We start from the raw sequence: 57671 nt of genomic DNA on the forward strand, positions 1-57671 counted from the left end.
TAAAGAGACAATCGACAAACATCGATGGCGGACTTGAAACCCTGAGGTTTTTGCAAGCGCGATTAGGTGCTTTTCTGAGATGAGGGCTTTTAATTGATTTGAAACTTGGTTAATCTGCATGTGAACTCTGTTTTTAGTCATTTTTTTATTGGTGTAACTATTTGATCATTAACAGAGTTCAACTTCAAGTTTCTTAAGATCCAACCTATGAATTTAAGCTAAAGGAAAACAAATAAAGATGTTGATTTTTCATGTTGCTCTTATTTCTATTGGTATTGTGCAAGCAGTTGTTTTGATTTTAGCAATGGTTGGTAAAAAAAATGAAGCGAACAGTACGCACAAGTGGCTGATTGCTCTATGTTTATTGCTCGTAATTAGCTTGGCAGAGGGTGTTGTTGATATTACTGGGCTAGATCAGGAATTCATTCATCTATCTATCCTGATTATACCTATCAACGGGTTATTCTTACCTTTATATTACGCTTATATTTCTGACATGGTTGGCAGCAAGCTCAAGGGTGTTTTACTTGTACATTTTACACCTTCGTTGCTTATGAGTTTAATGGTTTTCCCCTTACTGTTATTAGATGGTGGGGTTATCATTGAGTTATTTAGCGGTGATATGGATGACACGTATTTTGGCACTTTGATTTTTATCTCATTTTTTTTATTACTGATAATAACCATTGTTCAAGGTTGTTATTATATTCCAGCCTGCTTTAAACTTTTATCAAATTACAAAACTCTTATTGGTGAAAACTTATCATTTAATGAAAAAATATCATTAACGTGGTTAAAAGTTATGACAACAGGTCTTGCCATTATTTGGGTTATGTTAGTTATCGTACTTTTGACCGGAGAGTTGCTTTCGGAACATTTACTGACCGCCCTACACCTCATTAGCGCATTTCTAATTATTACCTTAAATATTTTTGGTTTAAAGCAGGTAAATATATTCAAAAGACTCAGAATCGATACACATAAATTAACCGATGAAAGTACTTATGTTCTGAAAAAAGAAAAATATCAGCGTTCGTCTCTTGATAAGGCATTAGCTAATAAGATACATCAATCGCTCTTAACATTTATGGATACAGAAAAACCTTTTTTGAATAATGAACTATCTTTATCTAGTCTTGCCGATTCACTAGACTTAACACCACATTACCTTTCTCAAGTAATCAATCAAGTCACGAATAAAAATTTCTTTGAGTTTATTAATAGTTATCGTGTGCAATTTGCGAAAGAGCTTCTTTTAAATTCAAATGACACTGTTTTAAACATTGCAATGAATTCAGGGTTTAATTCAAAAACCACTTTCTATAATGCCTTTAAAAAAGACTCTTCAATCTCTCCATCAGAATACAGGGAGCTTAAAAAGTGAGCTGATGTAGTTTTTTAGCTATATTTTCAGTGTCCCGTCTTATCGGAACGGAAGAAAATATACATTTTTTGCCTGAGAATTAGATTTTTATAGATACAGAGGCAAAAAATGAATTACGCAAAAGCACTTACACGAATACTTCTTATTTTTCTACTAACGCTTATAACAGCTTGTGGAGGAGTAGAGGAAAAAATTACTCTTTTTCTCGGCGGTATAGCTAAAGACAAGCTTGACGATGTATATCAAACAGCAGAATCTGACCCAGACATTATCAATCTTGCTATGAGTGTAGAAAGCCCTGCACAAAAATTTTCTTGGCATCAAGCAGGAGGTATTGCATATCCAAAGACCGGCGAAGAAATGACAATACAAACGCCATTTAGAATCGCAAGTATAGGAAAAACATTTACTGCCACATTGATCATGCAAATGATCGAAGCTGGTAGTCTTTCACTTTCAACGCCAATTAGTGATATTTTAACTGATAGTGATATGCCTCTTCATCATACGTTGAATGAATTACATCAGATAGGCGGCATTTCAAACGGTGAATCTTTAACAGTCGGTCAATTATTAAATCATACTAGTGGTTTACGAGATTATATCGCTGACGAACCTGATGACGATGCCACATCACATTCATTGGCCGGATTACAGATTTTAGATGTCACAAAGCTCCTACCAACAGGCATCTCTAAGCAATCATGGACAAGTATTAGCGTTCTTGAATACTTTTTTTCAAGCGGTATGCATCAATATGCAAAAAATAGCCCAGGTGAAAACTATCATTACTCTGATACTAATTATCTACTTTTAGGTATTATTATAGAAAAAATATCAGGAATGAGCCTAGCTGATAACTACCAAGTTGAGATTTTCTCTCAATCTGAAATGAACTTTGCATACTTAGAATGGCATGAAGCAGCAAAAGGAAAAGGGCCTGCTCATCATTACTCAAATTTATCGCCTTTTGGTATCGACGAAAATATTGATGTTATTGCAAGTGGACTCAATACTTCTTTTGATTGGGCTGGCGGCGGCATTGTATCGAATATAGAAGAGTTAAATTCATATGTTAGCGACCTATTCAACGATAAGCTGTTTCAGAATGTTAGTACCCTAAAAGAAATGCAAAAAACGGTTAATATTGAAAATGAAAGCTTTTCTTACGGATTGGGTATGAAGAGGATGGAGTATCAACTTGCGCATAAAACCGTTGTTGTTTATGGCCATGATGGGGCGTGGGGAACCGGTATGTATTATATTCCAGCAACAGACACGAGTATTGTATTTACAATAAATCAAGCTGCGCCTCAAGATAAAGATTGGCTATTAGAGATACTACGAGCACTGGATAAAGCTCTTTTATTTACTGCAATCAAGTAAACTTTGGCTGTTACGTATTTGGCCTTTAGATATAGTAAACAGACTAAAAACGAAATTCTGTGACGACAAATCTGAGGCTCAAATACGAGTAGGTCAAACTTTCAATTGAAATAATAGAAAGCTCTAGATACAAGCTAATTCTATAAAATATTGGATATTAATATTATGATAGGTTCAAAAGTATTTTGGAACAAAAGTGCAATTAAATATGCTAAGACAGCCATTAAAGATATCAAAACATATCAAAAAAAATTATCTATTACGCAGCAATATTTAAATAAAGAGAGTGAGGTTTTAGAGTTTGGGTGTGGTAGTGGCGGCACAGCAATAATCCACGCTCCATTTGTAAAACAAATTGTTGCAACTGATATCTCTGAAAAAATGATTGAAATAGCTAAAAACAAGGCAATAGAATGTAATGTTAAAAATGTCATTTTCAGACAAAATACACTTGATGAGCTTATCCTTCACAATCAAGATTACGATGTTATTTTAGGTTTAAACGTTATTCATCTTCTGGAGGATGTAGATAATTCTATTAATTATGTTTACAAATTACTAAAAAATAATGGTGTTTTTATCTCAAGTACCTCATTAATAGGTGAGGTGAATTTAGTACTTAGATTACTATTATCATTAATGCAGTTTATTGGTTTGGCACCTTACGTATCTGTTTTGACCAAAAATCAGTTTATTAGTAAACTTAATAAAGCAGGGTTTTCGGTAGAGTTTGAGTGGCAAACTAGTAGTGAATCAATATTTATCGTTGCAAAAAAATAGAATATGAATTTTATCCACTTTAATAAGGGGGTACTAGTTTTTTAGTTTTAATTGATAGATATTCAGTAAGTAAGACTATGCATATGATTGACATAATTTATATATTCTTATCTTTATTGTATATCTATTTTTTAAAAGTTATTTTACCCATTTAAATCAAAACCGCTTTGATAGCTTGCACCTTGGTTCGACCTATAGGTAGCCGATGACTAGATTTTAGCGTAAGCCAATACTTCCTTCCTCTGACTTAATAGATTGGAAGCAATCTATTGCCACAGTATAAGAGCGGTGGATACGAATAAAATTATCAGGTAGTAAATTGGTTAATTTATCTAAACTTTTATCGTGTAAAAAACTATTGTTGCTGTGCGTAAAGACTTTACAATAATGTCCTTCAGCTTTTAAATATTGCACTTGTTCTATAGCTAATAATTCAATTCTCCCTAAGCGCTTGTAAGTTAGATATTTACAGTGACCTGCTTGTTTTTGTTACAGCCTCTTTACTGCTTTCTTGAGTAAAGGGTTTAGCGACGAAATCCAGTATCCCTGCATCAAAAGCCTCAACCGCTCGGTCGGAGTTAGCAGAAACCACAGTAGTGTGAAAGCTTTCACTGAGTTGCTCCTTTTGTAAGGTAAACCCATCACAACCTTGCAGGTTGAGGTCCAAAAACAACAAATCTATACAATTTTGGTCTAGATAATTGTTAGCATCGTCAAGTGAATTACAGATTGTTATTTTAATGCTTTGCTCAGCAAAAGATTGCTCAACAAAACGTTTTAAGCGTTTGGTTACCATGTACTTTTATTTATAGCCAATAAAAAAGCGCTGCACATTGGCAACGCTTATGTATATTCTTAACAGCTTACAGCTCAGTCTTTAGTCAAATAATCCAACACCACTTGATGGTGATCTTTGGTTTTAAACTTATCAAACAAGTATGTAATTTTGCCATCTTGACCAATTAAGAAACTTAAACGGTGAATACCGTCGTATTCTTTGCCCATGAATTTTTTATAGCCCCATACACCAAATGCTTCTGCAATGGCGTGATCTTCGTCTGAGAGTAGGTCAAAATTAAGGTCTTTTTTCGTTTCAAAGTTCTTTAATTTTTTAACCGGATCAGGGCTTATACCAACAACGCGGGTATTTAATTGCGCTAATACGTCTTTTTCATCTCGTAGGTTTTCAGCTTGCACAGTGCAGCCAGGTGTTGATGCTTTTGGATAAAAGTACACGAGTACTTGCTGGTCTTTCAATAACTCTTCAAGAACGATTAGCTCACCATCTTGGTTTTGTAAGCTAAAGCTAGGCGCTTTATCGCCTGCTTGTAATGGACTGATTGTATTCATGGTTTATTCCTTATCGAATGCGTCTAAAAATATAGTCTACGTTAAGGGTGCGTGATAGATCCTCAAATTGAACTTTAAAGGTATCAATGTCAACGTCTACGGGAATATTAAACTCAATTTCACAGCGCATTTTTACATGCTCATCTTCATCAAACGTATCTGATTTTAGAGAACAAATGCTAATTTGATTATCTGCAAAGAAGCGAGTTACTTTACTGAGAGTGCCAGGGGTGTCTATACCAGTGTACTCGAGCGTATAGCCTGCACAAAATTCACTTTGTTTATGACTGGCTGTGCGCTTCATCATAGTCAGCAAACCTAACTCCATGCCTTTGAGAGGCAAGGTGTGTTCAATTCGGCTTATTGCAGACATGTCACCAGATAACAACATAATAAACGTAAATTCATTCCCTAAGATGGCAATGCGGCTGTCGATGATGTTGCAATGACAGTCACTGACTAATTGGGTTAATTCACTAACAATACCAGGGCGATCTTCGCCAATTGCAGTTAATACGATCTGATGGTTTGAAAAAACAGTCATAAATTCAAATACCTAAGTTATGTTTATTACAACAGACAGCGCGAGCTAAGCCAGTAATAGTGGCTGTATGGCGGCGAAGTTTAACACAAATTAGGTGCTAAACTACAGAGCACCTTAATTTACACCGTATAAAATCACGGTGTTTCTTGTTTTTAGTAGCATGGGAAAGTACCATAGTTAAAATTTTGCATAACCGCGCTCATAATATGTATTGAGTGGCTCTTCAAAACAACGGGTTTTGCATAAAAAAAAGAAATGTAAAGTTAATCTTGATTTTACACTGAACCAAATCGGCATAACCCACTCATATATTTGTTAAAACAATTAAGGGTATGCTAAGGAGAATTATCTGTGCAGTATTGGATCCCAAAAGCGCTTGCAGTGAGTGTATTGGTAGGCTTGTCAGGATGTAGTGTTTTTACTGATGAAGCGCATCATAAACGTAATTATCGTGCAACTGCACCAGTACAGGTGCCTGGGCAATTGGCGCAACCAGCGCAAGACCCCACTTATAAAATGGAAGTGGCTGCTTATGATAATAATCCAGATTCCACAAATTACCGCCCGCCAGCACAGGTTTTAACCGTAGCTAAAGGCAGCTGGGTTGAAGAAACGGATAAACAAGCGCGTGTATTTTTTGATAAAAATGACGGCATTGTCGATTTAAATAAATTTATCACTGAATCGGTTAAAGCTGTTTTGGCTGAACAACAAACACGAGTGCAGAAAGAAGATAATACAACGGGTACGATTGAAACCGATTGGTACTCAATTATAAAACCAGATGATGGCTGGTTTGCTGATAGTGCGCCTGTATCACAACAGCGTTTTATTTTTACATTGGAAGAAAAATCACACCAGCGTACAGCTTCGTTGAGTTCTAAACTGGTTGATTATAAAAGTGCAAGTGAAAAACTAACGCCGCTTTTGCAGCAACAGTTAGAAGTACGTGCATTAAATCAAGTAATTGCTGAATTTGATTATCGCTACCGTCAGCTTCAGGTTGAAATGCGTAAGCAGCAAGGCATTATTTCTCTTGAGATGGGCTTTGATAATAAAGGCAATGCGGCATTGGTAACAGAGCAAGATTACTCAGTTATTTTTGAGCGCTTTTCTGGTTTCTTAGAGCGCTTATCTTTTACAATTGTAGAGATAAACCAAGAAAAAGGCCTTATAACGGCTGACTATAAAAAGCCTGAATCAAGCGTCTGGGATTCAATTTGGGGTGATGAACTTGCTGAGTTACCAATTGATGAAGGGCAATACCAAATACTCGTTAGCCGAACGAAAGAGGGCGGCACTAGTTTAACTTGGATGGATGATAAAGGGGCAACATTGGAGCCTGGCACTATGAACGATCTACAACAAGCATTAGAAAATGCCTTGCGTCAGCGCGGTATTAAAATTTAATCAAAAATAAAATAATAACCACAAAAAGAGCATTTGGCTCTTTTTGTGGTTTTAACAGGTTGAAAATATGTCTAAGTTAAACTCACCCAGCCCGCAGCAGCATCAAAAGAGCTACGATTTAAGAGTATGGTTTGCCTTTTTAGTCCCCTCTTTGATTGGCGTGTTCTTATTTATGACACCGGTTCCATCTGGCGAGATCATGACGATACCAATCGCGGTAATGGCTAAAGCAGTGCAGGCTTCATTTGCAGATATTGCTTTAGGTCTGATCGCGTTTGTTATTTGTTTTGCAGGCGTAATGTCTATTATATTCAGTGTGTTAAAGCCAAAAAGCTTAACAAAATTTCGCTTGCTTAATCATTTGTTTAATGTGAGTTGGATTTGGTTAGTCACTAGGCTACTAGGTATGCTGTTTGTGCTATTAACTTACTTTCAAGTTGGACCTCATGCGATAACGTCTGAAAATACAGGGCTTCTGGTATTAAAAGATTTACTGCCTGTATTATTTTCGGTATTTATTTTAGCGGGTTTATTACTTCCTTTATTGCTTAACTTTGGTTTACTTGAATTAGTGGGGACTTTATTAACGAAAGTGATGCGTCCATTATTTGGGGTGCCAGGGCGTAGTGCGGTTAACTGTGTTGCCTCTTGGTTGGGGGATGGGAGCGTAGGAATTTTAATGACCGCGCGTCAATATGAAGATAAATACTATACACAACGTGAAGCTGCGATAATTGGTACCACTTTCTCTGCTGTTTCAATCACTTTTTGTTTAGTGGTTATTGGCCAAGTAAAACTGGAATACCTATTTGCCCCATTTTATGCAACGGTATGTTTAGCCGGGGTTGTGGCCGCGATTATAGTACCTCGATTACCACCGTTACGCTTTAAAAAAGACTTATTAATTGACGGTACGAAGCCTGATGTTAACGCTGAATTAGTACCTGAAGGTAAAACGTTATTTAAGCATTCATTGGATGTTGCATTAGCTAAGGCTGAAAAAGCACCCGGGTTAAAGGGAACATTAAAAGAAGGCGTTCATAACGCGCTTGATATGGTGTTTGCTGTATTACCAGTTGTAATGGCTGTGGGCACATTTGCATTGATTATTGCTGAATATACGCCGGTTTTTCAATATTTAGGTATGCCATTTATTCCGTTTTTAGAGTTATTACAAGTGCCTGAAGCTGAAGCCGCTGCGCAAACAATTATGGTTGGTTTTGCCGATATGTTTATTCCATCAATTTTAGCGGCAGGTTCGATTGAAAGTGATGTAACGCGTTTTATCATTGCCGCAATGAGCGTGACGCAATTAATTTATATGTCGGAAGTAGGTGCACTATTACTGGGCAGCAAAATCCCCGTGAACATTTTGGAGTTGTTCACAATCTTTATCCTGAGAACCTTGGTAACACTTCCGGTGATAGCGCTTATGGCACATTGGCTAGTTGGTTGATTTAGAGACTCAGATACAAAAAAGCCCTGTTTATCGGGGCTTTTTTGTGAGCTATTTAAAGTGGTTGATCAATTAAGAGGATAGCTTGGCATGCAGGCAATGGTTTGGCTTTTAGAAAACCTTGCCCGTAATTACATTTTGTTTGTTGTAGTGTGGTTAATTGTTGTTGGGTTTCAATGCCTTCAGCAACTACATCAAGTTCAAGTGATGATGCCAATGATAAAATAGCGTCAACAAGTGGAGTTGGCGTGTCTTTGAGGTGATCAATAAAGCTTTTATCAATTTTTAGCACATGGATAGGGAGCTGATGTAAATAGCCAAGTGCTGAATAGCCTGTACCAAAATCATCTAAGCACAGTTTAACTTTTAATGGTGATAGACCTTCAATAATTTTGGTTGCCAGCTCAAGGTTCTCTATTAATCCTGACTCAGTTATTTCTAAACACAAAGAACCTAAAGGCAGTTGATAGGTATTATAAATTGCATGAATTTGTGAGACGAAATCAAGACTCGCAAAGTGCCTCGACGACACATTGACAGTGATCCGTAAAAAGCGCTTTCCCTGTTGTTGCCAAGTTGAAATTTGTTTAGCAGCCAGCTCAAGCAGATGTAGATCAAGGTTAATAATTTGACCGGTATTCTCTGCAATTGGAATAAAATCATTGGGTGGCACAAAGCCTTTTGTTGGGTGATGCCAGCGAACTAAAGCTTCAAAACCAACTACATGACAATCACCAATGGTAAAAATTGGTTGAAAATACAATTCAAATTCATTGTGCTCAATACCGTGTTGTAGATCATTTTCAATATCAGCATGACTTTTTAGCTTTTTACGCATGGTATTATTAAAGAAGCGAACCTGGCTGCGGCCATTCGATTTAGCCTCATACATAGCCGCATCAGCATGCTGTAAGAGCTTATAAGCTTTATCGTTTTTATTATCGCAAAAAGCAACACCAATACTTGTTGAGGCTTGGAGTAAATGCCCATCAATGTTAAGTGGTTCAGCTAAGGCTTTTTTTATTCGTTTTAGTGCTTCAGTTACTTGATTTTTATGGGTGATATTTTCCATAAGGATTGAAAATTCATCGCCGCCCAATCGTGCAAAGGTATCTGTGTTACGGATGGTTGCTTTAATGGATTTACAAATGGCGATTAAAAAATGGTCACCAACTTCATGGCCAAGTGAATCGTTAATACTTTTAAAACGGTCAAGATCGAGGTAGAGCAAAGCATGGTAAGTGCCTTTGGGGGTACGAGTCAGTTTTAAAATGGCATGCTTAATACGATCAATCAATAAGGAGCGGTTTGCCAACCCCGTTAACTCATCATGTAAGGCGCGATATTCGAGTGCTTGTCGTGAGAGCTGTCTGTCAATTGTCAGACTGATCTGGCGACTCACGTATGTTAAAAGTGCTAAATCATGATCATCATAATGATGTGTTTTATCGTAGCTCTGTACAACAATTACACCACTAATATTATCACTTACTTTGAAAGGGACACCCAGCCACGATTCTGACTGCCTGCCCACCATTTTAAAATGGCCAGCTTGAATGTGTTGTTGGTATTCTTCTTTATTTAGTAATAAAGGTTGTTCTGAATTGAGCAAATAATATGAAGCCGTATTTTTAAGTTGCTCTTTTGATATTTTTTTATGAGCATTTGAGCGAACACCCTGCTCAACAATATAGACGATGTCCAAAATGTCTATTTGCTTATCGTAAAGTGCAACTAAGAAGTTGTCAGCCCTTAATAGGTTTGTCAATATGCCATGAAGTGACTCTAAAAATGTATCTAAATCATTTGCTTGGTAAGTCAAATTAGCAATTTGCAATAATGTACTTTCAAGCTTTTGTGCCGTATTTAGCTGGCTGACTGTTTGCTGTAGGTTTTCTACAGTATTGACATGATTAATTTTGGCGCTTAGTAAATGTGCCACAGTGGTTAAAATTTCTAAATGAGCATCAGTAAAGTAATTGTGTACTGGGTGTTCACAGTCAATAACGCCTAAAATCTTCTCTTTGTAAATTAATGGAACGCACAGCTCTGATCTGGCAGGGCGGGCATCAGCAATATAACGGCTATCTGTACTTACATCGCCACTAATTACTGCGCGACCTGTTGATGCAACATAACCGGTGATCCCTTGATTGAAATTAATGATACTACGTTCTATGGAGTAATCACTCGCTGAGTTAGATACGCCCATTGATGCGACTTCATGAAGGGTGGCATTTTTTTCATCGGCGATATATATCACACAATCGACAAAACCTAAGCGTTTAACGACTTCTGTCGTGGCATATTCAAACAGTTCATCGAGTCTATCTAATTGTAATAAGCTTGATGAAAACTGATTAATAATGCTCAGTTGTTCTGTTTTTACTTCAAGAGCAGAAGATAAATCTATTTTATTTTGCATAAGGCACGTGTGGTTTTTCTAATTCTTATAGTTCATATAAATATACGTTAACGGAATATTAACTTATAAACAAAGTATATATGAAAAAAACAACGTGAGTGTGTAAATACAAACGAACAGCCAAGGTATTGAAGATGCAATGCTTTCACATTTGTGGGGGAGTCCTTATAAGGCCCTAGGAAGAACCCTTTGGGCAGCGCATGTTTGGCATTTATACTGCGTTATCGCCTATTTATGGGGAACAACCACACACCATAGGCGCTGCCTTGCCTAGATACCAAATAGACTGCCGCAAGATTAATCACGAAAGGTCAACACGCCCGAGTAAAAAAGGGCAATAAAATCTTTACTCAGATGAATCATATGCATATGATCAACTAAATTCAGCCGTGGAAATAAGTAATGACAAATAAAGCCCCCAATACTCAGTCAACATTAACTATAACTCGTCCAGATGATTGGCATGTTCATTTACGAGATGGTGATCAACTTAAAGATACCGTTCGTGATATTAGTCGATATATGGGCCGCGCTATAATAATGCCTAACTTAGTACCACCCGCAATTTGTACTGAAACAGCTTTATCATATCGAGCACGTATTATGGCTGCAGGCCCACAAGGCAGCTTTGAACCATTGATGGTGCTTTATTTAACAGATAAAACCTCACCAGATGAAATAAAAAAAGCGCATGCAACTGGTAAAATAGTCGCTGCAAAAGTATACCCTGCTGGTGCAACGACGAATTCTGATTCTGGTGTTACATCCATGAAAAACATTTATCCGGTGCTGGAAGCCATGCAAGAAGTGGGGATGTTATTATTGATCCATGGTGAGGTTACTGATTCTTCAATCGATATTTTTGATCGTGAAAAAGTATTTTTAGATACTATTATGGTTGATGTTGTTAAAGACTTCCCTGAGCTTAAAATTGTTCTTGAGCATATTACGACTAAAGATGCTGTTGATTTTGTTAATAATGCATCAGAAAATGTTGCAGCGACGATTACAGCACATCATTTGCTTTATAATCGGAATCATATGCTTGCCGGTGGGATCCGCCCTCATTACTACTGCTTACCTATTTTAAAGCGAAACACGCACCAGCATGCACTAATAGACGCTGCGACTAGCGGAAGTAAAAAGTTTTTCTTGGGTACAGACTCTGCACCGCATTACAAAGACAAAAAAGAAGCTGCATGCGGATGTGCGGGTGCGTACACAGCTCATGCTGCATTAGAGCTTTATGCAGAAGCTTTTGAGGATGCTGGGGCTTTAGATAAACTTGAAGGGTTTGCAAGTCATTATGGTCCAGATTTCTATGGTTTAGCACGTAACACAGACACCGTTACTTTAATAAAACAGCCATGGACAGTACCAGCAAGTTACCCGCTTGGTGGTGATCACGTAGTACCAATAAAAGCTGAATCAGTTATTGAGTGGCAAGTTAAATAAATCGCGGTTTAGCCTATAGTTAAAGTACGTTTTTAGTTTTAAAATTAATCAGTTAGATAGTGTTTCGTGCATTGCGAATTGGCAGACAAAATATTTACTAATTAATAGAGCAAAAACGTTTTTATTGTGCTAATCTTATATTGCTTTGAGTTTTTGCGTATTGAATTTACGGATATTGTGCTGCGTTTAAGGTTACCGGTTAGGTTATTACTTGTTCCTGTACTATACCTCCAGATTTTTGGGCATTGACTCAGGGAGGATATTGCCATAATAATATGGCTGAATTTTAATTATTGACTTACAGGAAAATTTAGTATGTCGGTTACTGGTAAAGTAAAGTTTTTCAACGAAGCTAAAGGCTTTGGTTTTATTGAACAAGAGAATGGCCCTGACGTATTCGTACATTTCAGCGCTATCACTGGTTCAGGTTTTCGCACTCTAAGCGAAGGCCAGCAAGTGTCTTTCGGCATCAAGCAAGGCCAAAAAGGCCCTGAAGCTGAGAACGTAGAACTAGCATAATTTTATTATGTGAACCTAAGTTCATCGTGGTGAAACAGAGCCCTGTTTCACCATAATCCTCCTCAAATTTTTATAAAATTACATTTTTTAGCAATACTAAAACATTATTTATTAAATCATTCCGCATCCCAATTACTGAATTTTATATTCATCCTTGTTTTTATCCTGTATCAGTTTGTTTATATTCGTTATCCTTATACTTTAGAATTAACATCTATAACATAAATTATATTTTCTGAATGAAGAACACATAGTAAATTTTATATTCATTATAAAGTTCATTCACTGATTGCGACGATTGCCACATCAAAATGCTTGGCAAGAAGCAGGAACAATTAGCTATCTTGGTTTACACTAAGTTTAAGCATTACAAAGTAAGTAAAGGGTTTGCTAATTAATGAATATTAGAAATAACGTACTGATCGTTGATGATCACCCAATGGTATGTGCAGCGATAAAAACCACCTTAGGTACATCTGCATTAGTTGGTGATATATATACAGTCGCTAGTCAAAAAGCGGCATTGGATGCTCTAAAGAAAAATAATATCACGCTTATTATTTTAGATATTGAATTGGAAGATTCTGACGGTTTTAGCTTATATAAACGCGCGCTTTTAGATGGGTATAAAGGGCATGTTCTTTTTTTATCCGCTAAACAAGATAAGCATATAATTCGTACCGCCGCAAAGTTGGGAGCTCAAGGGTTTATCAATAAGGCTGAGAGCTTAGAAGATATCACTTCTGCAGTTGAATTAATTTTACGTGGTTTTACTTTTTTCCCGCAAGGTGATTTGGTTAGTAACGATAAAGATCTAGATGAAATACTTACTGAGCGTGAACTTACTGTCATGCGATATCTTATAGAAGGGCTATCTAATAAGGATATAGGTGAAAAATTGTTTATAAGTAATAAAACAGTCAGCACCTATAAAACGAAGATATTCGAAAAGCTAGGTGTTGACTCAGTCATTTCACTGGCGAAACTTGTAAAAGAAGACTCTTTTTAAAATTTAGCTGTAAGAAGTTAAGTACACCCTGTGTAATTTAATACATTTTACAGCTAATTCCTTTCATTTTTGTTTCAACCCGTGCATAAAAACGCTTTTTTACTGAATGATTAAGCTTATATTAAAGTTTCCTGAAATATTTTTTTTAAACCTCGCTTTGACATGAAATGTTACATTTATGTGCGTCTTTAATTTATTTAAAAAAAAACCGTCGTTAGTTAGCGGCTTTTATAGACCTTCGAAAAATCCACCTGTTGCATTTATGTTAATCCTTTGTTTTTTGTATTTTAGTTTATGTTGCTTCTGAAGATTTATTTCTAGTTAATTCCAAACATCAAGTTGACAGCGTGCATTGCATTTAGCATTATTGGAGGGTTGATATCTATTAAAAGATATCAGGGTTGTCTTCTTCGGAGGATAATTAAATTATAAAAGTAACATTACTTAATTGGTTGGGAACTATGTCTGTTAAAATCAGAAAGAGTCTTGTAGCAACTGCGTTGGTTGGCGCATTTGCATTCGCAAGCAGCAATGTGATTGCAGATCCTTTGAAGGACGTGCAAAACGCAGGTCTAAAAATTCAAACGGCTGCGGTTAAGTCTCAAACTAAAATTGACAACGTATACGGTCAAACTCAAGAGCTTATCGCTGAGTACCGTAGCATTGTTGATGAAACTGAGCTTTTGAAAGTATACAACGATCACGTTGCACGTTTGGTCGCTGACCAAAATGCACAAATTGAATCGTTTGACCGTCAAATCGCTACTATCGACAACACAAAACAAAACGTTGTGCCTTTGATGTATCGCATGATCGATACGCTCGAGCAATTCATCAAAGCGGACGTTCCGTTTAACAGTGACAATCGTTTAGCGCGCGTTGAAAGATTACGTGAAACAATGGTTTCTTCTTCTGTAACTACATCAGAGAAATTCCGTCAAGTATTAGAAGCCTACACTATTGAAGCTGCATACAGCTCTTTAGTTGCTGCTTCACAAGGTACTTTAGAAGTTGATGGCAAAAGCATAAATGTTGATTTCGGCCAATTAGGTCGTATCACTTATGTTGCACAATCGTTTGACCTTAAGCACGCGTGGGTTTGGGATAACAACACTAAACAGTGGAAAGAATTAGGTGAAGAATACCTAAAACCTGTTAAAGAAGTTATCCGTATGGCGCGTAAGCAAGCGACATTAGAACTTGTTAAACTACCAATCTTTGGCGCGGAGTAATCAATAATGAAGAAACTATTTAAAGGTTTTGCTGTTGCAGCAGTACTGTCTGTTTCTGCAGGTACCGCGCTTAATGCACATGCAAGTTCTGCTGCTCTAGATAAAATTCTTGAGCAAGTAAAACAAGAGCGTATCTCTGAAGGCAAAATCAATAAGCAACGTGAGCAAGAGTTTCTTTCTGCTCGTGCTGACAAGCAAGCGTTACTTAATAAAGCGAAGAGCCAATTAGCGTCTGAAAAGTCGCGTGGAACTCGTTTAACTAAAGAATATGCACAAAACGAAAATACCTTAGCTGAAAAAGAGGCTGCTCTTCAAAGCGCACAAGGTACTTTAGGTGAGATGTTTGGTGTTGTACGTCGTGCAGCACAAGATGCAATCGGTTCAATCGAAGCATCACTTGTATCTGCTGAAAAGCCAGGTCGTGCTGAAATCTTACGTTCATTAGCTGCTGCTAAAGAATTACCAACAGTTCGTGAACTTGAAGAGCTTTGGATTTCTTTACAAACTGAAATGACTGAGTCAGCGAAGGTTTCAACATTTGAAACTGAAGTTGCAGGTCTTGACGGTAATGCATCTATCAAGAAAGTAACGCGTATTGGTAACTTCAACTTAGTAACAGATGATGGATACTTAATCTATTCACCTGAAACTAAATCGATTCAGCCACTAGGTAAGCAACCAGACGGTTTTATCCTTGCAGGTATTGATGATTTAGCAAATACTTCATCTGATAACTTTGCTGGTGTTTATGTGGATCCAACTCGTGGTGCGATCTTACGTATCAATACACAAAAAGCGACACTTGAAGAGTACTATCATCAAGGTGACGTTGTTGGTTACATCATCACTGCGTTGTTAGGCTTAGGTTTATTAATCTTCCTAGCTCGTTTTGTTGACCTAACGCTTACAAAAAGCAAAATCAACAGCCAGCTTAAAAATCTTGCTACACCGAATACAAATAACCCATTGGGTCGTATTCTTAAAGTGTACCATGATAATAAGAATCAAGACGTTGAAAACCTTGAGCTTAAGCTTGATGAAGCGATTCTTCGTGAAACGCCACGCATTGAAGCTGGTATCAACATTATCAAAATCCTTGCTGCAATCGCGCCACTACTTGGTCTACTAGGTACGGTAATCGGTATGATCTTAACGTTCCAAACAATCACATTGTTCGGTACAGGTGATCCGAAGATCATGGCAGGTAACATCTCTCTAGCACTTGTAACTACTGCGCTAGGTCTAATTGCTGCACTACCACTTATTCTTCTTCACGCTGTTGTTGCGGGTCGTAGTAAGTCGGTATTACACATCCTTGATGAGCAAAGCGCAGGTATCATCGCTACTCACGCGGAGAAGGAGAAAGCCTAATGCTAGTCCTGATGGAAATCTGGGAATCTATCAGGGATTTTGTTGGCACAGGCGGCCAGGTTTTATACGTGGTCGCGATAGCACTCTTTCTTATGTGGGTTTTAATGATTGAGCGCTATTGGTTCTTACTTGCAGAGTTTCCTCGTTTATCGAAGGGAATTATAGCTAAGTGGGATGCCCGCCAAGACACTACGTCTTGGTACGCACACAGAATCCGTGAAGCATGGATTTCTGAAGCGTCTGAAAAATTAGATCAGCGTATGTTGTTGATTAAAACATTGGTAGCTGTTTGTCCTTTAATTGGCTTACTTGGTACAGTAACAGGCATGATCGCGGTTTTTGAAACCATGGCAAGCCAAGGTACGGGTAATGCACGTTTAATGGCATCAGGTATTTCAATGGCAACAATCCCAACAATGGCTGGAATGGTTGCGGCACTATCTGGAGTATTTTTTAGCTCACGTCTTGAGACAAAAGCTAAAATGGTGAAAGCCAAACTTATTGATAGTATGCCTCATCACTAGAGAGAGAATTAAATATGGCACGTAAACAACGTTTTCGTGAAGAAGAAGATGCAACGGTCGATATGACACCGATGCTTGACATCGTATTTATCATGCTTATTTTCTTTATCGTAACTACATCGTTCGTTAAAGAGGCTGGTATCGAGGTCAATAAACCAAAAGCGGCCCAAGCTACGAAGCAAAAAAATGCTAACATTTTTATTGCTATTCGTGACAACGGCGAAATCTGGATTGATAAACAGCAAGTTGATGTTGAACGTGTTTCAGCAAAAATTGAAAGTTTATTAGCAGAACAACCTACTGAAGTTGTAATTTTGCAAGCTGACAAAGATGCAAAACATGGCGTAGTGGTTAAAGTTATGGACCAGATTAAAGCGACGGGCGATAACCTGAGAATTTCAATAGCTGGAGATCAGTAATGATTCGTTTTCTGTTTTCACTGATTGCAGGTGGGGCAGTTACTTTCGGCTTGTTCTACTTCATGGCTTTCCTCATCTCTGGTGGGGCTGACCGTAATACGGAACAAAAAGAGCAGATCATAGTCGAAATTATGACGAATCCGCCTGAATCTAAGGTGCAAGAGAGGAAGCGTGTACCGCCTCCGCCTCCACCACCGCCAAAGCAGCCGCCTAAACCGCAGCCGCCACAGCCGGAAAACAACAACCCAAATCCGGGTGCTATGTCATTTAATATGGGCAGCATCGATGTGGGAAGTTCGGCAGGTGGTTTAAGTGGTCCAGGTGCATTTGGACGTGACGGTGATGCGACACCTATCGTTCGAATTGAACCTAAATATCCAACACAAGCAGCACGTGATGGTAAAGAAGGTTGGGTACAACTTTCATTCTCAATTGATGAGCTAGGTGGAGTGACTGACATCGATGTTATCGACGCAGACCCTAAACGTATCTTTGATAGAGAAGCTAAACGTGCGCTTGGTAAGTGGAAGTACCGTCCTAAGATTATTGACGGAAAACCACAAAAACAAGTTGGTTTACAAGTTCAGCTAGACTTTAAACTTAACCAAGGCAATTAAGGAGGCAAGTATGAGAAATTTATCTAAAGTAACAGCACTTGCGGTACTTATGTCTTTCTCAGGTGCAGTATTTACTGCACCTGCTTTAGCGGCGCCTGATTACGCAAAGATAGAAGAGCGTAAAAAAGCAAAAACTAGAGTGATGGGAGAGCGTGTTGGTAAGAAAGTAATCAAAGCATTTGATCTTTATAATGAAGAAAAGCTTGATGAAGCAATTGCTATGCTTAAAGAGCTTGAGCCATCAGATGACTTTGATAAAGCGACAGTTAACCGCTACTTAGGTAGTATGTATGGTCAAAAAGAGCAGTATAAAGTTGCGATTAAATACCTAGAACTAGCTGTTGCGCCTGATATTTTAAACTTTGCTGATCATGAGCAAAGTTTAAAAACATTAGGTGATATGTTAGCTGGCACAGAGCAGTATGAAAAAGCGAAAAAAGCGTATGTTGCGTGGATGGACTTTACTGGTCAAGAAGATGCAACTGTTTACACACGCATCGCTCAAGCTAATTATCAGCTAGAAAAGTTTCGCGACGTTTTTGAGCCGGCAGATAAAGCAATTAAACTTCAAAAAGAGCCAAATAAAGGCCCTTACCAATTAAAATTAGGTTCTTACTTTGAACTTAAAGACTATAAAAATATGGTTAAAGTTGGTGAAGAAATTGTTCGTATCTGGCCTGATGATAAAAAAGCATGGGTAAGCCTAGGTAAATACTACCTCCAAACGGAAGACTATAAAACTGGTCTTTCGACGATGGAAGTCGCATTTAAGAATGGCTATTTTGAAACTGAAGTTGATTATAAAGTTTTGTCTAACTTCTACTCTTTGAATGCAATACCTTTTAAAGCTGCTAAAGTTTTAGAAGATGCGATCAATGAGAAGAAAGTTAAACGTACAAAACAAAATATCTCTGCAGTGGCAAGTAATTACCATCGCTCTCAAGAAATAGAGAAAGCAGCTAAGTACTATGAAGAAGCGGCAAAATTTGATGACGATGCTGAGTTTTACCGCAAAGCAGGTTCATTATTGCTTCAGTCGCAAAACTATAGTGCAGCCGTTGTTCGTTTGAACAAAGCTCTGGAATTAGGTTCTGATAAGAAAGGAACTATATATACAGATTTAGCAGAAGCTTATTACTATCAAGAAAAGTATAAGCAAGCTTATGCTGCTATTGTTAAAGCAATGGATGATCCTCGCACACGTAAGTTTGCAAAAGGTTGGTCAACTTATATTAAAGATAAAGCCGCTCGCAACGGTGTTAAGATTTAACTTTAATTTGCTGTAGCAATTTATAAAAAGCCCCATAGGGGCTTTTTTTATTGGATTATACTCATGATAAAACATTTACTAACGGTGTGCTTTCTCGGTTTTTTATTAAGTGGATGTGGTGAAAGTCACACGCAGTATCAAACAAAAGATCATGCTTTACTGACCCTGCAAACATTAAACCAATTACTAAAAACTAACGGATCAATTAAGCAAGTGAGTGAGGAGCAATGGCCATTCACAAACGCTTATTTAGAAAAACGGCATTTAATTTATCAAGGAATTAATACGTTTGATTTAGAGCCAACAGAGCAAAGGCTGTTGGATTATTTAATTATTGCTGAGCGTTTTCCTGAGCGCTATTTTCCCTGGCCAGCACATATTCCTGTGCTTGAAAATATGCTTAACTATAATCAGACGCTCGATATATCACAGCAGATAGCAAGCTGGATTAATTTTAATCAACAGCAGTTGATACTTGCCAAAGAAAGCAATCTAAAGCTAAATTCAATCGAATTGGGTATGTTAAAACAGCAGGTGAGTGTAAGTTTAAATCGGCCCAGCTTACCTTCAAATGTACAATTAGCATTACAAGGTTTTAATGAGTACTTATTAGCTTATATACCTAGAGGAAGCGCAGGTTTACATGGCTTAGCGAATGGGGGGCCATGGTATCAAAGTAAATTAAATTATTTTTCTGGTATGACTAAGCCTCCATTAAATTGGTTGGTAGCGGTACAGTCTGAATTAAAAGTAAGACAAAGGGAAAGTTTTGGATTGACGTTGGCGCTAGATCATCAGTATTCAGTATTAGAGCAGTGGCTCAAACCAACCGCGATTGAGAGCATAGGTTTTGACTGGGCACAAAATTATCAAGACCTTACTAAAGCTGTGTTAAGTAAAAAATCAGAGCTAACAGCACCAGATCAAGTATTTTGGTTGGCGATGATGGAGACCGACGTTGGTATTCACTACCATGCTTGGACACCACAACAAGCCAAAGTTAACTTGCTTAAGCACTTAAGCTTAACACCGCAGCAAGCTCAATACTTGGTTGAGGACATTGTTTTTTATCCTGGATCGAGCTTTAGCTTTTCATTTCTTTTAGATAAAAAGTAAACGTGAACTAATTACTTTTTATCTTAGACTCGCAGCTGGCACAACGTTGAATTGTTGGATCTGCATTTAAACGTTGCGAGTCAATTTTTTCTTCACAGTCACAGCAATAACCATATTGCCCAATATCCACTTGGCAGACTGCGGCTTCTAGCTGTTCTAGACGAATAATAAGCGATCTATATTCATTCCCAAGCTGCCTATCAGTTAATTCTAGCCAGTGCTCTGGATTATTTTGTTTTAATGTTTCAACGAGCGAATGGTGTAATAGGTTACTTGAGTTCGACAGTGCTGAGAGTAAAGACGTTCTTACTTTCTTTAATTCGCCATTTAGTATTAGCAGGTGGTTTTGAGCATTGATCATTATTAGTTTCCCCATTGAGCAATGCTGTAGTATTCATCAATAAAAAAAAGCGCACTATGATGTGCGTCAAATTAAGGTGCAATAGCGTATTTTTTCAAAACATCGGCAACGTCTTCTTTTGTTTTAAGACGCCTGATCTCATCGAATAAAATATCAGCTTGGCTATATTGACGTTTTAAATAGCCCAACCACTGCTTAGTACGAGAAGCAAAATACTTTTCATCTTTAGCTGGGTCATGGTGTATAGCAGAATGAATTAGATGATACAGCACATGTTCCCATTGAAGACTGACATATTGCTCGCCATTAAAATGAGCTTTAATTTTGCGTGCTAAATCAGGATGCGAAAGTGCACCACGACCCAACATTAAATCGGCACAACCACTTCGCTTTTGGCATAGTATGGCATCCTCTACTTGCCAAATCTCACCATTTGCTACAACAGCAATATCTTTACCTTTGATTAATGGAGGAATTTTTTCCCAATAAGCGGGTGGGTTATAGCCATCACGTTTTGTGCGGGCATGAATGGCAATGCTACTAGCGCCAGCGCTGACAACAGCATCAACAATTTCTTGACTGTTACTATCATCATCAAAGCCTAATCTGATTTTAGCTGTTACTTGATGCTCGCTTGGCACAGCATCTCGTACAGCTTTGATGATTTCATACATATGCTCTGGATCTTTTAACAGTACAGCGCCGCCTTTACTCTTATTAACCGTTTTAGCAGGGCAACCGAAGTTTAGATCAACACCATGTGAACCAAGTTCTATCGCTCTTACTGCGTTTGCAGCTAATGCGTGCGCAACTTGCCCAAGTAATTGAATACGCACGGGTGTTCCTGAGCGAGTTAAGCCATTATTATGAAGCTCAGGGCAATAGCGATGAAATACTTTATCTGGAAGGCAGGCATCAATAACGCGCACAAATTCAGTTACGCATAGATCAAAGCCACCAATTTCGGTGAGCAGTTGACGCATTTTAAAATCGACAACCCCTTCCATAGGCGCTAAAACTAATTTCATGATAGGGGAACTTTATACAACTGAAAAGGAGGCGTAGTTTACCTGTATACCCAAGCCACCTCAAGATGCAGTTTCAGTTGGAGTAAAAAGCGATTTCAGTAAGGCATTGGTTGTAAGTAATAGTTGGCTCTATTGTTAAAATCAATAACGCAGTATAAATCGCCTTGATCTTAAACTCTCTGGTGGCTTGGATATAAATATAACCTTGATAAATCCTTATTTTACTCTCATAGTTATCTTCTGTTGTGCGTATTTTGTAGGGCTCTGGTAAAAAATTAATAAAAAGTTGTGATTGAATGAAATATTATTTTTTTAGCAAGGTCTACTTAGTATAACCTTTATGTTTTAGAGAGAGTCATAAAATGAATACAATTAAAAAGAATTCAATTGCGTTAACATTAGGCGCGGTAGTTGTAGGCAGCACAAGTTTTATTTCTGCTGATGTTCATGCAAACCCATTTGAATTTCAGCAAATGGTAACAGGCTACCAAGTTGATGCTACAGAGGGTAAATGTGGCGAAGGTAAATGCGGTGGCGATGCTAAAACTAAAGATGACAAAGCGAAAAAAGAAGGCAAGTGCGGCGAAGGTAAATGTGGCGGTGATGCTAAAGACGCAAAAGCGAAAAAAGAAGGCAAATGCGGCGAAGGTAAATGTGGCGGCGACGCTAAAGACGCAAAAGCGAAAAAAGAAGGCAAATGCGGCGAAGGTAAATGTGGCGGCGATGCTAAAGACGCAAAAGCGAAAAAAGAAGGCAAATGCGGCGAAGGTAAATGTGGCGGCGATGCTAAAGACACAAAAGCGAAAAAAGAAGGAAAATGTGGTGAAGGTAAATGTGGCGGTAGCCACTAATCACTTTGTGATAGCATTAAGTTAATTCTATTAAAAAGGCCTTTGCGGGCCTTTTTAAATTAAGGAGTATCTATGGGAATATCTAATAAAGATGAATTTGGTATGGTGGGGCTTGGTTTACGCCGAGAAATGTTGGATGAATTACTCATTCAGGTACCAAAGCAAATTGATTTTATGGAAGTGGCTCCGGAAAATTGGCTAAAACTCGGAGGGCGATTTGCCAAGCAATTTAAATCACTTACTGATACAAATAACTTTGTCTGTCATGGTTTATCGTTATCGATTGGCTCGCCTGAACCGTTAGATATTGCGTTTATTAAATCGTTAAAAGTATTTTTTGAAACACATAACATAAAGCGCTTTAGTGAACATCTTAGTTATTGCTCTGGTACTGGTCATATGTATGATCTAATGCCCATCCCATTCACTGAAGAAGCAATTAAACATGTTGTACCGCGTATTAAGCAAGTACAGGATATTTTAGAGCAGCAAATTGCTATTGAAAATGTGTCCTATTATGCGGCTCCGGGCCAACAAATGAGCGAGCTTGCATTTACCACTGAGATATTACAACAAGCTGATTGTAAATTATTACTCGATGTAAATAACATTTATGTAAATTCAATAAATCATGGCTATGACGGCGACCATTTCTTAGCAAACTTACCGTCAGAGCGTATTGCTTATGGCCATGTTGCTGGGCATTACAATGAAGCCGATGATTTAATTATTGATACTCACGGCGCAGATGTAATAGACCCTGTATGGCAACTACTCGATAGCGCTTATAAATATCACGGGGTATTTCCTACCTTATTAGAGCGTGACTTTAATATTCCTGCTATTCCCGATCTAGTTAAAGAACTGGATATAATTCATTGTCTACAAGCGAAGAACGCTATACCTCAGAGTAAAGAACGTGCCTGATATGAACTTTATTGACACGCAACACGCGTTTATGGCGCATATTCGTGAACCACAATTGCACCCAAAGCCTAACGGTATTGAAGATCGCCGAATGGCTATCTATCGCGACTTATTTTTTAATAATATAAATGGCTTTATTTCGTCTGGTTTCCCGGTTCTGAAAACACTCTACAGTGATGATGACTGGTTACAGTTAGTTCGCTGTTTTTTTGCTGAGCACGATTGCCAATCCCCTTATTTTTTGGATATTGCGGGAGAGTTTATTCATTATTTAAGTAGCGACTATAAAATGCTAGAAAGTGATCCCGCTTTTATGCTTGAACTTGCGCATTATGAATGGATAGAACTTGATGTATCGATTACACAGCTAGACATTATGGAAAGAATTATCACCACACAGCTAAATAACACACCGCTTTACCTTAGTAGCTGTGCCCGAAATTTAAGTTATCAATACCCAGTGCAACACATTACTAGCGAATTTCAACCTTCAGAACCATCGCAACAGCCGCATTACTTTGTTGTATATCGTGATACTGAAGATGAAGTGCAGTTTATAGCTACCAATGCAATGACAGCATTACTCTTATCTATAATAGAGTCAAGATCAGGAATTTATTTAGCTACGGTTATTGAGCAAGTCGCTCAGCACGCACCGCAATTTACAGAAGAGCAATTATTGCAAGGGGCTACCCAGACATTAACCGCGATGGTTGAACGTGGTGTGATCGTGACAAAAAATCAAGGTTAAACGCTTTATTGATTTTTTTACATCGACTATCATATGCGCTTTATTTGTCGCGCTTAATAAAGGTAGTCCCCATGTCAGATGATAAAGATTTTAAAGACCCATTTAACGCTATGTATTTTATTGCGTTTTTAGCTATATTTGCAGTAGTTGGGTGTTTAAATGCAATATTAGGTTGGATCACAACCGTGTCTTAATTTACCCTAGTAAATTATACTAAGGCTGTATTTTGTGCAGTCTTATCTTTTTAACTCCTTACCAACACTTTACTTATACCACACGCCTCGTACATTAACAGATATTCTAAATTGCCTCCTGTGGTTTGTATAAATCACGTTTTATTCCTACTGAAACTCGCTTCTTGGGGTGGCTTGGGTATATAATTACCTGCTTTGTAATATTACATGTATGACAGCTAAAATTATGACAACTCCATCTATTATTAAAGACAGCATTACCACCATTGCAGATTACCCAAAAGCGGGCATTATGTTCCGTGATGTAACTACGTTGATGGCTGACCCTGCCGCGTTTCAAGCGACGATTAATGCATTTATAACTGCTTATAAAGATCAAGGTTTCACAAAGATCATTGGTACTGAATCACGTGGCTTTATTTTTGGTGCGCCACTTTCATATGCACTAGGTATCCCTTTCATTCCAGTTCGTAAACCAGGTAAACTACCGCGCGAAGTGATCTCGCAAGATTATCAACTAGAGTATGGTGAAGATGTATTAGAGCTACATACGGATGCTATTGTCCCTGGCGACAAAGTATTATTAGTGGATGACTTATTAGCGACTGGTGGTACGATTGAAGCAACGGCTAAGTTAGTTCACAAGCTTGGTGGCCATGCCACAGATGCGGCATTTGTAGTCTCTTTACCTGAACTAGGTGGCGAGCAACGTATTGCAAAAATGGGCATTAAAATCCTAAAATTGGTTGAATTCGAAGGCGAGTAATTAATGAGTTATCAAGTCCTAGCGAGAAAATGGCGTCCACAGACCTTTCATGAATTGGTCGGTCAGTCCCATGTGAAACAAGCATTGGTAAATGCTTTGACGCAAAATAGACTGCATCACGCTTATTTGTTCACTGGGACACGCGGGGTGGGTAAAACCACCATCGCACGTATTTTTGCAAAAAGCTTAAATTGTGATGAAGGCATTTCGGCTGAGCCTTGTGGAAAGTGTAGTAGTTGTGTCGATATTGAAACGGGTCGTTATATTGATTTACTTGAAATAGATGCGGCATCTCGGACCAAAGTGGAAGATACTCGAGAAATTCTCGATAATGTACAATATGCGCCAACGCGTGGCCGTTACAAAGTGTACCTGATCGATGAAGTACACATGCTCTCAAAGCACAGTTTTAATGCATTATTAAAAACCTTGGAAGAGCCACCTGAACACGTTAAGTTTTTATTGGCGACTACCGATCCACAAAAACTACCGGTTACCATTTTATCTCGCTGTTTGCAGTTTAATCTTAATGCGTTATCGCAACCCGAAATACTCCAGCAACTTGAATATGTATTAGGCGAAGAACAGTTAAGTTTTGAAACCCAAGCACTGCAAATTATCGCTAAAGCTGCTGATGGCAGTATGCGTGATGCATTGAGTTTAACTGATCAAGCCATTGCCCAAACCAATGGTGATATTAAGCATCAAGCGGTACAAGCAATGTTAGGGTTGATGGACAACCATTATAGCCAGCACTTGCTAGTGGCATTATTGGCGCAAGATGGCGCTGCATTGATGGCGCAAATAGAGCAGATTGCCACTCAAAACCCAAATTATATAGCCCTTTTAGATGACTTAATTGGTCTGACGCATCTAGCGCAATTGACACAATTAGTCCCAGACGCTGCAAAATTAGATGAATATAATCGTGAATTTATTAGCGAAGTAGCGTTGAGTTGTGACTCACAGCAAATTCAAATTTATTATCAATTACTGCTCAATGGTAAAAAAGATCTCCAATGGGCGCCAGAGCCGCGTTTAGGCTTTGAGATGATTATGCTGCGTTTATTAGCATTTCAACCAATTGATAACCAAATAGTTGCCAACACAGTATCGGCTGGATCATCAGCGGATGAAAAACGTTCTCGAGCAGGCTCGCTCAGAGACATTCTAAATAAAAACAAGCAAGCACCATCAGAGCGTAATGACGATCAAGTTAGATTGCCAGCGGGAACATCAGCTACTACATCAGCGGCCACCGCATCAGAGAAAAAACCGGTCGCAGTTCCCCACAACACAGTGGCGATGGAGCAAGAGCCAACTGCGCCAGTTGATATAGCACCTGCTCATGTAGCTGCAGCTGATCCAGAAACTGAGCTTGAGCAACAATTAGCATCACAATATGATGATGTGATGAGTAACGCTGTGGATCAAGGCTTTGATGGCGATACTAACCATGCTCAAAAACAAAATATTAGTGACCATCAGCATAGCATTGAACCAATTGGAAACGCGGCGGTTGTACCAAGTAATAATTCACTTTCTGACTATTCCGCTACCACAGATATTAGTCAAAAAGAAGCACAAGCGCAGTCTGCAATCGCACGTATTTTACGTGATAGAAATATTTCGGGTGCAGGCACGCTTTCTGGTGGCAAAGTATCAGCAGAGCCGGTAACGACGACGATACCGGCGGTTGAGCGCAGTACACCGGTAAAAAAGTCCCAACCCCAAATAGCGGGGACAACTAGCCAAGCTGAGGCTAACGGCTACACGGCAAACATTGCACCAAATAAAATTATAAAACCTGACTTTAAAGAAAAACATCAAACAATTACTGAAAATTTAGCGCCAGAGTTACTAGAGCAAATTAATCCACAAAAAGTGGTGGCTGCACCTGAGCCAGAAATAAACATTCAAGTGCCCGATGATTTTCAAAGCCCGATCAGCGATATCCGTTTTGCGCATCAACAAGATGAATGGGCTTATTTAATTAAGCGAATGGGGCTTGGCGGGCGGATGCGCCAATTTGCACTGCACTCAATTTATTCAAAACAGCAGCAACAATTACATTTAGAAGTTGACGCATCGCAAAAACACCTTGATACACCTATGCTGAGACAAAAATTAACGGCAGCACTGGCCAGTATTTATGAGCATAATGTTGAATTAAGCATTAACTTTGAAGTCGGGGTGATTGATTCCCCTTACTTAATCCAGCAAAAAATAGATGCGGGGCGTCACCAGCAGGCGATTGATGTGATCAACAGCGACGAGAATATCGTGCAATTACAGCAGGTATTTTCTGCAATAATCGACGAAAACAGTATTCAGGCATTGTAATTTTTTGCAATAGCCCTTATCTTCATGCCAATTAAAGATTATATAAAGAGAGAGAGTTATGTTTAAAGGTGGAATGGGTAACATGATGAAGCAAGCGCAACAAATGCAAGAGCGCATGCAAAAAGCCCAAGACGAAATCGCAACGATGGAAGTTGTTGGTGAAGCAGGTGCAGGTCTTGTTAAAGTAACGATGCTTGGTAATCATAATGTTCGCCGCGTTGAGCTTGATGAAAGTTTAATGGAAGATGATAAAGACATGATTGAAGACTTACTTGCAGCAGCATGTAATGACGCAGTACGCCGCGTAGCTGATGAAACACAAGAGCGTATGGGCAAAGTTACTGGCGGTATGCAATTACCACCAGGCATGAAAATGCCGTTTTAAGTTAAAATATGCAACTTTCAGAGAGTTTAAGTCAGTTAATAGAAGCATTACGCTGCTTACCGGGCATTGGTCCAAAATCAGCGCAACGTATTGCATTTCATTTACTTGAGCGCGACCGTAAAGGTGGGAGCCAGCTGGGTAATGCATTAACAAAAGCGATGACTGCAATTGGTCATTGTCAATCGTGTCGTACATTTGCAGAGCAGCCACACTGTGATATTTGTTTAAGCATAAAGCGCCAAGACAGTGGTGTTTTATGTGTTGTTGAATCGCCTACTGATGTCTTGGCTATTGAACAAACAGGGCAGTATCAAGGTTTATACTTTGTTTTGATGGGGCATTTATCACCTATTGATGGTATTGGTCCTAACGAAATAGGCTTAGATACCCTTGAGAAAAAGCTACAGCAAGGCGGTATTAACGAAGTGATTTTAGCCACCAATCCAACGGTCGAAGGTGAAACCACTGCGCATTATATTGCGCAGCTTTGTCATCGTTATAAAGTAGAGGCTTCGCGTATTGCTCATGGTATACCTGTCGGTGGTGAGCTTGACTTACTCGATGGCATGACATTAATGCATGCGTTTAGTGGTCGCAGGGCAGTTACCGAAAATTAACTGTTAGCGTAATTAAACACTTTGAAAGAAAAAGCCTGCATTAACTTAGTTATGCAGGCTTTTTAATGGCTTTTAGCAAAACTGACATAAATATGTTTTTAATAAAATTGGTATTAGCAGGAATATAAATGCCTGAACAGCACGTAATAACTCCCAGCATAGTTGATGATTTTGTCGCCCCAATATGCACCGGCTTTTTAGACATACTCTATCAGGATGAAGATATTTTATTAATCAACAAACCCAGTGGTTTATTGAGCTTGTCGGGTAGAAACCCACTTAATTGGGACTCGGTACATTATCGATTAGTAAATGGGCAAGCAGGAGTTAGTCCGCCTTTCCCTGAAGCCAAATTACCGCATCGATTAGATTATGGCACATCTGGTATTATGGTCGTGGGGCTCAATGCTGAATCATCAAAACAGCTTAATAAGCAATTTCAGAACCGGGCGATTACAAAACACTATATAGCGATGTTACAAGGGTGGGTTGTGAAAGATGAAGGGCAGGTTATCGCACCGATAGCGAAAGACACGTTACTTTTCCCTTTAGTTAAAATTTGTGAGATTACAGGCAAAACCGCAGTAAGTGACTACAAAGTACTAAAGCGTATTGACCAACCAAAACGAAGTTTAGTGCAGTATATGCCTATGACAGGGCGTACTCATCAACTTAGAATACACAGTAAAGAGATGGGTCACCCTATTTTGGGTTGTGATCTATATAAAAATGAAACGAGCGAATCAATGGCAGCACGGTTGCTCTTACACGCCAGTGACTTATTTTTTCAGCATCCAATAAGTGGCGAGCAGATCCACGGTCATTCGCCATGTTTATTTTAAGCGTTAAATTTAAATGTTAATAGCCTATTTACTCAGTTTAAATAATTATTTCGTTTGCCTTTTTTATATTTCCCCTTGAAGTTAACGAACCGCGCCCCATATTAAGTGCATAACGCAGAGACTTTGCTAATTGGAGAAACACAATGACTGCAGCACAAAAAGAAACATTAGGCTTTCAAACGGAAGTTAAACAACTATTAAACCTGATGATCCACTCACTTTATTCAAATAAAGAAATATTTTTACGTGAGCTTGTGTCAAATGCCTCAGATGCGGCTGATAAATTACGCTTTTTAGCACTTTCAAACGGTGAGCTTTACCAAGGTGATGCAGATCTTAGAGTACGTATCAGTGCAGACAAAGAAGCCAATACGGTCACTATTTCTGATAACGGCATTGGTATGACACGCGATGAAGTGATCAGCTCTTTAGGCACAATTGCTAAATCAGGCACAGCTGAGTTTTTCAAAAACTTAACAGGTGATCAAGGTAAAGACTCACAGTTAATTGGCCAATTTGGTGTTGGTTTTTACTCAGCATTTATTGTTGCAGACTTAGTTACTGTTCGCACTCGCAAAGCTGGTGAAGCAACCGGTGTTGAATGGCAGTCGCAAGGCGAAGGCGAATACACATTACAAGAAATTGAAAAAGAAGGCCGCGGAACAGACATCATTTTACACCTTCGTGAAGATGAAACAGAGTTTGCTGATGATTGGCGTCTGCGTAGCATCGTGACTAAATACTCAGATCATATTTCTACACCTGTACAAATGTACAAAGCAGAAGTACCTGAGTCTGAAGGTGAAGATGGCGAAAAAACACCAGCAGTACCAGGTGAGTGGGAAAGCATTAACCGCGCGACTGCACTTTGGACTCGCGATAAATCAGAGCTTTCTGATGAAGAGTACAAAGAATTTTATAAGCATGTAAGCCATGACTGGGAAGAGCCGCTTAGCTGGGGACATAATAAAGTAGAAGGTAAAACTGAATATACAAGCCTACTTTATATCCCTAAGAAGGCCCCATTTGATTTATGGAACCGTGAACGCCAAAGTGGTTTAAAGCTTTATGTACAACGCGTATTTGTAATGGATGACGCAGAACAGTTTATGCCAAGTTACTTACGCTTTGTTAAAGGTTTACTTGATTCAAATGATTTACCATTGAATGTATCACGTGAAATTTTACAAGATAACAAAGTAACGCAAGCAATTCGTAAGGGCTGTACATCACGTATTTTAAAAATGCTTGAGCGCATGGCTAAAAACAAAGCCGATGATTACCAAGTATTTTGGAATGAATTTGGTCAAGTGATCAAAGAAGGCCCAGCGGAAGACGCAGCTAATAAAGAAGCGATTGCTAAACTATTACGCTTTGCATCAACGCATACAGATGAAAGCACACAGAATGCGTCACTTGAGCAATACATTGAGCGTATGAATGAAGGTCAAGATGCAATTTACTATGTTGTGGCTGATTCATTTACCACAGCAAAAAGTTCACCGCATTTAGAGATCTTCCGTAAGAAAGGTATCGAAGTATTATTGCTAAGCGACCGTGTTGATGAATGGATGATGAGCCACTTAACAGAGTTTGCTGATAAACCATTTAAATCAATCACACGTGGTGACCTAGATTTAGGTAACCTAGATGATGAAGAGACCAAAAAAGCGCAAGAAGAATCTGAAAAAGAAGTTGAAGGACTTGTTGAGCGAATCAAAACAGCCTTAGGTGATACAGTAAAAGATGTACGCTTTACACATCGTTTAACTGATTCACCAGCCTGTGTGGTTGCAGATGATAATGACATGAGCTCACAAATGCAAAAGCTTATGGAGTCTGTAGGACAGGCAGCACCAGAAGCAAAGCCTATTTTTGAACTAAACCCAGAGCACCAACTTGTTAAACATTTAAATGTTGAACAAGACGAAGAGAAATTTGCTCAGTGGTCACATGTACTTCTTGATCAAGCTCTACTTGCAGAGCGTGGCACGTTAAAAGACCCTGCTGGGTTTGTGACACGTTTAAACAAACTAATGCTTGATCTAAGCAAGTAATTGCTCAAAAAATAACATTTTAATGAAAAGGGAACCTCGGTTCCCTTTTTTTATGGTGTGTGTGTAGTCAATTGGTATAAGTTGCTTGAGTATCGCAGGCGCTTATGGAAGAATTCAGGCTTTATAATAAATCATACTGATGCAAGATAAGTAAAATCAGTATCAAACGAGGACAATGATATGCGCATTATTCTTTTGGGCGCGCCGGGTGCAGGTAAAGGCACTCAAGCTCAGTTTTTGATGGACAAGTACGGTATTCCACAAATTTCTACTGGTGATATGTTACGTGCAGCAATTAAAGAAGGCACACCACTGGGTTTAGAAGCTAAAAAAGTAATGGATGCAGGTCAGCTAATTTCTGATGACATCATCATTGGTCTTGTTAAAGAACGTATTACTAAAGCGGATTGTGAAAAAGGTTTCCTACTTGACGGCTTCCCTCGCACAATTCCACAAGCTGATGCAATGAAAGAAAATGGCGTTGTCGTTGACCACGTTATTGAATTTGACGTTGCAGATGAGATCATTGTTGATCGTATGGGCGGACGTCGCGTTCACCCAGGTTCTGGTCGTGTATACCATGTTGTGTATAACCCACCAAAAGTTGAAGGCAAAGATGACGTAAGCGGTGAAGATCTTATCATCCGCGCTGACGATACTGAAGAAACAGTCCGTAAACGTTTAGGTATCTACCATGAGCAAACAATGCCATTGGTTGATTACTATCAAGCTGAAGCGAAAGCGGGTAACACTCAGTACCACCGTTTAGACGGAACACAAGCTGTTGAAGCGGTTAATCAACAGTTAGCTGAATTATTAGGTTAATAAGCTAATAATCTAAAAAAACCGCCAATTGGCGGTTTTTTATTATCGTATTAATAATAAATCAGAGTGACTTTAAAGCACTAAGGACAGGCTCATACTTAGGCTCTGTTGATAGATCAGCCACTAATTGTTTGTAAACAACCTTATGATTTTCATCAAGCACGAAAACAGCGCGGGTTAATAACCCCATATCTTTGATCACTAGGCCATAATTTTGGCCAAAGTCACGCCAAACAGAGTCAGATAAAGTGACTACTTTATCGATGTTTTCAGCCTTACAAAAACGCGCCTGTGCAAAGGGTAAATCAGCACTGATAGTCAGCATGGCAATATTGGGAAATTGTGCAGCTACTTTTTCGTTAAAATGCTTTGTTTGAATACTACATACACCTGTATCCAGACTTGGAACCACGCTAATTAAAACAGCTTGTCCTTGGTAATTTGCTAAAGTGACTGGTGTGAAAGAACCGTCGACTACTTTAAAATCGGGCGCTTGTTCATTTAATTTCACTCCTTGGCCTAGCAACGTTATGGGTTTTGATTGTGCGGTGACTTTCCCCGCATCTAACGTGTTTTCTGGAATTTCAGTCGCGAAAGCAACAGAGCAAAAAGCACTCAAGGCAAAACTGATAGAACGAAGCATAAGGTATTTCCTTTAGAATTAACGCAATTAGCCAGAGTGTATTATAATCATTGGTGCACACCAAGGTTTTAGTGAAATTTAAAATTGTAAATAGGTGTTACATTGATTAACATAATACAGTAATAAATGTTTATTCAATGATCAATAATAATAAATGTATTGTAACTAAAAAGTGGTTGCTATAAATAAACACTATCAGAGAGAAAATATGTCAACATCGGTACTAATTTGTGATGATTCAAAACTTGCGCGCCGCCAGTTAGCGCGTTCGTTACCCGATGATTGGGATATAAAAATAGAATTTGCTGAAGATGGCGTTCATTGTATCGAGCAATTAAAAGCAATTCGTCCTGAGATATTATTTTTAGATCTTAATATGCCGCAAATGGATGGCTATGAAGTACTGCAAGCCATTGAGGAATTACAGTTTCAAGTTCTTACTGTTGTCGTCTCTGGCGATATTCAACCAAGTGCCCATCAGCGTGTCATTGATCTTGGTGCAATCGATTTTATTCAAAAGCCATGTGATGCCCAAAAGCTTGCAGATATTATCGAGCATCATGGCATTAAAGATAAAGCCATGCGTGAAAGGCTCTCTCATAAATTGGGTGAGCAAGTTGACCCCGATGTAAGAGACATTTATCAAGAGTTAACAAACGTAGCAATGGGGCAAGCTGGGGATTTATTAGCACGACTGCTTAATGTGTTTGTTGAGCTACCGATTCCGAATGTAAATATCCTTGAAGTTAACGAGTTAGACATGGCGCTGCGTTCAATTGACGCAAATTCATCTACATCTGGTGTATGCCAAGGCTTTATTGGTGGAGGGGTTTCGGGAGAAGCGCTGCTACTGCTCAACGACTCAAGTTTTAAAGAAATAGCATCGTTGATGAACTACGAAGGCGAGCTTAACAATAAAGTTGAATTAGAATTGCTCATGGACATTAGTAACATACTAATTGGAGCGATTTTAACAGGTTTATCCAGACAACTTGATATGACCTTTAGCCAAGGTCACCCGGTCGTACTAGGGCAGCATTGCGATGTATCTGATCTAGTAAAGGCTAACAAGTCTCGTTGGCAGCGTACGTTAGCTATAGAAATTAGTTACGGTATCGAAAACCATAATATTAACTGCGATTTAATGCTGTTATTTACCGAAGATTCAATGAAAACTTTGAAATACAAAGTTGCTTACCTACTAGAAGACTAACATTATGCCTGCAGCAGATTTTAATATGAATGAAATCCATTGGTTAATGGATATGTTTAATACCGTTGATGTTGGTTTAGTGGTGTTAGATCGTGACTACAAAGTGTGTATTTGGAATGGTTTTATGGAAAACCATTCAGGTTTGCTACCAAGTGCAGTGAAAGACAAAGATCTATTTGATTTGTTCCCATCAATAGATGAAAAGTGGTTTCGTAGTAAGTCTGAATCAGTTTTCATTTTGAAAAATCGCTCATTTACCATTTGGGAACAGCAGCCTTATATTTTTAAGTTTAAAAATTATCGGCCAATAACAGGCAAAGCTGATCACATGTATCAAAATGCCACGTTTATTCCGCTTTCTAATACGATGGGCGAAGTTGGTCATATTTGCATTATTATTTATGATGTTACTGATGAAGCCGTCAATAAAAAAGAGTTAGAAGCCGTTAACCGCAAACTTGAACTAATAAGTCAAACTGATGCATTAACCCAGCTTGCTAATCGCGGTCACTGGGAAAATACTTTACGCCAAGAGTTTTTACGAATAAAACGAAGTGGTGGCTGTAGTACGTTGCTAATGTTTGATATTGACCACTTTAAAAAGATAAACGATGAACATGGACACCGTTGTGGTGATGAAGCACTGCGTAACATTGCCGACTTACTTCGTAAAACGTTACGTGAAACTGACGTAGCAGGGCGTTATGGTGGCGAGGAGTTCGCAGTAACATTACTTGATACGGATAAAAAAGGTGCACAGATATTTGCAGAGCGCTTAAGAAGTGTTATTGAAAACTCATCGATATTTTTTGATGGACAGCAAGTCACGATGACAGTCAGTGTAGGTTTTGCATGTTTTGATAGTAGTTTTGAACGTCACGAAAAGTGGATAGAGGCCGCCGATAAAGCGCTTTACCATTCAAAAGAAAATGGCAGAAACCTTGTTTCAGCTTTTAGTGATATTCCACAAAGCTAATAAAAGCGAGTAAAAGTAATGGTTAAGAAAATGACGCTATGGCGTCATTTTTATTGTTCAATTATTCTGTTGTATGGCGAGAGTCATCAGATGGGCATTGCGCCACCGTACTTACTTCCCCAGACATAGACTCCTGCTCAAGTTTCACTTTAAAGCCCCATAGCCTATAGAGGTGTTTTAATACCTCGTCATGGGATTTAGCAAGCGGGATATTTTGATGAGGTACATAACGTAGAGTTAAAGAACGATCCCCTCTAATATCCACATCATAAACTTGAATATTAGGTTCGTGATTACTTAAATTATATTGCGCTGAGAGTGCCTCGCGTACTGCGTGATAACCACTTTCATCGTGAATAGCGCCAACGTGTAAATTAGGATCTTTTTCATGATCGATAATAGTAAATAATTTAAAGTCGCGGATCAGTTTCGGTGATAAAAACTGGCTAATAAAGCTCTCATCTTTAAAGTTTTCCATAGCAAAGTGCAGCGTATCTAGCCAGTTACTGCCAGCATATTCAGGAAACCACTGTTTATCTTCCTCTGTTGGGTTTTCACATATACGACGAATATCAACCATCATATTAAAACCTAATGCATACGGGTTGATCCCCGAATAGTAATTGCTGTTATATGGTGGCTGATAAACAACATTGGTGTGGCTTTGTAAAAACTCCAGCATAAACGAGTCGGTTAATTTACCTTCATCGTATAGATGGTTCAAAATAGTGTAATGCCAAAAGGTGGCCCAGCCTTCATTCATAACTTGCGTTTGTTTTTGCGGGTAAAAATACTGAGAGATTTTACGGACTATTCTAATAACTTCTCGTTGCCAAGACTCCAATAGTGGGGCATTTTTTTCAATAAAGTACAAAATGTTCTCTTGTGGTTCACGCGGGAAGTGACGTTCGTGCGGCTTTTTCTCTTGCTGATGAGATGGAATAGTACGCCAAAGCTCATTTACTTGTGATTGCAGGTAATCTTCACGTTCTTGCTGGCGCTTTTGCTCTTCAAATAAAGAGATTTGCTGCGGGCGTTTGTAGCGATCCACACCATAATTCATTAGCGCATGGCATGAGTCAATCAGGTTTTCAACATCGTCAATGCCATACTTTTCTTCGCAGCGTGCAATATAGTTTTTTGCAAACAGTAAGTAATCAATAATTGAGCTGGCATCGGTCCATGTTTTAAATAAGTAATTACCTTTAAAAAAGGAATTATGGCCGTAGCAAGCATGTGCCATTACGAGTGCTTGCATTGGCAGGGTGTTTTCTTCCATTAAGTAGGCAATACAGGGATCAGAATTAATAACAATTTCGTATGCTAAGCCCATTTGCCCACGCTTGTAGTTTTGTTCCGTTTGAATAAACTTTTTACCGTAAGACCAATGACTATAACCAATCGGCATACCGACACTGGAGTAGGCATCCATCATTTGTTCAGCCGTGATCACCTCAATTTGATTTGGGTAAGTATCAAGGCGATAATGTTCTGCTACGCGCGCTATTTCGTCTTGGTATTGCTGTAATAAATCAAATGTCCAATCTGGGCCATCACTTAAACGTTTATCGGTCATATAAATACCTCGCTGTACAGCTTAAGCTGCACCTTGGTGTTGACGACTTTTTTTAAATAGCTCTCTAAAAATAGGGTAAATATCTTCAACACTTCGAATATGTTGTATGGCAAAATTATCATTGCTTTGACAAATTTTTTCATACTCACGCCATAAGCTTTGATGGGCACGCGTCGTGATCTCAATATACGCGTAATAGCGCACATCATTTAAGAGTTTATTACGCAATATTTCACCGCATTGTGGGGTGTCATCTGCCCAATTATCGCCATCAGAGGCTTGCGCAGCATAAATATTCCACTCACCCGCGTTATAGCGCTCTTGTATGATCTCATGCATTAATTTCAATGCGCTGGAGACGATTGTTCCGCCGGTCTCTTGCGAATAGAAAAACTCTTGCTCATCGACTTCTTTTGCTTGAGTGTGATGGCGAATATACACCACTTCAATATCTTTATAGCTACGTGTTAAAAACTGATATAGCAAAATATAAAAGCGTTTTGCCATATCTTTGGTTGCCTGATCCATCGAGCCCGACACATCCATAATACAAAACATCACGGCTTTACTCGTTGGGTGAGGTTGTTTTTCATAATTACGAAAACGCAAATCATAGTTATCAATAAAGGGCACAGCGCCAATACGTTTTTGCAATTGGGCAATTTCTTGCTCCATTAACGCTATGGCTGCTATATCTGGTTCAGGATCAGCCATTAACGCAGCAAGCTGCTCTTGTAACTGAGCTAGCTCACGTTTTTTACCTGCACTCATCGCAACGCGCCTTGCAAGTGAGCCTTGCAGTGAACGCACGATGTCGATATTACTAGGCATACCATCGCTGCAAAACCCGGCGCGATGTGTTTTCATTTGTACTAGTTTATCAAGTTGATTTTGTTGAAGGTTTGGTAGCTCTAAATCTTCAAATAGTAAATCTAAATACTCATCTTTAGAAATTGAGAATACAAAGTCATCTTCGCCTTCGCCTGAGTCACTTGCTTCACCTTCGCCCGCACCTCCACCTTGACCACCTTGCGGGCGCTTAATTTTATCGCCCGTAGAAAATTGATCGTTACCAGGGTGAATCTGCTCTCTATCGCCTCCTTTACCTTGATGAAACGTTGGCTCACTAATATCCCGCTGCGGAATAGAAATACTCTCTCCGCTACTGGTATCAGTGACACTGCGTTTATTGATAGCATCTGATACAGCTTCTTTGATCTGTTTTTTATATCGCCTAATAAAGCGTTGACGATTTAACGTGCTCTTATTTTTACCGTTCAGGCGACGGTCTATAAAATGCGCCATAAAGACCCCCTAAAAATACACCTTTGTGTGTTATTGCGATTTACGCACTCGTAAATACCATTCAGATAACAAACGAACTTGCTTTTGGGTGTATCCTTTTTCCACCATTCGATTGACGAAGTCTTCGTGTTTTTTCTGATCTTCTGCAGATGTTTTTGCATTGAATGAAATAACAGGTAATAACTCTTCGGTATTTGAGAACATTTTTTTCTCAATCACAGTGCGTAGTTTCTCATAGCTGGTCCACAACGGATTTTTACCGTTATTGTGAGCACGAGCACGTAGTACAAAGTTAACTATTTCGTTGCGGAAATCTTTAGGGTTGGAAATGCCTGCTGGTTTTTCAATTTTCTCAAGCTCAGCATTTAAGGCTTCACGGTTAAATAATTGGCCGGTATCAGGGTCGCGGTACTCTTGATCTTGAATCCAAAAATCAGCGTAGGTTACATAGCGATCAAAAATATTTTGCCCGTATTCTGAGTACGACTCTAAATAAGCTGTTTGCAATTCTTTACCAATAAACTCAACATACTGCGGAATTAAATAGCCTTTTAAGTGACTCAGGTAGCGCTCTTCAACGTCAGCAGAAAATTGCTCACGTTCGATCTGCTGTTCAAGCACGTAGAATAAGTGCACTGGATTGGCAGCTACTTCCGTGGTATCAAAATTAAAGACGCGCGATAGAATCTTAAATGCAAAGCGGGTAGATAGCCCTGTCATGCCTTCATCAACACCGGCGTAATCACGATATTCTTGATATGATTTTGCTTTAGGATCGGTGTCTTTTAGGCTTTCTCCGTCATAAACGCGCATTTTTGAGTAGATACTGGAGTTTTCAGGATCTTTTAATCGAGATAATGTTGTAAATTTAGCCAGCGTTTCAAGTGTACCCGGTGCGCAAGGTGCGTTGTATAGTTCGCTATGCTCTAGCAATTTGTCGTAAATTTTCACTTCTTCTGAAGCGCGTAAACAATAAGGCACTTTTACAATATAAACACGGTCTAAAAATGCTTCATTATTTTTGTTGTTTTTAAAGGTTTGCCATTCAGATTCGTTTGAATGAGCTAAAATCATGCCGCTAAAGGGCAGGGCGCTAATCCCTTCTGTGCCGTTATAGTTACCCTCTTGTGTAGCAGTCAGCAAGGGGTGTAGCACTTTGATAGGCGCTTTAAACATCTCAACAAATTCCATCAAGCCTTGGTTGGCAAGACAGAGTGAGCCTGAGTACGCATAAGCATCGGGATCATTTTGGGCAAAATGTTCTAGCTGGCGAATATCAACTTTACCGACTAACGCTGAAATATCCTGATTGTTTTCATCACCAGGTTCAGTTTTGGCAATCGCAATTTGATTTAAAATTGATGGGTAACGTTTTACCACTTTAAATTGGCTAATATCACCATTAAATTCAGATAAGCGTTTAGTTGCCCATGGTGACATAATCGTTTTTAAGTAGCGTGGTTTTATACCGTACTCTTTTGCGAGCAGATCAGCATCCTCGTTAGGGTCAAACAGTGCCAATGGGTGATCGTTAACCGGAGAGCCTTTAATGGAGTAAATTGGCACCTGTTGCATTAGGTACTTGAGTTTTTCTGCAATGGACGATTTACCACCGCCTACAGGGCCTAGTAAGTAAAGTACTTGCTTACACTCTTCAAGTCCTTGTGCGGCATGTTTTAGGTATGAAACGATTTGCTCTATGGCATCTTCCATACCATAAAAATCATTAAATGCGGGGTAGCGTGCGACAACTCGGTTTGAAAATAACCGACTTAGACGTGCATCAGTTGACGTATCGACCATTTTTGGCTCACCAATCGCTGTTAATAATCGCTCTGGTGCGCTGGCATATGCCGATTTATCCGTTTTACAAATTTCTAAGAACTCAGCGATACTGTACTCTTCTTCCTGTGCCGCTTCGTATCGTGCTTGGTAATGCTCAAAAATACTCATGAAGACCTCCGAAAACCTGCTTAAACTAGGTGCTTAAAGATTAAAAATAAGCAAAGGTTATATAAAGCTTAGTCACGAATTTAGATTTTTGTGCAATAAAATTAAAAATTTATGTTAAAAAACAAAAAAGACGCCGAAGCGTCTTTTAAACTAGGTTAGCTCAAAATGAGCTGCTAATTATGCGAAGTTAGCGTTCGCGAATTCCCAGTTAACAAGCGACCAGAATGCTTTTAAGTAATCTGGACGAACGTTACGGAAATCGATGTAATAAGCATGTTCCCACAGATCCACAGTAAGAAGCGGTGTAACACCGTCTTGAGTTAGTGGAGTTGCTGCGTTAGATGTATTAACAAGGTCTAAAGAACCATCAGCTAATTTTACTAACCATGTCCAGCTTGAACCAAAGTTGTTTACAGCTTTGTCATTAAAAGCTGTTTGGAATGCTTCAAAAGAGCCCCATTTAGCATTGATAGCATCTGCAACCGCGCCCGTTGCTTCGCCACCGCCATTTGGAGATAGGCTGTTCCAGTAAAAAGTGTGATTCCAGATTTGTGCTGCATTGTTAAATACACCACCATCTGAAGAACATACTACTTCTTCAAGTGTTTTATTTTCGAATTCAGTACCACCAACTAAACCGTTAAGTTTAACAACGTATGTGTTGTGGTGCTTGCCGTGGTGAAACTCTAACGTTTCTTTTGAAATGTGTGGCTCAAGTGCATCAATTGCATATGGTAGTGACGGTAGTTCAAATGACATTTTTATCTCCATCTTCTTTTGGTTGATAGTCCGTTTGGTAATACGTAATGCCTGCTCGAACAGACCACTTATCTATACCAAACAGAATTATAGTGTTACTATAATTGTTGAGTATTTTACTCAAGTTTTAGCAAACAGCAATGCCAAACAGCAATGCAAATGCAAGACTATTTCGATTGCGGCTTTATTTGCCCACTTTAAGATACATATATGAGGCTTAATGAAAAATTTTCAAGCCTTGATATGTTCAGCTATCGTCATTTTTGAGGTTGTAGATGGAAACCATAGATAAAATTAAACAGCAAATTTCTGAAAATCCAATTATCCTTTATATGAAAGGATCGCCTAAATTACCAAATTGTGGTTTTTCTTCACAAGCATCTCAAGCATTAATGTCATGCGGTGAACCGTTTGCTTATGTTGATATTTTACTTAATCCTGATATTCGTGCTGAATTACCAGCATATGCTAATTGGCCAACATTTCCACAATTGTGGGTTGATGGCGAATTAATCGGTGGATGTGACATCATTATTGAAATGTTTCAACGTGGTGAGTTAAAACCACTGATTATTGAAACAGCAGAAAAATATAAAGAAGCTGATGCTGAATAAGCATTGCTGAAATAGAAAAACCACTTTATATGAAATGCCAGTCAGCTAATACTGACTGGCATTTTTATTTATAAAATTGGAAAAAGCGCGTTCGTATGTAAATAACGATTCTCTGATACCAATCGTGTTAAGTTAATGAGAATTTATAGCGAAAGATAAACGCAGTTATCGCTTTATTTAGCCCGTTAGAATGGTTAAATATTTAAGCCGATTGGTATCACTGTGCCAACTCGTTCAATAGCCTCAACGCGCCAGAAATAGCGAGCGGTGTCGACAATTAATCTAAAACCATTGAGTATTAATTCAGGCTTTAAAAAGTGGTCGCATAATTCAAACTTACGACCCGTTCATGGCGCTTATCACGCAGTTCTGACTGACTCAAAACCCCAGAACGATTAGGGCTATAAAAGTGCCTATACTGCATTGATTGAGCACGGTTCAACTGAGATACTGTAAAAGTAATTACACTTGAGCCAAACCCTTTATACTCTATAAAAGCATCAAAATCTTCTTGTTCTTTTAGTTCAACGTATTCAGACACATAATAGTTTTGTCGTGTATTTTTCCCTATGTAGTTTACCCCCCAAGAAAAGTCATGCGCTATGATGTCTTGGCGGATCTGCGCTTTTAATGTTGGCCGCTGCTGTTGATTAATCGCTCTATCCGTTAATGTTATCGGATCTGAATAGGAGCTTTTTTGTGTTGTAAACTCAATATCCATTACGCCATTGGGGAGCACAAAATCTAAACCTAAAGAAACATCGAGATTGATCCCCATAACTCGGGCATTACCTCCATTGGCGATCCCTTCGGCTCCTGAAGGTAAAATTTGATACTCTAAACCGTCTTGATGCCATTGTCCGAATAGCGTCATTTTAATTACATTTTTGTCACTCAATTGGTAGTTAGAATCCACACTTAAGCGGTAGTAACTATCTGGTTTTAATGCTGGGTTACCCGCTTGCTGCCTATTTGCTTCAGCATTACTTTGCGCAGCAAATAATTTAAACGACAGTTGATTTACCACTCGGTTAAACTGTACTTGCCCCTGCCATTTAGGTGTAAGTTGATGTGAATAGGCTAAACTTGGTTTAATAAACAGGTAATCATCTTGATTACTGGCATCTCCCTTTACTTCAATACTTGAATGCTCTAAGGCTATTCCTGCGTTAAAGCCTGTTGTGCTGTCTAACTGCCAGGCATGATTATAAAAAACTTCAGCCCTTTGCTCTTTTATTTCTACATTGGCGGCAGGTAATTGCACAACTTGCTGCACATTATTTTGTGTTTTAAGGTAGCGTGTGTTGTTGTTGGCATAGTTATAGGTCAGTTCAACGCCTAGCTCTTGACTGCTTTTTGTGTATTTTTTCTGTGCTGTGCCACGATAAATAGATTCCCATTTATTACGTTGAAAGTCATAATTTTCATAACGGGGCATTGTGTCGATAAATGCTTCTGTTTGCCTGTCGACAGTCCAATGGGTGAAATTAACAATTCCAAGATGTTTAAGCCGCCAATTAGCAACAGGGAGCGACCAATTAAATCCAGCTTCAGCTGTGTGATACACACTGTCGCGGTCATTATGCAGTACCTCGATACTGTTTAATGTTGTTGTGGTACGCTGTAACTGAGGTCGATACTGACTTTTACCAACCCTAAATGTAAACTGTTGTTGTTCATCTTGCTGTTGTCTAGATGCGTCACCAGAGATAAAAATTTCATTTAAACTTTCTTTTTTAACTTCGGTCGCATTATTTAAGTGACGACCTGCCTGTGAGGTTAGCTCATACTCTGATTGACTAGGAATATCTTTAAACTTTATATCCCCTTTAAAGTTACTCTGCCACTGCCCTAATTGCGTGACATAACTGATTTGCGCCTCGGGGAAGAGTACATCCTGTCCTGCTTTTGATAATGTAATGCTATATTGTCCTGCTTGTAATTGCGGTACTCTAACAATGTTTGCAACCATTGCTTTACCTGACGCATCACCCACACCAGATGCTGAACGGTTAATTTCAATATAGGCAACTTGCTGCGCTGGGATCCGTAGTAATGCTTCTTTTAAGCCACCGGATTTTGCAGATAATCTTGCGCCGTCAATGAGAATATTCCCAGCGCCGCCTGAAAAACCTCTGACACTTTTACCTAGATCAACTTTAAAACCAGGGAGCCTATTAACCATATCAAAGGCTGTTTGTACCGAATAAACCGTAAAGAAAGAAGGATCATACCGCTCTCTTTTTTCTGCATAAGTTAATGAAGAAAAGCAACATGTTATACTTAAAAAAAGTGGCGCAACAACGCGTAACTTGGAAAGCAATTTTATTATCCTTAACATTTTTTATAAAAAGCGATTGAAGTTGATACTGTATAACATATCAACTTCATATGAAAATGCGTTGCAATCACCTATTTTTAAGTTAAATAGTTAATATTTAAACAAAAGGGGCGCATATTGCCTTTTGCTTGTAAATATTTTTAAGGTGAGATAGAAGTAAAACGAGTTTACCGCAGTGGCGGTTGGCGAGTCTTAGTTACGACGTCTGTGGCAATATGATGAAAGGCGATAGTTTAGCTAGGACGTGTTGACCTTTCGTGATTGATTTTGCAGCAGTCTATTTGGTATTTAGGCAAGGCAGCGCCTATGGTGTGTGGTTGTTCCCCATAAATAGGCGATAACGCAGTATAAATGCCAAACATGCGCTGCCCAAAGGGTTCTTTCTAGGGGCGATTAACTCTTTGTTACCTACACGGATGTAGGTAAGGGGCGTGAGCAGGACGCGGAAGCTTTGCTCGACTTTTACTTATTCTCACATGGATGTGAGCCAGTAGAATAACGCAGGAGCAGTTATCGAGCCCACTCGATTACAAACCTCGCGCCGCGATTAAATCGCCCCTAGATTGAACAAATTTCAATCCACAAAGGTCAACACGCCCTTGCGACATCTATACCCAAATCACCCTATAGTTTATAGGTTTAAAAAGTGTTTAATTTCAACGACGATCACCTCTTGGCTCGTTTGAGCATATAACGCGAAGGACAACCCCCGCAACGGGTAAAAGGCGCTAACACGCATGGCGATCCCCTACAGTTTCATTGTTTTTGTGTTTTGGATTGGTGAGGCAATACAACATGTACGCTTAATCCTCCTTGTTTATGATTATGCAAACTAATATGACCACGATGGGCTTCTGCAATTTCACGACATAACGCCAGGCCTAAACCGCTACCGCTTGTTTTAGTTGAATAAAATGGAATAAGTGCATTCGCCATTACTTGCTCACTCATGCCTTTGCCATTATCGCTGACAGCAATTAAAGTTGCGTGTTGGTCATGGCTAATGTTTACATTGATATGCTGTGGATCAGCGCCTGACTCATGCGCATTTTTTAGTAAATTAATAAGTAACTGCTCTACTTGTGTTTGATCTGCATGGGTTGTGTATTGTGACGGTGTAACTTGATAGTGAAATTGCCATTGAGTTTGCAGTGACGTAAGTAGTGTCGGCCATTCAATAGGGCTGCTTTGAGGTTGCGGTAACTTGGCAAATTTACCATAACCTTGTACAAATGCAGTTAAATGCGCGATCCGCTCATCTATGGTTGCAAAAACCCGGCTTAAGCGAGGCTCATCTACTTTATTTGCGAGCAGTTGGGCACTGTGTAACATTGATGACATTGGACCTAATGAATTATTTAGTTCATGGCTAATAATACGGATCACTTTTTTCCAGACCGCAACTTCTTGTCGGCTAAGCTCTCGGGTGAGTTGTTTAAAAATATACAAGTGATGGCGCTGATTGTTCAGCAAAAATTCGCCTGTTGCTAAATGCCATGTTTGCGCTTCTTGGGCGTCTTTTTCGATACTAAATAAACCATCAAAACCTTGCGCTAATGCTGTGGCTAATTGTTTTGGCGCTAACTTAAGTAGTTCAGTTAATTTCATACCTTCAAGTGCGTTTGCACAATTAAAAAGTGCGCGACTACTTAGGTTGCTAAACACAACAGTATCATTATCGTTTATAAGTAATAGAGCTTGCGGGGAGCTTTGCAGGACTTTATCAAGCATAAGTTCGCGTTGATAAACCCATTGTTTTTCTTGTCGTAGTTGTTTAGCTGTTTGGTTATACAATTGGCACAACTGGCCAAGCTCATCGCGCTGGTTATAAGCGAGTAAACTTGAAAGTTCACCATCTTTAAAATTGAGTAAACCAGTTTCGAGCGATTGCATGCCTTTTACAAGGTTACAACTCAATTGCCTTATCAGCAGTATTGCTAAAATAGCACTGCCTACAGCACTACTAATAAGCCAAGGCAAACTTAATTTACATAGCCATCCAATGAGTAAAACGGGCAGTGCGCTTGATAAAGCACAATATAGGCTAATCTTATGTGCCAACGGTAATGAATTAAGAGGGAACGCCATTAATAGTCAATATCCATTTTTTGCAAACGACGATACAGCGCTTGGCGGCTTAAGCCAAATTGACGTGCCACTTTGGCTATGACACCTTGATGTTCGCGCATGGCTGATTCAATATCTGCTTTACTTGGCTCTATACTAGGTGTGGTTATGTTTGAATTTGTTTGCGTTAAAGCAAAGTCGCTAATATCTAATAATCCAGTTGGTTTGAGTACCGCAACACGTTTGCAGGCATTTTCAAGTTCTCGTACGTTACCAGGCCAAGTGTGCTTTATTAATGCTTGCTCTGCTTGTAAGGTGAGTTCACGCTCTGGCAAAAAGTGATTAAGCAAAGGCATTATATCGTCTTGTCGTTGCGATAACGCCGGTAACGCTAACTCAATCACATTCAGCCGATAATACAAATCTTCACGAAAGCGACCGGCTTGAATCGCATTCGGTAAATTTTCATTGGTGGCTGAAATAACACGCACATCAACTTTTCGTGTTTGTGTGGAGCCTAAACGTTCAAATTCACCAGTTTGTAATACCCTAAGTAGCTTCATTTGCCCTGAAAGCGGTAAATTACCTATTTCGTCTAAAAATAAGGTGCCGCCATCAGCAGCTTCAAAGCGACCAATACGTTGTTTTGTGATCCCCGTAAATGCACCTGATTCAGCTCCAAACAATTCAGCTTCTATTAGCTCGGTTGGCAGGGCGCCGGCGTTGACTTTAATGAACGGTTTAGCTGCTAAGGGAGAATTGAGCTGAATAATGGCTGCGATGCATTCTTTACCACTGCCATTAGGGCCGCTGATCAGCACGGATACATCTGATTTTGCAACTTGCAGCGCCATAGTTACGGTACTTTCCATTGCGGTACTTGCAAACACTAAGCCCGCAAGATTTGCGTTTTCTAGTGGTGCTTGTCGCTCTTGCTGGTGGCGAGTGAAGGTGGCATTAACTTGTTTAGTTTTCCCAAGTTCAATTAAATTACTAATGCAGGTAAGAAGCTTGCTGTCATCCCAGGGTTTTGGTAAATAATCCGCCGCACCTGCTTTAACTAACTCAATAGCGGTTGCAAGTTCAGTCCATGCGGTAATTAAAATAATAGGTAAGTGCGGATTTTGTGCTCTTAGTTGATAAAAGAGATCTTTACCTTCTTCACCTGAGGTTGTGTCGGCGGAGAAGTTCATATCTTGAATAACTAAGTCTATGCGTTGATAGTTAACAACTTGCAGCGCTGCAAAAGGGGTATCGGCGGTGACGACTTGGTAGTCATGAATTTCTAATAATAATGACAACGCATCTAAAATTGCAGGGTTGTCATCTACAATGAGTATTTTTTCCATATTATTGTTTTTAATCGCTGTTATTATCCGAATTCAGGGGTAGTTTTATTTGAGTGCTACACTATTTTACAGTGTAGCACAGCTTATTGATTACTATTAAATAGTGCGAGTTGCTATGCTTGGTGAAATATTTGCCGCTCGTTTGGCGGGACCAAATACGGCTAATAAGCTCATACAAAACACTCCCATGGCAGTAATGATGATATAGCTAGGCGGTAGCGCTGCAATAGAGAAATACTGCATCAATATTTGCCCGAGCAATAGCGCTACTATAACCCCAAGCACTAAGCCCACGCAGCAAATCATCGCATTCTCAACTAAAAAGTAGTTAATTATTGCAGACTTTCTAGCCCCAAGCGCACGACGAGTACCAATTTGCTTGGTGCGTTTACTGATGTTAAATAAGGTTAAGCCAAAAATCCCCAGTGCAGTTACCAACACTAAAATAGTGATCAGCACAATCAACATTCGCATCATGAGTTTATCTTGGGCAACATATTCTGCCTTGCTTTCATCAAGCCCTCGGATACGTGAAATAACGCGTTTATTGTAATTATTGAGCATCGCTTCTTCAATTTGCTTAATAACGGACGCACGTTGTCCCGGCTCAGTTCGTACTACAAAATTTGCTGAACTAGTGGCATTAATAAAAGGAATGAATGCTAGGTTATCTGGGCGGCTGTCTTTTAGCCATGGTCCCATCATTTTTTCAACTACACCCACAATTTTTAAGGGAATATCACCAAAATAAACCGTTTTACCAAGCCCGTTTTCACCAGGAAATAGCTCCGTTAGTAAGGCTTGAGACACAATTGTTACATTCGTTTGTTTTTCAAAGTTGTCAGTAACGACGACTTCCTCTTCGGTAAAATTTCTACCTGCTATTAGTTTTACGCCATAAGTGTTAACACCGTGCTCATCAATAAAAAAGTACCCTGTTCTGACTGATAGGCTTTCTTGTGGCGCGGGTTTTAGGCTAAAGTCAGACGCACTACCACTACCAGTTAATGGGGCACTGCTACTCATTGCTGCACCTACCACACCAGGTAATTGCCTGATCATGGCTTCATCTAATTCAAACTGTTGCGTAACATTTACGTCTTTACCAAACGTCATAACATTAAATAAGAAAATATCTTGCTCAGGGTAACCTGTTTCCTGGCTCAAAAAGCTTATTTTATCTTGAATAATAAAAGCGGCATTACTGACAATCGCAGTTGTAATTGCTATTTGGATCAGTAGTAACATAGCGCCCACTTTGGAGCGACACAGTGCATGAAATATAGGTTTGATCTCTAACATAGTGATAGCTCCTTTATTGGCTTTTTAAGTAAATAGCAGGATTAGTGCGACACACCAGCCAAGCAGGGTAAAGCCCAGCAAGAATACAGGTGGTGATAGCAATAAGTGGTGCGCTTATAAGCATCGTTAAATCCATTGTTGCTAATGATGAATAATAATCATAACTTTGACGTACGCCTAATAAACCTATTTGTGCGAGCACGATACCAAGCAGCCCACCAAAACAGCCCAGCATTGCAACTTCGACTAAGTGTTGTAAAAATATTTGGCGTTTGCTGGCTCCAAGTGCACGGCGAACACCCACTTCAGGCGCGCGACGCAAAAATTTAGCTAATAAGAGTCCGAGTATATTTGCTAAGCACACAGCTAAAAACATAAAGCTTAGTGCCACTAAAATTTTATTGTCTTCACTTACAACATCGTTGTAGGCCATCCATTGTTTTACGTCACGCAATGTGTATTGAAGCTCTTTTCGATTAAAACGACCATTTTTTTGTTGGTCTTGCATATAGGCAAGTAAGTAGTCTTGGTATTTATTTTTTACTTTTTCATTGGGCAATTGCACCCAAAACTGAATCCAAAACCTTTCTGATTGCAGTTTATCTTTAAAGGTATGAGTAACCTCATGTTTCCAGCCGTTAGTATTACCCCAATTATTGAACTCATTCGCTTCAAGCAAGCTAAAAGGCATAAATAGCTCTTCAGTATCGTTAAAAGCACCGTTATTTAAATCATAGTATTTGGTTGTTAATTGCCAGTCAGCGATTACACCAATAACTTCGTAACTTAGATCGTCAAGATAGATCATTTTTCCGACGGAGTTTTCACCTGCAAATAACTTATCATTGATTTTTTCACTCAGTACAACCACAGGCGCAGCAGTTTGCTCTTGCTGTTGTGTCCATACTCCACCATAGATGAATGGTACATTGAACATGTTAAAGAAATCAGGCGTTGTTAAACGAGCACCGCCAATAAATGGCTTTAACGTATCTGAATTAAGGTGCACTGAAAATCCTGAACGTACCATAGCCACTTTGTTTGTTTCTACAGGGGCATTTAGTAGGTTTACCGCATCCTGATAGGTAAGCTGTAAAGGCATGTTGTCGTATTTCCACCAGGTACGGCCTTCATCCATGGTTTGTAATTGCACGTTGTATAATTGACTGCTTTTTTCAGGAATAGGATCCGCCGACATCATATGGTAAACACTTAAGCTGGTCATGGTGATACCAATACCGATTGCAATTGCCAGTACCATTAAAAAGCTGACTAATGGCGTGCGCTTAAAGCTACGCCAACTTAAATCAAGATAATGTAATAGCATAAGTTACACTCCAGCCACATTTTTAAGATTTTGCGCACCTTGGTACAAGGTAAAGTCGGCAAGTTGACCATCGACTACTTGAATATTACGCGGTGCTCTGCGGGCAAGTTCAGGGTCGTGAGTCACCATAATAATGGTGGCGCCATCGCGATTAATTTGTTCAAGTAACTCCATAACTTGACGTGCCATAAGGCTATCGAGGTTACCAGTTGGTTCATCGGCCAATAAAAAGCGCGGTTCACCTGCAAGTGCGCGGGCAATCGCTACGCGCTGCTGCTGACCACCCGATAATTGTTGTGGTAAATGTTTTGCCCGTGAGGCCAAACCGACTTGTTCTAAGCATTGTTCAATACGGCGTTTTCGCTCGTTGGCTTTAATGCCACGATAACGTAGCGGTACTTCAATATTTTCATAGAGATTCAAATCAGGGATAAGGTTGAATCCTTGAAAGATAAAACCAATTTTTTGATTGCGTAAGTCAGCGCGTTGGTTGTCATTAAGCTTGCCTACATTAATATCATCTAAAAAATATTCACCGTCGCTAAAGGGTTCTAACATACCGGCAATATTTAAAAAGGTGGTTTTACCTGAACCGCTTGGGCCTGTAACGGCAATAAATTCGCCTTCATTAACGTTTAAGTTAAAATCTCTTAGTGCGTGGGTTTGTACCATTTCAGTTTGGTACATCTTACTAATATTGTTCATTTTTAACATGGTTGGGATCCTGTTTATATCACTTAATTTGGTTGTTATCGTTTAGGTTGTTAGTCTTTAGCGTAATAATATAGTGTCGGCTTGCTTAAATTCGCTGTAGCTGGAAATGATTAACTCATCACCTGGCGCTACACCTTGTAAAATTTCAACGGCGTTAATGCTGGTGGCACCAATGCTGATAGGAATTCTGGTAGCAGTATCTCCGGTTACTTTGTAAGCCACAGTGCCACCTTGTTGCATAAATGCACCGCGTTTAATCATCAACACATCGTCACGGTTATCTAATATAATACGTGCCGTGAGGCGTTGATTTTGACGGATGTTATCAAGTGGCTCATCAAAACGGACACGGGTGGTGACTTCGCGATTATTAACTTCAGGGGAGATCGCAGAAAGTACACCCATTACAGTTCTAGCGCCGAGCTTTAATTCAACTTGCATCCCTAAACCCAGCTCGTTGGCGTAACTTTCAGGTACTTGTAGTTGAGCTTCAAAATTACTTAAATCAACTAAAGTCATCAGTGCCTGGCTTTGTATAACGGCTGATTTCTCTTGCACTAATAAATTCCCGACAATACCGGTAACCGATGCTTGAATAGATAAGTTATTAACTTTACGCGTTAAATCATCAACGACTAGCTGTTGGCGGTTAACATCACTTTGTGCTGCTTGTAGCTCAAAGGCAAGGGTGTCTTTAGCAAGTAAAGCTTCTTGTTGTGCATGTTTAAATGTTAATTTTGCACGCGCTAACTCATCAACCGCTTTTTCTAAATCAATTTGACTGATAAGGTTTTTTTCAATTGAAAGTTGGGCGCGACGATTTTCTCTATCCGCTGCATTGAGCTCAACTTGAGCCATATCGAGTGTTTTACTTAGGCTGAGTGTTTGACGACGGGCTTCTAAGTGCTTGCGTTGTTGCTCTCCATGTAAGCGTTGCAAAACAGATTGTTGTTGTTTTAATTCGTTAGTTAATTCGGGGCTTTCTAACGTGGCTATAACATCACCTAGTTGTACTTTATCACCTGCTTTAACTTTCAAATCTACAAAACCACGTTCAGGGCTGTATACCTGAGGCGCATTTGCAGCAACTATTTTGCCACTTGCGGCTACGTCTCTTATTAACGTATCAATAATCACAGTTGCTGTATTTACGCGTTTAAGTTCTACAGACACGCTTGCAGAGGTCTGTGCAATAAAAACTTGGCTACACAAAACAATAAATAACAGCAGAGTCAAAACAATGATCAACGGCTTCTTATAGTTAGTTGTAGGTTTTACGCTTACATCTTGTGCGCTGGTATCTTTGATCATTTTTATCCCTTACTTAAAATCAGCATAACTAAATTGGGTTGCTTGCTTTAAAGGCAAAGCCACGAGTGAATGGCTAGGCATGTGATTTTTCAAAAACAGTGATCATGTATGCAACTAAAATCATGGTAACTGGCGAAACTAAAAAAATGCTTAAAATAAACATGGTGCTGTCCATTAACTATCATAAGTTTATTATCCGAAAAGCATGCCAATATTTAGGTGTTTGATTTTATTGTTTATTATTTTTATTTTGTATTTTTTAACTGTCCGCGGACAGTTAAAGTGTCCGCTGCGGACATGTATGCTTTGCGTTGAGGTAAAGAGGGGCGCGGTTAAATTCTTAAACTTGCAGGGTCAATCAGTATTAATTATGCAGTAAAGCTACATTTTATTATTTTTATGCATTAGTTAGCTGCCTTTTATATATAACAATTTGCGTCTAGATTAGAGCCAGCGCTCTACAGGTACGAGTAACGCTGCTCAAGTGTGCAAATTAAATGACAACTATTTAGGCTAAAGCAAATATATCGGTGAATGGATTAGTGAATATTTATTCACTTTTAATGAGGTTTACGTTTACGTAAACTGTACTGTTTTTATTTTGTGATTTTACAACTTGTTAATTATGACACCAGTGTCATAAAAAAATAATGACCAAAATATCGCTAAATGTTAAAAAAAGGCATGAAATAAAAAGATTGTGTTGTGGTGAGAAATATTCAAGAATGTGAATATGTATTCAAAGCACTATTGACTCAATGTACAATTGGCGATAGTTTTGACTGTCTGCTAGCAAACCGTCGAGAAGGTCATTCATAGCTAGCTGTTGTAGCAAGGGGAGGGGTCTATGTTATACGACTCAAAATTAGAAAAAGATAATTGTGGCTTTGGCTTAATAGCCCAAGTTAATGGTCAGGCAAGTCATCGCTTAATTCGTACAGCGATCACGGGTTTAGACCGTATGGAACACCGTGGTGGTATATCAGCCGACGGTAAAACAGGCGATGGCTGTGGTTTATTATTACAAAAACCAGACAGTTTCTTCCGCGCTATTGCCGCTGAAAAAAATTGGCACCTGGGTAAAAATTATGCTGTAGGTATGATTTTCCTAAATTCAGATCCAGTACTTGCGCAAGCTGCTAAAGATATATTGAGTGAAGAACTCGAAAAAGAAACCCTCAATATTCAAGGTTGGCGTGTAGTACCAACTGATGAGTCATGCTTAGGGCCTATTGCAATCAAGCAGCTACCAAAGTTTGAGCAAATCTTTGTAAGTGCACCAGAAGGTTGGCGTCCTAAAGATTTAGAGCGCCGTTTGTATGTTGCGCGTCGTCGTGCTGAAAAGCGTTTAAGCGAAGACGACGGTTTTTATATTGCCAGCTTGTCAGGCTTAGTGACTATCTACAAAGGCCTAATGATGCCGGTGGATTTGCCTAATTTTTATTTAGATTTGGCAGATATTCGCATGACTAGTGCGATTTGTGTTTTTCACCAACGTTTTTCAACAAATACACAGCCACGTTGGCCATTAGCACAGCCATTTCGCTATTTAGCGCACAATGGTGAAATTAATACCATTCAAGGTAACCGCCAATGGGCACGTGCACGTTCATATAAGTTCTCATCGCCACTGATCCCAGATTTACAATCAGCAGCACCGTTTGTAAACGAAACGGGTTCAGATTCATCAAGCTTAGATAACATGCTTGAGCTGTTTTTAGCGGGCGGCATGGATTTGTTCCGTGCTATGCGTATGCTTGTGCCACCGGCATGGCAAAAAAACCGTGCAATGGATGATGACTTACGGGCATTTTATGACTTTAACTCAATGCACATGGAACCATGGGATGGCCCAGCGGGTATTGTAATGTCTGATGGTCGTTTTGCTGCGTGTAACTTGGATCGTAATGGTCTGCGCCCTGCGCGTTATGTGATCACCCAAGATGGTTTTATCACACTTGCCTCTGAAGTGGGTATTTGGGATTACACCGCCGATGAAGTGGTTGAGAAAGGCCGAGTCGGTCCAGGTGAGTTACTCGTAATAGATACTCAGCAGGGGAAAATTTGGCATTCTGATGAAATTGATCAGGATTTAAAATCTCGCCATCCATACAAAGCTTGGCTTGAAGAAAACGTTAAGCGTTTAACCCCGTTTGAGCAATTATCAGAACAAGATGCAGGAAATCGTTCATTTGATGACGAAACCTTGGCCAAATATCAAAAAATGTTTGGCTACACCAATGAAGAGCTTGATAGCGTTATTCGCGTGATGGGTGAAATTGGTCAAGAAGCAACGGGTTCTATGGGGGACGACACGCCATTTGCAGTGCTCTCTGAAGGTAACCGTTCTTTATTTGATTACTTCCGCCAGAAGTTTGCACAAGTTACAAATCCACCAATTGATCCACTGCGTGAAAATCACGTAATGTCGTTGGCAACGTGCATCGGTAGTGAGCAAAACGTATTTAATGAGACCACAGGTCACGCTAAGCGATTGCAGTTTGATACACCTATTTTGATGTATGCAGACATGCAACAATTACTCAGCGCCGATCAAGCGCACTACAGTTATTGCAAAATAGACATTACCTACAACAAAGATGAAAATCTGGGCGATGCGGTAGTTCGTATTTGTGATGAAGCACAAGAAAAAGCGGCTGCTGGCTGTGTCATGTTGTTTTTAAGTGACCGTAATTTTGATGAGAATCAATTACCAATTCCTGCGGCTATGGCGGTTGGTGCGGTGCAAAAGCGTCTTGTTGATAACAATTTACGTTGTGAATCAAACATCATTATTGAAACCGGCAGTGTGCGCGACGCACATCAGTTTGCGGTATTACTTGGTTTTGGTGCAACGGCTATTTACCCATACTTAGCGTATGAATCACTGGTTGCGATGAGCGACAATAAAGTGATTAATAAAAGCTATTGTCAGGTTACTTTGGCGTATCGTAATGCGATCAACAAAGGCCTGTACAAGATCATGTCAAAAATGGGTATTAGTACCGTGGCATCGTATCGTTGTTCAATGTTATTTGAAGCAGTAGGCTTATCAGACAGTATTGTTGAGACGTGTTTCCACGGTGTAGCAAGTCGTATTAAAGGTGCCTGCTTTACTGACTTTGACGATGACCAACGCAAACTGCATACCTTAGCAATGAGCAAACGTAAATTATTAAGCCACGGCGGCTTATTAAAATATGTTCATGGTGGTGAGTACCACGCGTACAACCCTGATGTAATTCAAACGCTGCAAAAAGCAGTGCGCTCAGGTGAATACACTGATTACAGCGTGTACGCTGATTTAGTGAATAAACGCCCAATTGCTACATTACGTGACATGTTAGCGCTTAAACTGCCAGCTGAAGGCATTAATATTGATGAGGTTGAGCCTGCAACTGAGCTATATAAGCGTTTTGACTCTGCTGCAATGAGTATTGGTGCATTATCACCAGAAGCGCATGAAGCACTTGCAATTGCAATGAACCGTTTAGGCGGGTGTTCAAATTCAGGTGAAGGCGGCGAAGATAAGCTTCGTTACGGTACGGAGAAAAACTCACGTATTAAACAAGTTGCGTCAGGGCGTTTTGGTGTAACACCGCATTACTTACGCAGTGCTGACGTTATCCAAATCAAAGTAGCGCAAGGTGCAAAGCCAGGCGAGGGTGGTCAATTACCGGGTGAAAAAGTAACCCCGTATATTGCAAAGCTTCGTTACTCGGTGCCGGGTGTAACCTTGATTTCACCACCGCCGCATCACGATATTTATTCGATTGAAGATTTAGCCCAGCTGATTTTCGATTTAAAGCAAGTTAATCCAAAAGCGTTAATTTCAGTGAAACTGGTTTCAGAGCCAGGTGTTGGCACTATCGCAACCGGTGTAGCAAAAGCGTATGCCGATTTAATCACGATTTCAGGCTACGACGGCGGTACCGGTGCAAGCCCGCTTACCTCGGTTAAATATGCAGGTAGCCCATGGGAACTTGGTCTGGCTGAAACACAACAAGCGCTGGTTGAAAATGGCTTACGTCATCGTATTCGCTTACAAACAGATGGTGGTTTAAAAACCGGGTTAGATATCATCAAAGCCGCTATTTTAGGTGCTGAGAGCTTTGGTTTTGGTACGGGGCCTATGGTGGCATTAGGCTGTAAATATCTACGTATTTGCCACCTGAATAACTGCGCGACCGGTGTTGCAACGCAAGACGAAACGCTACGTCAAAAGCATTACCACGGCTTACCTGAAATGGCGATGAACTACTTTAAGTTTATTGCTCAAGAAGCGCGTGAAATTATGGCAAGCCTAGGGGTTGTTAAATTAACAGACCTCATTGGCCGTCTTGATTTGCTTGAAGCGATTGAAGGTAAAACGGCGAAACAGCAAAAAATTGACCTATCGTCAGTGATTGCACAGCCTAATAACCCAACCGGTGAAACGCTTTATTGTAGCGCGCCTAATACGTCTCATTACTTAGGTAAGTTAAATGAAACGCTATTAGCAAAAGCGCAACAAGCAATTGATACCAGCAGTGGTATTTCATTAGTCAGTCGTATTTGTAACACTGACCGTTCAGTGGGCGCGATGTTATCGGGTTATATTGCTGATAAACATGGTAACCAAGGGATGGCAGCAGATCCTGTATCAATTGAATTACATGGTACAGCGGGTCAATCGTTTGGTGTTTGGAATGCCGGTGGTCTAGAAATGACGCTAGTAGGCGATGCCAACGATTACGTTGGTAAAGGCATGGCGGGCGGTAAGCTCGTTATTCGCCCACCGCTAGGTTCTTCGTTTAAAAGCCATGAAGCGACTATTGCGGGTAATACCTGTTTATATGGTGCAACAGGCGGCAAATTATTTGCTGCAGGTTGTGCAGGCGAGCGCTTTGCTGTTCGTAACTCAGGTGTGCAAGCGGTTGTTGAAGGTGTGGGTGATAATGGCTGTGAATACATGACCGGTGGCGTTGTTTGTGTACTAGGTAATGTAGGCGTTAACTTTGGTGCAGGTATGACCGGTGGTTTTGCCTATATATTGGATGAGCGTAATGATTTTGAAAAACGCATCAATCCAGAGCTTGTTGAAGTCGTGCTATTAGATGAGCTTGCGTCACATCAAGAACACTTACGAGGTCTAATTGCTGAGCATTTGGAGCTAACCGGCTCAAGCCGTGCAGAAAACATTTTAGCCAGTTTTGAAGCGTATTTACCAAAATTCAAACTTGTTAAACCGAAATCAAGTGATGTGAAAAGTTTACTCGGGCATCGCGCTCGCAGTAGTGCTGAACTTCGTGTTCAAGCACAGTAAGGGGGTAGTATGAGCGAAAATGTATATCAATTTATAGACGTGCAGCGGGTTGATCCCCGCAAGAAGCCAATTTCATCACGTAAAAAGTCATTTGTTGAAATTTACGAACCCTTTTCAGAGAAGCAAGTAAACTCTCAGGCTGATCGTTGTCTTGATTGTGGTAACCCATATTGTGAATGGAAATGCCCAGTACATAACTATATCCCACAGTGGTTAAAGTTAATTCGTACAGGTCGCATTCTAGAAGCCGCAGAGCTGTCACACCGTACAAATAGTTTACCGGAAGTGTGTGGCCGCGTATGCCCACAAGACCGCTTGTGCGAAGGCTCCTGTACGCTTGACGAAGAATTTGGTGCTGTAACGATTGGTAATATTGAAAAATATATTACCGATACCGCGTTTAAAATGGGCTGGAAGCCTGACATGTCCTACGTTGTATGGACAGATAAAAAAGTAGCTATCATCGGCGCAGGCCCTGCGGGTCTAGGTTGTGCTGATATTCTGGTGAGAAATGGTGTAAAACCCGTGGTATTTGACCGTCATCCAGAAATTGGTGGTCTGCTAACGTTCGGTATTCCATCGTTTAAACTTGAAAAAGAAGTTATGCAAAAACGTCGTGAAATTTTCACCGAAATGGGTGTTGAATTTAAACTCAATGTCGAAGTTGGTGTTGATATCACAATGGATGAAATATTGGCAGAA

Annotated in this window: 50 protein-coding genes (1 of these 50 running past the window's edge); 31 read left to right on the top strand and 19 right to left on the bottom strand. The window is 39.5% G+C overall.

The genetic code is table 11. The annotated features are described in order from the left end of the window. The first annotated feature begins 238 nt into the window (after positions 1-238). The 3 genes from HJP15_RS19505 to HJP15_RS19515 all read left to right on the top strand — a co-directional run bounded on the left by HJP15_RS19505 (position 239) and on the right by HJP15_RS19515 (position 3550). Positions 239-1384, top strand: coding sequence for a helix-turn-helix transcriptional regulator (locus HJP15_RS19505; RefSeq protein WP_170174408.1), 1146 nt, complete (start codon positions 239-241; stop codon positions 1382-1384). Between the two features lie 108 nt (positions 1385-1492). Next, on the top strand, positions 1493-2770 hold the full coding sequence (locus tag HJP15_RS19510) for a serine hydrolase domain-containing protein (protein ID WP_170174409.1): 1278 nt from the start codon (positions 1493-1495) through the stop codon (positions 2768-2770). A 165-nt stretch (positions 2771-2935) separates the two neighbouring features. Beyond that, positions 2936-3550, top strand: a complete 615-nt coding sequence (locus HJP15_RS19515) for a class I SAM-dependent methyltransferase (RefSeq protein ID WP_054205740.1) — start codon at positions 2936-2938, stop codon at positions 3548-3550. A 216-nt stretch (positions 3551-3766) separates the two neighbouring features. Here the strand turns inward: HJP15_RS19515 and HJP15_RS22445 are convergent, their stop codons facing one another. The 4 genes from HJP15_RS22445 to HJP15_RS19535 form a co-directional block, all read right to left on the bottom strand. Next, positions 3767-3988 (bottom strand): LytTR family transcriptional regulator DNA-binding domain-containing protein, encoded by a 222-nt coding sequence (locus HJP15_RS22445; protein ID WP_502706998.1) that lies wholly within the window; start codon positions 3986-3988, stop codon positions 3767-3769. 28 nt (positions 3989-4016) lie between these two features. After that, positions 4017-4346, bottom strand: coding sequence for a response regulator (locus tag HJP15_RS19525; RefSeq protein ID WP_170174411.1), 330 nt, complete (start codon positions 4344-4346; stop codon positions 4017-4019). Positions 4347-4420: 74 nt separating this feature from the next. Next, positions 4421-4900, bottom strand: coding sequence for a thioredoxin-dependent thiol peroxidase (bcp, locus tag HJP15_RS19530; protein ID WP_054455040.1), 480 nt, complete (start codon positions 4898-4900; stop codon positions 4421-4423). A gap of 10 nt (positions 4901-4910) precedes the next feature. After that, the gene (locus HJP15_RS19535; RefSeq protein WP_054205743.1) at positions 4911-5444 is read right to left on the bottom strand and encodes a glycine cleavage system transcriptional repressor; all 534 of its coding nucleotides are present in this window, start codon (positions 5442-5444) and stop codon (positions 4911-4913) included. Positions 5445-5795: 351 nt separating this feature from the next. On the opposite strand from HJP15_RS19535, the gene bamC reads away from it, so the two are divergent. Together bamC and HJP15_RS19545 are read left to right on the top strand one after the other, a co-directional pair. Next, the gene (gene bamC, locus HJP15_RS19540; RefSeq protein WP_054455041.1) at positions 5796-6854 is read left to right on the top strand and encodes an NlpB/DapX family lipoprotein; all 1059 of its coding nucleotides are present in this window, start codon (positions 5796-5798) and stop codon (positions 6852-6854) included. A gap of 67 nt (positions 6855-6921) precedes the next feature. Further along, entirely contained in the window at positions 6922-8310 is a 1389-nt protein-coding gene (locus HJP15_RS19545) for a YjiH family protein (RefSeq protein ID WP_170174412.1), read from the top strand. A 55-nt stretch (positions 8311-8365) separates the two neighbouring features. Here the strand turns inward: HJP15_RS19545 and HJP15_RS19550 are convergent, their stop codons facing one another. Continuing rightward, positions 8366-10735 (bottom strand): EAL domain-containing protein, encoded by a 2370-nt coding sequence (locus tag HJP15_RS19550; RefSeq protein WP_054205746.1) that lies wholly within the window; start codon positions 10733-10735, stop codon positions 8366-8368. Between the two features lie 402 nt (positions 10736-11137). On the opposite strand from HJP15_RS19550, the gene pyrC reads away from it, so the two are divergent. From pyrC to HJP15_RS19600, 10 genes are all read left to right on the top strand, one after another. Continuing rightward, a complete protein-coding gene (gene pyrC / locus HJP15_RS19555; RefSeq protein WP_170174413.1) occupies positions 11138-12190 on the top strand; it encodes a dihydroorotase in 1053 nt (350 codons plus the stop codon). Positions 12191-12505: 315 nt separating this feature from the next. After that, complete coding sequence (locus HJP15_RS19560; RefSeq protein ID WP_054205748.1) at positions 12506-12709, top strand: cold-shock protein; 204 nt, start codon at positions 12506-12508, stop codon at positions 12707-12709. A gap of 397 nt (positions 12710-13106) precedes the next feature. Further along, positions 13107-13718, top strand: a complete 612-nt coding sequence (locus HJP15_RS19565; protein ID WP_054205749.1) for a response regulator transcription factor — start codon at positions 13107-13109, stop codon at positions 13716-13718. Between the two features lie 461 nt (positions 13719-14179). Then, positions 14180-14950: a DUF3450 domain-containing protein gene (locus HJP15_RS19570; protein WP_170174414.1), complete on the top strand. Its 771-nt coding sequence runs from the start codon at positions 14180-14182 to the stop codon at positions 14948-14950. Between the two features lie 6 nt (positions 14951-14956). Beyond that, positions 14957-16321 (top strand): MotA/TolQ/ExbB proton channel family protein, encoded by a 1365-nt coding sequence (locus HJP15_RS19575; protein ID WP_170174415.1) that lies wholly within the window; start codon positions 14957-14959, stop codon positions 16319-16321. Continuing rightward, positions 16321-16845: a MotA/TolQ/ExbB proton channel family protein gene (locus HJP15_RS19580; protein WP_054205752.1), complete on the top strand. Its 525-nt coding sequence runs from the start codon at positions 16321-16323 to the stop codon at positions 16843-16845. The genes HJP15_RS19575 and HJP15_RS19580 overlap by 1 nt, the downstream gene beginning before the upstream one ends. A gap of 14 nt (positions 16846-16859) precedes the next feature. Beyond that, positions 16860-17264, top strand: coding sequence for an ExbD/TolR family protein (locus HJP15_RS19585; RefSeq protein ID WP_054205753.1), 405 nt, complete (start codon positions 16860-16862; stop codon positions 17262-17264). Continuing rightward, positions 17264-17881 (top strand): energy transducer TonB, encoded by a 618-nt coding sequence (locus tag HJP15_RS19590; RefSeq protein ID WP_054205754.1) that lies wholly within the window; start codon positions 17264-17266, stop codon positions 17879-17881. Before HJP15_RS19585 ends, HJP15_RS19590 begins: the two co-directional genes overlap by 1 nt. 10 nt (positions 17882-17891) lie before the next feature. Further along, positions 17892-19151: a tetratricopeptide repeat protein gene (locus tag HJP15_RS19595; protein WP_170174416.1), complete on the top strand. Its 1260-nt coding sequence runs from the start codon at positions 17892-17894 to the stop codon at positions 19149-19151. Positions 19152-19214: 63 nt separating this feature from the next. After that, on the top strand, positions 19215-20267 hold the full coding sequence (locus HJP15_RS19600) for a hypothetical protein (RefSeq protein ID WP_170174417.1): 1053 nt from the start codon (positions 19215-19217) through the stop codon (positions 20265-20267). A gap of 7 nt (positions 20268-20274) precedes the next feature. Here the strand turns inward: HJP15_RS19600 and HJP15_RS19605 are convergent, their stop codons facing one another. Further along, positions 20275-20628, bottom strand: coding sequence for a TraR/DksA C4-type zinc finger protein (locus tag HJP15_RS19605; RefSeq protein ID WP_054205757.1), 354 nt, complete (start codon positions 20626-20628; stop codon positions 20275-20277). Between the two features lie 71 nt (positions 20629-20699). Continuing rightward, the gene (locus tag HJP15_RS19610; protein WP_054205758.1) at positions 20700-21656 is read right to left on the bottom strand and encodes a tRNA-dihydrouridine synthase; all 957 of its coding nucleotides are present in this window, start codon (positions 21654-21656) and stop codon (positions 20700-20702) included. 362 nt (positions 21657-22018) lie between these two features. On the opposite strand from HJP15_RS19610, the gene HJP15_RS19615 reads away from it, so the two are divergent. From HJP15_RS19615 to adk, 11 genes are all read left to right on the top strand, one after another. Then, a complete protein-coding gene (locus tag HJP15_RS19615) occupies positions 22019-22507 on the top strand; it encodes an HvfA family oxazolone/thioamide-modified RiPP metallophore (RefSeq protein ID WP_054455047.1) in 489 nt (162 codons plus the stop codon). Positions 22508-22579: 72 nt separating this feature from the next. Beyond that, positions 22580-23434: an HvfB family MNIO-type RiPP peptide maturase gene (locus HJP15_RS19620; protein WP_502706997.1), complete on the top strand. Its 855-nt coding sequence runs from the start codon at positions 22580-22582 to the stop codon at positions 23432-23434. A 1-nt stretch (position 23435) separates the two neighbouring features. Beyond that, the gene (locus HJP15_RS19625; protein WP_170174418.1) at positions 23436-24185 is read left to right on the top strand and encodes an HvfC family RiPP maturation protein; all 750 of its coding nucleotides are present in this window, start codon (positions 23436-23438) and stop codon (positions 24183-24185) included. Between the two features lie 71 nt (positions 24186-24256). After that, positions 24257-24379, top strand: coding sequence for a hypothetical protein (locus tag HJP15_RS22225; RefSeq protein ID WP_269432723.1), 123 nt, complete (start codon positions 24257-24259; stop codon positions 24377-24379). A 226-nt stretch (positions 24380-24605) separates the two neighbouring features. Next, a complete protein-coding gene (gene apt, locus HJP15_RS19630; RefSeq protein WP_054205791.1) occupies positions 24606-25145 on the top strand; it encodes an adenine phosphoribosyltransferase in 540 nt (179 codons plus the stop codon). Positions 25146-25148: 3 nt separating this feature from the next. Then, a complete protein-coding gene (gene dnaX / locus HJP15_RS19635) occupies positions 25149-27488 on the top strand; it encodes a DNA polymerase III subunit gamma/tau (RefSeq protein ID WP_170174419.1) in 2340 nt (779 codons plus the stop codon). Positions 27489-27546: 58 nt separating this feature from the next. Further along, positions 27547-27873 (top strand): YbaB/EbfC family nucleoid-associated protein, encoded by a 327-nt coding sequence (locus HJP15_RS19640; RefSeq protein WP_004588122.1) that lies wholly within the window; start codon positions 27547-27549, stop codon positions 27871-27873. Positions 27874-27881: 8 nt separating this feature from the next. Continuing rightward, the gene (gene recR, locus HJP15_RS19645; RefSeq protein ID WP_054205762.1) at positions 27882-28490 is read left to right on the top strand and encodes a recombination mediator RecR; all 609 of its coding nucleotides are present in this window, start codon (positions 27882-27884) and stop codon (positions 28488-28490) included. 128 nt (positions 28491-28618) lie between these two features. Beyond that, positions 28619-29332, top strand: a complete 714-nt coding sequence (locus tag HJP15_RS19650; protein ID WP_170174420.1) for an RluA family pseudouridine synthase — start codon at positions 28619-28621, stop codon at positions 29330-29332. 143 nt (positions 29333-29475) lie between these two features. Continuing rightward, complete coding sequence (htpG, locus tag HJP15_RS19655; protein WP_170174421.1) at positions 29476-31389, top strand: molecular chaperone HtpG; 1914 nt, start codon at positions 29476-29478, stop codon at positions 31387-31389. A gap of 180 nt (positions 31390-31569) precedes the next feature. Continuing rightward, positions 31570-32214, top strand: coding sequence for an adenylate kinase (adk, locus tag HJP15_RS19660; RefSeq protein ID WP_054205765.1), 645 nt, complete (start codon positions 31570-31572; stop codon positions 32212-32214). A 61-nt stretch (positions 32215-32275) separates the two neighbouring features. Here adk and tpx read toward each other — a convergent pair whose 3' ends face one another. Next, complete coding sequence (gene tpx / locus HJP15_RS19665) at positions 32276-32857, bottom strand: thiol peroxidase (protein ID WP_169327807.1); 582 nt, start codon at positions 32855-32857, stop codon at positions 32276-32278. Positions 32858-33065: 208 nt separating this feature from the next. Between tpx and HJP15_RS19670 the strand changes: the two genes are divergently transcribed. Both HJP15_RS19670 and HJP15_RS19675 read left to right on the top strand, forming a co-directional pair. Further along, complete coding sequence (locus HJP15_RS19670; RefSeq protein ID WP_054205767.1) at positions 33066-34070, top strand: response regulator; 1005 nt, start codon at positions 33066-33068, stop codon at positions 34068-34070. A 4-nt stretch (positions 34071-34074) separates the two neighbouring features. Beyond that, a complete protein-coding gene (locus HJP15_RS19675) occupies positions 34075-35046 on the top strand; it encodes a sensor domain-containing diguanylate cyclase (RefSeq protein WP_054205768.1) in 972 nt (323 codons plus the stop codon). A 61-nt stretch (positions 35047-35107) separates the two neighbouring features. On the opposite strand, the gene HJP15_RS19680 is transcribed toward HJP15_RS19675, so the two are convergent. From HJP15_RS19680 to HJP15_RS19695, 4 genes are all read right to left on the bottom strand, one after another. Then, positions 35108-36622 carry a SpoVR family protein gene (locus HJP15_RS19680; protein WP_054205769.1) on the bottom strand — a complete coding sequence of 505 codons (1515 nt, stop codon included), beginning with the start codon at positions 36620-36622 and terminating at the stop codon, positions 35108-35110. Positions 36623-36643: 21 nt separating this feature from the next. Next, positions 36644-37927: a YeaH/YhbH family protein gene (locus HJP15_RS19685; RefSeq protein WP_054205770.1), complete on the bottom strand. Its 1284-nt coding sequence runs from the start codon at positions 37925-37927 to the stop codon at positions 36644-36646. 30 nt (positions 37928-37957) lie between these two features. Then, a complete protein-coding gene (locus HJP15_RS19690; RefSeq protein ID WP_054205771.1) occupies positions 37958-39880 on the bottom strand; it encodes a PrkA family serine protein kinase in 1923 nt (640 codons plus the stop codon). A gap of 177 nt (positions 39881-40057) precedes the next feature. After that, positions 40058-40639 (bottom strand): superoxide dismutase, encoded by a 582-nt coding sequence (locus HJP15_RS19695; protein WP_054455059.1) that lies wholly within the window; start codon positions 40637-40639, stop codon positions 40058-40060. 275 nt (positions 40640-40914) lie between these two features. Between HJP15_RS19695 and HJP15_RS19700 the strand changes: the two genes are divergently transcribed. Next, positions 40915-41253 carry a Grx4 family monothiol glutaredoxin gene (locus tag HJP15_RS19700; RefSeq protein ID WP_054205773.1) on the top strand — a complete coding sequence of 113 codons (339 nt, stop codon included), beginning with the start codon at positions 40915-40917 and terminating at the stop codon, positions 41251-41253. Positions 41254-41563: 310 nt separating this feature from the next. On the opposite strand, the gene HJP15_RS19705 is transcribed toward HJP15_RS19700, so the two are convergent. The 7 genes from HJP15_RS19705 to HJP15_RS19735 all read right to left on the bottom strand — a co-directional run bounded on the left by HJP15_RS19705 (position 41564) and on the right by HJP15_RS19735 (position 51664). Continuing rightward, positions 41564-43576, bottom strand: coding sequence for a TonB-dependent receptor domain-containing protein (locus tag HJP15_RS19705; protein ID WP_170174422.1), 2013 nt, complete (start codon positions 43574-43576; stop codon positions 41564-41566). Between the two features lie 774 nt (positions 43577-44350). Then, a complete protein-coding gene (locus tag HJP15_RS19710; RefSeq protein WP_170174423.1) occupies positions 44351-45682 on the bottom strand; it encodes a sensor histidine kinase in 1332 nt (443 codons plus the stop codon). Continuing rightward, positions 45682-47010, bottom strand: coding sequence for a sigma-54-dependent transcriptional regulator (locus tag HJP15_RS19715; RefSeq protein ID WP_054205776.1), 1329 nt, complete (start codon positions 47008-47010; stop codon positions 45682-45684). Before HJP15_RS19715 ends, HJP15_RS19710 begins: the two co-directional genes overlap by 1 nt. A 96-nt stretch (positions 47011-47106) precedes the next feature. Further along, positions 47107-48312, bottom strand: a complete 1206-nt coding sequence (locus HJP15_RS19720; protein WP_170174424.1) for an ABC transporter permease — start codon at positions 48310-48312, stop codon at positions 47107-47109. A 13-nt stretch (positions 48313-48325) separates the two neighbouring features. After that, the gene (locus tag HJP15_RS19725; RefSeq protein ID WP_170174425.1) at positions 48326-49639 is read right to left on the bottom strand and encodes an ABC transporter permease; all 1314 of its coding nucleotides are present in this window, start codon (positions 49637-49639) and stop codon (positions 48326-48328) included. A 3-nt stretch (positions 49640-49642) separates the two neighbouring features. Further along, a complete protein-coding gene (locus tag HJP15_RS19730) occupies positions 49643-50353 on the bottom strand; it encodes an ABC transporter ATP-binding protein (RefSeq protein WP_054205779.1) in 711 nt (236 codons plus the stop codon). Between the two features lie 57 nt (positions 50354-50410). Beyond that, positions 50411-51664 (bottom strand): efflux RND transporter periplasmic adaptor subunit, encoded by a 1254-nt coding sequence (locus HJP15_RS19735; protein ID WP_054205780.1) that lies wholly within the window; start codon positions 51662-51664, stop codon positions 50411-50413. An 847-nt stretch (positions 51665-52511) separates the two neighbouring features. Here HJP15_RS19735 and gltB point away from each other — a divergent pair. Together gltB and HJP15_RS19745 are read left to right on the top strand one after the other, a co-directional pair. After that, positions 52512-56969 carry a glutamate synthase large subunit gene (gltB, locus tag HJP15_RS19740; protein ID WP_170174426.1) on the top strand — a complete coding sequence of 1486 codons (4458 nt, stop codon included), beginning with the start codon at positions 52512-52514 and terminating at the stop codon, positions 56967-56969. A 9-nt stretch (positions 56970-56978) separates the two neighbouring features. Continuing rightward, a protein-coding gene (locus tag HJP15_RS19745; RefSeq protein WP_054205782.1) for a glutamate synthase small subunit GltD family protein crosses the window boundary here: on the top strand, positions 56979-57671 show its 5' end (the start). Its footprint extends 723 nt past the window's final position; 693 of the gene's 1416 nt are visible here — the first part of the coding sequence; the start codon lies at positions 56979-56981; its stop codon lies beyond the right edge, outside the window.

Source organism: Pseudoalteromonas sp. NEC-BIFX-2020_002, assembly GCF_013002825.1.
In the GTDB taxonomy this organism is placed as follows: Bacteria; Pseudomonadota; Gammaproteobacteria; order Enterobacterales; family Alteromonadaceae; genus Pseudoalteromonas; species Pseudoalteromonas neustonica.

Coding starts and splice junctions, on each gene's coding strand:
- HJP15_RS19505 (WP_170174408.1), top strand. CDS start 239: ATGTTGATTTTTCATGTTGCTCTTATTTCTATTGGTATTGTGCAAGCA.
- HJP15_RS19510 (WP_170174409.1), top strand. CDS start 1,493: ATGAATTACGCAAAAGCACTTACACGAATACTTCTTATTTTTCTACTA.
- HJP15_RS19515 (WP_054205740.1), top strand. CDS start 2,936: ATGATAGGTTCAAAAGTATTTTGGAACAAAAGTGCAATTAAATATGCT.
- HJP15_RS19525 (WP_170174411.1), bottom strand. CDS start 4,346: ATGGTAACCAAACGCTTAAAACGTTTTGTTGAGCAATCTTTTGCTGAG.
- bcp (WP_054455040.1), bottom strand. CDS start 4,900: ATGAATACAATCAGTCCATTACAAGCAGGCGATAAAGCGCCTAGCTTT.
- HJP15_RS19535 (WP_054205743.1), bottom strand. CDS start 5,444: ATGACTGTTTTTTCAAACCATCAGATCGTATTAACTGCAATTGGCGAA.
- HJP15_RS19545 (WP_170174412.1), top strand. CDS start 6,922: ATGTCTAAGTTAAACTCACCCAGCCCGCAGCAGCATCAAAAGAGCTAC.
- HJP15_RS19550 (WP_054205746.1), bottom strand. CDS start 10,735: ATGCAAAATAAAATAGATTTATCTTCTGCTCTTGAAGTAAAAACAGAA.
- pyrC (WP_170174413.1), top strand. CDS start 11,138: ATGACAAATAAAGCCCCCAATACTCAGTCAACATTAACTATAACTCGT.
- HJP15_RS19560 (WP_054205748.1), top strand. CDS start 12,506: ATGTCGGTTACTGGTAAAGTAAAGTTTTTCAACGAAGCTAAAGGCTTT.
- HJP15_RS19565 (WP_054205749.1), top strand. CDS start 13,107: ATGAATATTAGAAATAACGTACTGATCGTTGATGATCACCCAATGGTA.
- HJP15_RS19570 (WP_170174414.1), top strand. CDS start 14,180: ATGTCTGTTAAAATCAGAAAGAGTCTTGTAGCAACTGCGTTGGTTGGC.
- HJP15_RS19575 (WP_170174415.1), top strand. CDS start 14,957: ATGAAGAAACTATTTAAAGGTTTTGCTGTTGCAGCAGTACTGTCTGTT.
- HJP15_RS19580 (WP_054205752.1), top strand. CDS start 16,321: ATGCTAGTCCTGATGGAAATCTGGGAATCTATCAGGGATTTTGTTGGC.
- HJP15_RS19585 (WP_054205753.1), top strand. CDS start 16,860: ATGGCACGTAAACAACGTTTTCGTGAAGAAGAAGATGCAACGGTCGAT.
- HJP15_RS19590 (WP_054205754.1), top strand. CDS start 17,264: ATGATTCGTTTTCTGTTTTCACTGATTGCAGGTGGGGCAGTTACTTTC.
- HJP15_RS19595 (WP_170174416.1), top strand. CDS start 17,892: ATGAGAAATTTATCTAAAGTAACAGCACTTGCGGTACTTATGTCTTTC.
- HJP15_RS19600 (WP_170174417.1), top strand. CDS start 19,215: ATGATAAAACATTTACTAACGGTGTGCTTTCTCGGTTTTTTATTAAGT.
- HJP15_RS19605 (WP_054205757.1), bottom strand. CDS start 20,628: ATGATCAATGCTCAAAACCACCTGCTAATACTAAATGGCGAATTAAAG.
- HJP15_RS19610 (WP_054205758.1), bottom strand. CDS start 21,656: ATGAAATTAGTTTTAGCGCCTATGGAAGGGGTTGTCGATTTTAAAATG.
- HJP15_RS19615 (WP_054455047.1), top strand. CDS start 22,019: ATGAATACAATTAAAAAGAATTCAATTGCGTTAACATTAGGCGCGGTA.
- HJP15_RS19620 (WP_502706997.1), top strand. CDS start 22,580: ATGGGAATATCTAATAAAGATGAATTTGGTATGGTGGGGCTTGGTTTA.
- HJP15_RS19625 (WP_170174418.1), top strand. CDS start 23,436: ATGAACTTTATTGACACGCAACACGCGTTTATGGCGCATATTCGTGAA.
- HJP15_RS22225 (WP_269432723.1), top strand. CDS start 24,257: ATGTCAGATGATAAAGATTTTAAAGACCCATTTAACGCTATGTATTTT.
- apt (WP_054205791.1), top strand. CDS start 24,606: ATGACAACTCCATCTATTATTAAAGACAGCATTACCACCATTGCAGAT.
- dnaX (WP_170174419.1), top strand. CDS start 25,149: ATGAGTTATCAAGTCCTAGCGAGAAAATGGCGTCCACAGACCTTTCAT.
- HJP15_RS19640 (WP_004588122.1), top strand. CDS start 27,547: ATGTTTAAAGGTGGAATGGGTAACATGATGAAGCAAGCGCAACAAATG.
- recR (WP_054205762.1), top strand. CDS start 27,882: ATGCAACTTTCAGAGAGTTTAAGTCAGTTAATAGAAGCATTACGCTGC.
- HJP15_RS19650 (WP_170174420.1), top strand. CDS start 28,619: ATGCCTGAACAGCACGTAATAACTCCCAGCATAGTTGATGATTTTGTC.
- htpG (WP_170174421.1), top strand. CDS start 29,476: ATGACTGCAGCACAAAAAGAAACATTAGGCTTTCAAACGGAAGTTAAA.
- adk (WP_054205765.1), top strand. CDS start 31,570: ATGCGCATTATTCTTTTGGGCGCGCCGGGTGCAGGTAAAGGCACTCAA.
- tpx (WP_169327807.1), bottom strand. CDS start 32,857: ATGCTTCGTTCTATCAGTTTTGCCTTGAGTGCTTTTTGCTCTGTTGCT.
- HJP15_RS19670 (WP_054205767.1), top strand. CDS start 33,066: ATGTCAACATCGGTACTAATTTGTGATGATTCAAAACTTGCGCGCCGC.
- HJP15_RS19675 (WP_054205768.1), top strand. CDS start 34,075: ATGCCTGCAGCAGATTTTAATATGAATGAAATCCATTGGTTAATGGAT.
- HJP15_RS19680 (WP_054205769.1), bottom strand. CDS start 36,622: ATGACCGATAAACGTTTAAGTGATGGCCCAGATTGGACATTTGATTTA.
- HJP15_RS19685 (WP_054205770.1), bottom strand. CDS start 37,927: ATGGCGCATTTTATAGACCGTCGCCTGAACGGTAAAAATAAGAGCACG.
- HJP15_RS19690 (WP_054205771.1), bottom strand. CDS start 39,880: ATGAGTATTTTTGAGCATTACCAAGCACGATACGAAGCGGCACAGGAA.
- HJP15_RS19695 (WP_054455059.1), bottom strand. CDS start 40,639: ATGTCATTTGAACTACCGTCACTACCATATGCAATTGATGCACTTGAG.
- HJP15_RS19700 (WP_054205773.1), top strand. CDS start 40,915: ATGGAAACCATAGATAAAATTAAACAGCAAATTTCTGAAAATCCAATT.
- HJP15_RS19710 (WP_170174423.1), bottom strand. CDS start 45,682: ATGGCGTTCCCTCTTAATTCATTACCGTTGGCACATAAGATTAGCCTA.
- HJP15_RS19715 (WP_054205776.1), bottom strand. CDS start 47,010: ATGGAAAAAATACTCATTGTAGATGACAACCCTGCAATTTTAGATGCG.
- HJP15_RS19720 (WP_170174424.1), bottom strand. CDS start 48,312: ATGTTAGAGATCAAACCTATATTTCATGCACTGTGTCGCTCCAAAGTG.
- HJP15_RS19725 (WP_170174425.1), bottom strand. CDS start 49,639: ATGCTATTACATTATCTTGATTTAAGTTGGCGTAGCTTTAAGCGCACG.
- HJP15_RS19730 (WP_054205779.1), bottom strand. CDS start 50,353: ATGTTAAAAATGAACAATATTAGTAAGATGTACCAAACTGAAATGGTA.
- HJP15_RS19735 (WP_054205780.1), bottom strand. CDS start 51,664: ATGATCAAAGATACCAGCGCACAAGATGTAAGCGTAAAACCTACAACT.
- gltB (WP_170174426.1), top strand. CDS start 52,512: ATGTTATACGACTCAAAATTAGAAAAAGATAATTGTGGCTTTGGCTTA.